Origin of the sequence: Kitasatospora sp. NPDC101176 (genome assembly GCF_044768035.1) — a bacterium.
In the GTDB taxonomy this organism is placed as follows: Bacteria; Actinomycetota; Actinomycetes; order Streptomycetales; family Streptomycetaceae; genus Kitasatospora.
Window position 1 is genome coordinate 482,080 of sequence record NZ_JBIWPA010000003.1, and the last position, 41,805, is coordinate 523,884.

Below are 41,805 nucleotides of genomic sequence, written 5' to 3' on the forward strand. Positions count from 1 at the left end.
CCGCTACTACCTATTTCCTTTTCTGTCCGGCCCGGCGTTCCGCCCCACTATGGCTTTTGTTTTACGTTACCTGGGGGGGGGGGGGGGGGGCCCGGCCCCCCCCCCCCCCCCCCCGCCGCCCGCTCACCCCCCGCCCCGGCGTCCGTACCGTCCCGCCGTCCCCGCCGTCTGTGCCGTCCGGGTCAGGACAGGTAGTCCTCCAGCCCGCCGTCCCGCCGGATGTCCAGGGTCACGCAGTGGAAGCCGCCGCCCAGCACCCGCGAGTGCCGCAGCCGGTGCGGCAGCACCGTGATGCCCGCGTGCTCCAGCAGCTTGATCAGGCTCTCCTGACCCGACTCCACGATCGCCGTGTCCGGGGAGACCATCAGCAGGTTCATGCTGATCCAGCTCTCGCTCAGCGAGTGCTCGGGCGCCTCCCCGGTGGGCTCGGCCGGCGGGCACCACAGGATGTCCCAGGTCCGCAGCGGGGCCGGCACGGTCTCCGGGGTGACCCGCTCCGGGTTGAGCAGCACCAGCCCCGGGCGCAGCAGCGCGATGGTGCTGTCGATGTGGGTGTAGCCGTAGATGTCGCGCAGCGGGTGCAGCCGCAGGCCGCCGTCGCCGAGCAGTCCGAGCGTCGACTCCAGCCACTGCAGGCCCAGTTCGTTGCCGCTGCGGGAGACCTGGTAGAACACGTCCCGGCCGAGCCGCAGCACGTTCGCGGCGTCGAAGACCGGCTCGGCCTCACCGAGCAGCGGCAGCCCGTCGGCGTCGTACTCGAACAGCTCGTCCCTGAGCTGCGGGCGGGGGGCTGCCAGCCAGCGGGCGCCGCGGCGCAGGTAGTCCTGGAAGAGGCCGCGCAGTCCGAAGACCTCGAAGTAGCGCTGCCGCATCGGGCTGGCCACCTCGATCACCGTCTCGCCGATCACGAGCGTCAGGTCGCGCGGGCAGTAGGAGTGGAAGCCACCGTCGGTCGCCCAGTAGGGGGAGGCGAACGCGGCCGCGTGGTCGATGACTTCGGGCTGGTGGACGGTGACGCCGAGACCGCGCAGGGTGGCCACCAGGGCGTCCAGGTCCTCCTCGGTCTCCTCGACGACCTGCTGCGAGTAGGGGCCGACCTCGATCGAGGCGAGGTCGGCGGCGCTGGTCTTCGGGAAGCAGGACAGCCACGAGGACGGCTCGGACTGCTCGGGCAGCCGGGCGCCGACCGCGCTGCCGACCACCACCTCGCGCAGCGTGCTGAACTCGTCCCAACTGTGGACCGGACGGGCCGAATTGGACATGACTCCCCCTTGACACGGGTTTCGGGAAACGGAACGCGGAAACGGCGGAACGACGAGCAGCACGAAAGCGGCGAAAGCGGCGGGAACGCGGGAACGCCGGGAACGGCGACGAGCGACGGGGACCACGGAATGCGGTGCGAAAAAGCGGGATACGGCGGGTACGGAGGAGAACGGCGGGATTCCGCGCCGCCGGTGGACGACGCGACGCGACCACCGGCGGCGCGACGGCGAAGTCGGCCGGGCGCCGCACGGCGCGGGCCGGCCGCGGCGCAGGGAGCCGAACCGGTCGGGCCGGTCGCGGAATCGGTCCGGACCGATCGCCGGAACGCCTCCGGCCGACCACGGCGGAACGGGAAATCGTCGATCGGGCAGCCGAAGTCACCGTTCGACGGGCCCGGGATCGACCGTCAAGCTACCGGCCGGGCCGACGGCGGCGCAAGGACGTGATCGCCGCCCCCGCGCCGCCGCGACCGCCCGTCGTTTGATCGGGGCGGTTGTTCAGCTCTCCCCGCCCCGAGGCCGATCAACGCCCGGACGGGGCCCGCCCGGAGCCGGCCGGGGCGGGGCCGGGGTGCGCCGCCGCCGTCACCACCGCCAGGCCCGCCGGATCCGGCTGCCACCCGCCAGCGCCAGCAGCGCTCCACCGGCCGCCGCGAACCCGGCGACCGCGAGGTTCTGGCGCTGCGCCCGGCGCCGGTCGTTGGCCGCCGCCAGCGCCGAGGCCGCCAGGAAGGCGCGTTCCACCCCGGCCGGGGCCAGCTCGCCGGCCGCCATCCGCCGCCGGGCCTCCTCCAGGCGCACGCCGCGGTAGAGCAGTTCCGGGTCCCGGTCGGCGGCCGCCCACCCGCGCGCGGCCGCCGTGAGTCTGCGCTGTTCGCCGAGCGCCTCCCGGCCCTCGGCCAGCCATCCGCGCAGCCTGGGCCACGCCTGCGGGAGCGCGTGGTGGGACAGCTCGACGGTGTCCCGGTCGACCACCACGAGCCGTGCGCGGACCAGCCGTTCCAGCACCTCCGGCACTCCGGGGTCGTCGAACTCGGCCCGGCGGACGGGCCGCCTGCTCGTCGTCTCGCCACCGGAGGCGAACCCACCGGAGACGAACCCACCGGAGACGAACCCGCCGGTGCCGGCGAATCCGCCCCCTGGCGCGAACCCGACCCCTGCTCCTGGCGCGAACCCGCCTCCTGCCGCGGATCCGCCAGTGGTGAACCCGCTTCCCGCGGTGAACCCGCCACCGGGGCCGAACCCACCGCCCGGCACGAACTCGCCGCCGGAGGTGATCCCGCTGCCCAGGGCCGGCCCGCCCGCCGGGAGCAGCCCGTCCACCGGAGCCGGCGCCCCCGCCTGCACCGCTCCGCCGACGGGCGCGGCCTCCACCCCGCTCAGCAGCTCCACCCCCAGCCGCAGGAACACCGCCCGCGCCCGCCCCCGGTCCGCCGCGTCCAGCCCGTTGAACAGGGCCTCCGCCGTCCGGGCCAACGCGCCCTCGAACCCCCCGGTGGCCTGGAACCCGGCCAGGGTCAGGGCGTTGCCGCTGCGCCGCCGCCAGGTCTCCAGCAGGGCCGCCGACAGCAGCGGGAGCGCACCCGGCTGCTGAGCGGCGGCCGAGATCAGGACGGCCAGCAGCGCGCCCTCGACGGTGCAGCCCGCCCGTAACGCCGGTTCGGTGATCGCCCGGCGCAGCTCGTCCGGTGCCGGACGCCCGACCGCCAGCACCGCGTGCCGACCGGCGCCGGCCAGCCCGGGGTGCTCGGCGAACAGCGCGGCGCTGCGGTCCGAGCGGACCACCAGCACCACCCGGCAGCGCGCCGGCGGCTCGACCGGCAGACCGGTCAGCGCCTCCGACGGGGCGCCCGCGGCCGTCGCCACCAGGGCGTCCAGGAACCGGGCCCGCTCCCGGGGGTCCCGGCACCGGGTGTGCAACTGCTCCCCCTGGTCGACCACCAGCACCGGATCCCCGCCAGCCGGCCCGGACCCGCCGCGCGCCGCCTCCCCGACCCGCTGCCCGAGCCGGGCGAGCGCGAGCGCGAACGCCTCCATCGGCCGGTCGCCGGGTGACAGCAGCGCCACCGGCGCCCCGGAACCGGGCACCGGCCGGACCGCCGCCCCGCCCCGGCCCGGCGCGGCCGCCTGGCCCGGGGGCCCGCCGGACCCAGGCCCACCGGCGCGGACCGCCCCGGCGCCGGACCCGGCCGGCACCCCGAGCCGCGCCAGCAGGCCGGCCCTGACCAGCGAGGACTTGCCCACGCCGGACGGACCGGTGACGACCACCAGCCGCCGTTCGTCGAGCAGCCCCACCAGGCGGTCGAGCAGCACCTCGCGCCCGAAGAACCGCTCGACGTCGGCCGCCTCGAACGCCGCCGCACCCGGATAGGGGGCCCGCCCGGCGTCCTGGGCGCGCCGGCGGGCGGCCGTGTCGGCGGCGATCTCGGCGGCGAGCAGCTGCCAGCGGTGCTGCCACTCCCGCACGTCCCCGCCGCAGGCCTGCACGTAGGCGAGGGTGACGGCGAGACTGGGCAGCCGGCGGCCTCCCGCGGCCACCGACAGACTGGCCGCCGAACAGTGCGCCCGAACGGCGAGTTGACGGTACGGCGGGCTCCCGGCCCGCTCCCGCAGGGCTCGCAGATCACCCGCGAACCGCAGCAGCGGTCCGTCCCCAGGGTCCAGTGGACTCTCCCGACGCGGCACTACGGCCCCCTTCTCCGTTGAAGCGGTGTCCTGACCACATTTGCGCGCCCACGCGTCTCACGCGTGTCTCCTGTCCATCCCCCGTGATTCATCATGCACAGGGCGGTTGGCGCCGAACAATGGTGCCTGCGGGTCGGTTGTTCCGAGTTGATGTTCAATGTCCAGCCCTGCGGCGCCGAACAATGGCGGTGGGATAGAACCGGGACCCGCAGCCTTCGCTGACTTCGGAGACATCCATGAAGTTCACGCGGTACTGCCGTTCCCTCCTGTCCACACCCGCGATGGCGGTGGAGCGGTATACCAAGAGCCACCAGTCCGGGGCCGACATCGCCATGGTCGACCTGGAGGATTCGGTCCCACCCACCCGGAAGGAGGAGGCCCGCCGGCTGGCCGAGGAGTTCTTCACCCTCCCGTCCACCAAGCTCGCGCGCAGCGCGGTCCGCATCAACACCCTTTCCGGGCCCGACGGTCTGCGCGACCTGATCGCCATCACCCGGTACCGGGTCAAGCCGGACATCGTGCTGATCCCGATGGTGGAGTCCGCCCGGGACGTCGAGATCGCGGCCGGCGCGCTCGGCGCGGACTGCCCGGACACGGCGTTCCTCGCCGTCGTGGAGACGCCGCTGGGCATCGAGAACGCCACCGCCATCGCGGCCGCCGGGCACCGGCTGCGCGGGCTGGTCTTCGGATCGGCCGACTACGCCTTCGCGGTCGGTGCCAGCCGTTCCTGGCCGGCCCTGGCGCACGCCCGCGCCCGGGTGGTCAACAGTGCCCGAGCCGCCGGGGTGGAGGCGATGGACGCCCCGTTCTTCGCCGTCGCCGACCTGGCCGGGCTGCGCCAGGAGGCCGGGCTGGCCCGGGACTTCGGCTTCAGCGGAAAGATCGCCGTGCACCCGAGCCAGCTCCCGCTGATCAACGAGACCTTCAGCCCCGGCGAGGAACTGCTCGCGCACGCCCGCCGGGTGGTCGCGGCGGGCCGGGAGAACGGCCGCTCGGTCACCGTGGTGGACGGGGTGATGGTCGGCATGCCGTTCTTCGAGGCCTCGCAGCGGCTGATCGAGGAGTTCGACCCGCCCCGGCCGGACGGCCCGCTCTGACCGGACGACTCACCCTGACCGCACGACGCGCCCCGGCCGGACGACCCACCCCGACCCCACGACGCGCCCCGACCGGGCGGACGCCCCCGGCCGGGCCCCGCTCACCGCACCATCCGCAGGACCGCGCCGAGCGCGGCCGACACCCGAGCCACCCGAACCACCCGACGGAGAAGTGACGATGACCGAAGAATCGATCCTGGGCCCGCGCCGCTACCGCAACGCCGAGGCCATGCTCGCCACCGCCGACCCGGTCTGGCAGGCGGCCGCCGCCCACGGCCTGATCGGCATCACGGTGGACTCGGAGTCCAACAACCGGCTGATCGTCCGCGAGACCGGCCACGAGTTCGCCAACATGGTCTCCTGCGCCTACCTGGGCCTGAACAACCACCCGACCGTCGCGGCCGGCGCGGTGGACGCGCTCGCCGAGTCCCGCAGCACGTGGCTGGTCACCTCCACCACCCGGATCCGGCACAACCTGCTGGTGCGCCTGGAGGAGGAGCTCGGCGAGCTGTTCGGCGCGCACATCCTGCCCGGCGCGTCCTGCACCTCGCTCACCGCCGGCATCCTGCCGCTGATCGCCTCCGGCCACCTGGACGGCACCTGTCAGGGCGGCGGCGGCCCCCGGGTGATGGTCTTCGACCGCTTCTGCCACTTCTGCATGGCGTACGTGAAGCCGATCTGCGCCGACGAGTCGATGGTGCTGACCTGCCCGCACAACGACCTGAACTACCTCGAGGACATCTGCCGCACGTACCCACGGGTCGCCTACGTGGCCGACGGCGCCTACTCCATGGGCGGCGCCGCGGCCCTCGACGGCCTGCTCGAACTCCAGGACCGCTACGGGCTGTTCCTCTACATCGACGACTCCCACTCGCTCTCCATCATGGGCGAGCGCGGTGAGGGCTTCGTCCGCTCCCGGCTGGAGATGAACCCGCTCACGGTGATCGTGGCGAGCCTCGGCAAGGGCTTCGGCACCGGCGGCGGCGTCGCGATGCTCGGCAACCGCCAGCAGTTCGAGTTCCTGCACCGGCACGCCGGACCGGTCGGGTGGTCGCAGAACGTCGCGCTGCCGCTGGTCGGCGCCTCACTGGGCGCCGCGTCCATCCACCGATCCCCCGAACTGGCCGATCTCCAGGCCCGGTTGAACCGCAACATCGACCTCTTCGACGCGCTTCTGCCGACCACCTTCGCGGGCAACGGCCTGCCGGTGCGCCGGGTCGACGTCGGCGACGCCGACCAGGCCGTCAAGCTGTCCGCCCAGCTCTTCGAGCGCGGCTTCTACAGCTCGGCGGTCTTCTTCCCGATCGTGCCCAAGGGCGAGGCCGGCCTGCGCCTGATGATGCGCGCCGACATGGACGAGCGGCTGATCCGCGAGTTCGCCGGCCACGTCAAGGAACTCACCGCCGACCTCTAGAACCCGGGAGACCCACCATGGACGGATCCGAGTTCGCCGGGTACCGGCGGATCGGCGAGCACCGCTACCGCGAGGTGGTCGGGCGCTACTACGAGGAGTTCACGGTCGGCGAGGTGGTCGAGCACCGCCCCGGGCGGACCGTCACCGAGCTGGACAACGTCCTGATGAGCATGCTGAGCATGAACGACGCCCCGCTGCACATCGACGCCGCCTACAGCGAGCACACGCCGTGGAAGCGCCCGATCGTCTCCAGCCTGGTGACGCTCAGCATCGTCGGCGGGATGACCGCCCGCTCCACCAGCGGGCGCACCATCGCCAACCTCGGCTGGGAGAACATCCGCATGACCAACCCGGTGTTCACCGGCGACACCCTCTACGCGGAGACCGAGACCCTCGCCACCCGGCTCTCCGGCAGCCGTCCCGGACAGGGCATCGTCAGCTGCCGCACCACCGGGACGAAGTCGACCGGCGAGGTCGTGGTGGTCTTCGAGCGCAGCTTCCTGGTGCCGCTGCGCGGCCACGGCCTGGACGAGGCCGCCGGGTACTGAGCCCCGCAGGGCGACGGGCCGGGCCTTCCGCTCGCGGTCGGACGCGGTCGGACGCAGAGGCGCCGGGCCCGGCACGGAGATCCGTGCCGGGCCCGGCCCGCGGCGACCCGGCGGGCGCGCCGCCGAGCCCTCAGCCCTCCCGGTGCACGTCCACCAGCACCTTGCCCACCGTCTCCCGCGCGGCCAGCGCCCGGTGCGCCCCGGCGACACCGGTCAGGGGCACCGTGCGGTCGATCCGCGCCACCAGGCGCCCCTGCTCGGCGAGCCCGAACAGCCGCTCGGCGATGCCGGCGAACAGCACCCGGTCCGCCAGGACGTGCTCGAGCCAGAACGCCAGCACCCCCGCCGAGCGGTCCGCCAGCTCGTCCACCGCGAAGCTCTCCTCCGGGCCACCCCGCGCACCGACCGACAGCACCCGGCCGAACGGCGCCAGCCGGTCGAAGCCGGTGCGCAGCAGCGGCCCGCCGACCAGGTCCACGAACAGGTCCACCCCGCCCGACTCGGCGAGCTGCTCGGGCAGCCCGGGGTCCGCCGGGTCCAGGGCCCGGTCCGCGCCCAGCGAGCGGACGAACTCCCGCTTGGCCGGCGTGGAGGCGAGACCGACCACCCGGCCCGCCCCCAGCTCCTTCGCGAGCTGCACCACCAGGTGCCCGACCCCGCCGGCCGCCGCCGTCACGGCGACGGTCTCGCCCGGGCGCAGCCGGCCCAGCAGGGTCAGCGCGCCGTAGGCCGTCGCGCCCTGTTCCAGCAGGGCCAGCGCCTGCGCGTCCCCGACGGCGTCCGGCACCTCGACGGTGAACGCCTCCTCGACGCGGGCGACGCGGGCGTACCCGCCGCCCTCGCGCAGCAGTGCGGCGACCCGCCGGCCGTCCCGGCGCCGCCGGCCCACCACGTCCGCTCCGAGCACCGCCGGCAGCGGGTAGCGCGCGTACTCGCCGGTGCGGCAGTGCAGGTCGGCGTAGTTGAGCCCGGCCAGGGTGACGTCGACCAGCGCCTGGCCGGGGCCGGCCACCGGTTCCGGCAGGGTCTCGGTGCGGAACTCCTCGGGCCCGCCGTAGCGGTGGATCACCGCCGCACGCATCCCGCCGGGGGCCGCGGGGCGCGCGTCGTGCTCCTCGTGCTCGCCGCTCGCGGTGCTCTCGGCGCTCCCTGGGCCGTCGGGGTTCACCCGGTCCACCCGGTCCACCCGGTCCGCCTCGTCCACCCCGTCCACCCGGCTCACGCCGCGAACAGCGCGAGCAGCCGCGCCTCGAGGGTGCGGGCGGCCTCCGGGTCCTCGGCGATCACGCAGTACATCACCGAGCCGTCCGCCGGGGCGAAGTCGCAGCTGTACACCACGCCGGTGCCGGTCCGCGCGTCGAAGGCCAGCCCGGCGTCCCCGATCGCGGCCACCGCCCCGGCGAAGGACGGCACCTTCAGCCCCGCCAGCTCCAGCAGGTAGCGCGAGCCGCGGTGCTCCGGGCGCAGCAGGCGGCCGACGTAGGCGTCGTGCAGGTGGCTGGAGCCGGTGAGCCGCCCGTTGGTCTCGTGGAAGTAGATCTCGCCCTTGGGCGTCAGCACGGCGTCCGCGCTGACCGTGCCCCGGTAGCCGATCGTCCGCAGCGACTCGCACAACCGGGCTCCCTGGTCGACCAGTTCGGCCAGCGTCGCGGGGTCCGGGGTGACCGGCGGGGTGATCTCGCCGATCACCACCGGCTGCATCACCATCTCGCCGCAGCCGGCCAGCACCACGGCCTCGTCGTCCAGGTCGAACTGGGCGTACAGCGGCGCGGAGTCGGCGAAGAACCGTTCCACCACGACCCGCTGCCCGCGCCCGCCGGTGAGCCACTCCCAGCGCTGCGCGACGTAGCCGGCCACCGCGGCCCGGTCCGGCAGCGGCACGACCCGCTCCGCGCCCGCCGGGTCGACCCGTTCGTCCCGGCTGAGGATCTCGTTGCCGAAGCCGCCCGCCTGGTACTCGACCTTCACCATCACGCTGTGCCCCTGCGCCAGCAGTCCCTCGACGGCGGCCTCGACCTCGGCCGGCGAGCCGGCGACCGTCCCGGGCGGGATCGGCACCCCGGCGCCGGCGGCCAGCGCCCGGAACCCGGCCTTGCTGTTGACGATGGCGTTGCCGCCCTGCAGGGCGAAGGCCTGCCCCGGCATCGCGTGCGCCGCGCCGAGCGCCGCCGCCAGCTCGGCCACGGCCCCGTTCGGCGAGATCGCCAGCACCCGGTCGAGGGTGCGCCCGTCCAGGGCCCGGCGCAGCTCGGCCCGGAAGTCCGGGTGCGTCAGGCGGTCCGTGGTGAGCACCTGGTCCCCCTGGGCGCCCGGCGGCGGCACCACGAAGGTCAGGCTCCCGGCGCGCACGCCGGTCAGCCCCGTGACGTACGCCAGGTACTCGGGGTCGGGCCCCCAGGGCAGCACCAGCACGTCGCCGTCCTCGGCCCACCAGAGCATCCGCTGGGCCCCGCAACCGGCGAACAGCTGCTCCAGCCGCTCCATCCCGGTGAGGTCGCCGACCATTTCCTCGGTGCGGTTGTTCGCGATGCAGAGCGTCGTCATCTGGTGAACTCTCCCGGGGTTCGGCGCTGTTGCGGCCCTGGTCCGTCGCACGTCACGGGTGGGGCGTGCGCTACAGATGTAGCGCACCGGGGTTGTTCTGGTTCGGCCCTCGGTCATTGAACAAAAACGCCGAACAACCGGACCACCCCTCCCCGGGCCGATTCCGGCGCGGGCCCCACCGACCCGGACGGGCATGCACCGGGCGAATCGCGACAGACGAGCGGGCGGAAACAACCGTCCGCTCGGAAGGAGCCGTCATGTCCGACACCACCCGCCTCCCCGGAGCGTTCGAGCGCCACTGGTCCTGGCAGCTGGAGGGTGTGCCTGCCGCACCGTCGACAGCGGCGTCCCAGGGGCGCCGTCGCACGGGGAAGCCCCCCGACGTCGGTCCGCGGCCGGGGCCACCTCCGGGTGGTGGCCCCGGCCGCGGTTGTGGCGCTCTGACCTGGAGGAATCACGCGCGCGCCGCGCGGGTCGCGGCTGCTACGATCCGCGCGCCATAAGTGGATCACCGGAGGGGAACCATGGACGACGCGCAGGACGCGCAGCACACGCCGACGGAGCAGGCCGAGCGGGGCGGAGAGGCGGAGCAGGCCGAACTCGCCTACACGCTGACCGTCCAGGACTTCCGCGAAGCGCTGACTGCGCGGGCGCGGGCCACCCCGTCGGGGCGGCGGATGCGGTGGCTGATGTACGCCGTCCTCGCCCTCTGCCTGGTCGGAGCGGTCCTGGTGCTGGCGGGCCGGGCGAGCGTCAGCGAGCCTCTCGTCACCATGGCGGGCGCCACCGTCTTCGTCGTGTTCGGGGTGCCTCTGCTGCAGGCGCGCCAGTTCCACCGGCTGACCTCCGACAAGGGCGAGTTCCGGGCCGTGGTCGACCACGGCGGGGTGACCGTGGCCAACCGGCACTCCACCAGCACCCTGACGTGGCAGGCAGCGCCCCGCTACCTGGAGACGCCGCACCTCTTCGTGCTGCTCAGTGGTGACAGGAATGCGTCCTGCCTCACCGTCCTGCCCAAGCGCGGCACCGTCGAGCCGGAGCGCCTCGGCGCTCTCCTCGCCCGGCAGCTGCCGTCCCCCGCACCGGAGGTGCCCGCGGGTACGCGGTAGCCGTCCTGGAGCGCCGGGGGTTCCGGCAGGTCCGCGGCCGGTGTCAGGACCGTGGCTCCGTCGCGTGGCCGCGGTCGCCGGCGGCGCCCGCGTCGTGGCCGGCACCGGAGCCGCCCTCGCCGTCGCCCTGTCCGGCCGCCGGCTCGCGGAACCGCCGTTGATGGTCGTCGATCCGGCCGAGCATGCCCGTGGTTCCCCCTCCCGAGTGGGTTCCCGGAATCGGGAACCCACCGGTCCATCGGATTCCCGCGGGGAAATCCCGGACCTCCCCGCGGAGTGTTTCCCTTCCCGGGTTCGTCGGCCCCCGGTTGCGCCGCCGGGCCCGTCAGCTCCGTCGGCGCCACACCACGAGGCCGACGACGGCCGCGGCGGCTGCTGCCGCCACCACGCCGCTGCGGGCCGCGGGCGAGACCTTCGCGGCGGGGGCGGCGAGCCCGGCGCGGGCGCCGTGCCGCCCACCGGGCATCGACTGCCGGGCCGTGCGGAGGCCGGTGCGGACGGCCGATCGTGTGGTGCGCCCGGCCGCGGCCAGCCCGGGCCGGACGGTTTGCGCGGCTTGTGAGGCCATCCGTCGTCCGCGGCCGACGGCGGTGACCGCCCCGCTGCGGAGGGCGTCCGCGGTCGTCGAAACGCCGGTGGCGGTGGTGTTGCCGTCCAGCAGGTTCATGGTGTCGTCCTTCCCTTCCGTCCGCGGGCACCGGGCCCGCGCTTCGATTCCTCGCCGACGGGCCGGGCCGGCACGTTCCGCAGGATCGCGGCTGCCCGGAATTCCCGTCCGTCAGTTCCCGGGCGGAGGTTGCGGTGCCGGGTCACCATCGGTACCAGCGGCCGCGACTGCCGGAGGCGCTCGTGCCGCGCGCGACGAAACCCAGCAGCCAGATCACCAGGACGGCGACGGCGATCCACCAGAGGACCTTGATGGCGAATCCGGCACCGAAAAGGATGAGGGCGAGGAGGAGAACGAGAAGCAGGGGAACCACGTGAACGACCTCCCGATCGGTGGCGGCTGTGGACGCCGTTCGCTTGCCCCGAACCCCGTCGGGTATTCCCGTGAATTCTCGGGCGGCGCCCGGGGCTCATGGCACCGGCTGCCGTGAACGGCCGGGCCCGTCCGGCGGATCCTGCCGGTCGCGGTGGTCCGCTGCTCCTATCGTCGGGGCGTGACGATCCGTCCGCAGGGTCGCCGGAGAGGAGTGGATCGACGATGTGGCCGCGGGTGAACGGCATGCGTTCGATGGAGCTGGGTACGCCGGACGGGATGCGGGTCGAGCTGAACGCGCTGGTGCTGGAGGGGAGGAAGACGACCACCACCGGGCTGCTGGCGGACTACGCCGCGCAGGCCGAGGACCTGGAGCACCCGGGTGAGCGGCTGGCGCTGCTGGACGTCCGGGGGCGGCCCGTCGCCGTCATCGAGATCACCGGCATAGAGGTGACGTCCTTCGCGGCGGTGGCCTGGGAGCATGCCCGGGCCGAGGGCGAGGGCTTCACCTCGCTGGACGACTGGCGCGCCGGTCACCGCCGCTACTGGGGCCGCCTGGGCAGCGTGGTCGAGGACGACACCGAGGTGGTCTGTCTGGCCTTCCGGCTGGTCGACGGCGACAAATGTTGATTCTTCAACTATAATCAAGGGGCACCGACCAGGCGGTCAGCCGCACCCGAGGAGGAACCATGGAGCAGTCCGTCACCGACAACGCCGCGCAGTCCCGGTTCGAGATCACCGACGACGGCGAGCTCGCCGGCTTCGCCGAGTACCACCGCTCCGGCGACGAGATCGCCTTCATCCACACCGAGATCGACCCCCGCTTCGAGGGCCGCGGACTCGGCAGCCGACTCGCCCGCGCCGCCCTCGACGCCGCCCGCGACCAGCAGCTCGCCGTCCTGCCCTACTGCCCCTTCATCCGCGGGTGGATCACCAAGCACCCCGAGTACGCCGACCTCGTCCCCGCCACCCACCGCGCCCGCTTCGGCCTCTGACCGCCGCCCGGCCCCTGCGCCCGGGGCTCAGGCGGGCGGCAGGGACCTGGCCAGGTCCTCGGCCTCGCGCAACTGCTCGACGCCCAGCCGCCGGAGGTCCCGGAGCAGCAGGGCGGTGTCCCGGACGGCCCCGCCCGGCGCCGGCGCGTCCTCGGGCAGCGGGAGGCCGAGGAGCGCGGCGAGGTCCGCCGCAGGCAGGGCCAGGACGACCGCGAGGTCGGCGACCAGGTCCGGGGTCAACTCGGCCTGGTCGGCGGCGATCCGGCCGTAGACGGTGGCCATCCGGGACCGCCCGGTCAGCAGCTGGACGGCCTTCGCCGTGCCGTTCCAGCCGAGGTTGCGGGTGGCGACCATCCGCATCAGCACGTTCCCCGGCGTGTGCCGGTACGGCACGGAGGCGGGCAGGCCCTCGATCCGTCCGCGCTGCCGAGCGGACGGCAACCCCGCCACGTGGGAACGGAGTTCGGCCCGCGCCTCGGGCGGCAGCGCGAGGGCGAAGCGCATCACGCCGGTGATCGACGTGGTGGCCATGCCGCCGGCCGGGGCGAGGTCCTCCGGCAGCGGGAGGGCGGCGAGCTCGAAGAGGTCGGCGGCGTCCAGGCCGAGCGCGGGCGCGAGCCGGCGCAGCAGCACCGGATCGGGCCCGGCGCCGGCGAGGAGCGCGGCCACCTCGGGCTCGGCGGCCCCGGCCTGCCCGGCCAGGTCGGCGGGCGCCAGACCGCGGTGGTCCAGCAGGCGGGCCAGCAGGGTGGCGAAGCCGGGGAACTCGATCATGGCCGCCAGCATAGGCGCCCCGCCGGCGCCGCCCGGACACGACCGGGGGCGGAGCGGGGCGGGTGCCGGCCCCACGGGGCACCACGGCCGCGCCCTCCCGTCCGCGGCACCCCGGCGGTCGGCACCCGGCACCCGGCACCCGGCACCCGGCACCCGGTAGCACGTTCGGGTGGGCCCGGCGCGCCGGGACGGCGACGCGCCGGGAGGATGGGGGGATGGCGCGCAGGAGGTCGGCATGAGCAGCAGGCAGGCACGGGCCACGCTCCTCGCCCGGATCGCGGTGCTCGCGGCGGTCGCGGCCCTGGTCGTGCTCGTCGCGACACCGGCCGGGGGTCTGGTCGTGCTGGCGACCGGCGTGGTGGGGCTGGCCCTGGCGGCGGTGGGCGTGTGGTGGGCGGTCGCGCACCGGCGGGCGCTGCGGATGCTCGGTCTGGTGCTGGCCGTCGCCGCGCCGCTCTGCGTGTTCGCCCTCTACACGGCGCACGGCCTGTGGCTCGACGCCTTCGGCGGGCTGGTGCTGTGGGGCGCCGCGCTGCTCTGCGCGCGGGGCGTGATGCGCGAGGTGCGGCCCGCGCACGGCATGCGGACCCGGGAGAGCCCGCCGCCGGCGCACCCGGTGCTGATCATGAACCCGAAGTCCGGCGGCGGCAAGGTCGGCCGCTTCGACCTGGTGCGGAAGGCGGAGGCGCTCGGTGCACGGGTGGTGCTCCTGGACACCGCGCAGCACCAGGACGTCGCCGCGCTGGCCCGCCGGGCGGTCGCCGACGGGGCGGACCTGCTGGGCGTCGCGGGCGGCGACGGCACCCAGGCGCTGGTGGCCGACGTCGCGGCGGAGCGCGGAGTGCCGTTCATGGTGGTCTCCGCCGGCACCCGCAACCACTTCGCGATGGACCTGCTCCTCGACCGCGACGACCCGTCGACCTGCCTCGACGCGCTGACGGACGGGGTCGAGCTGACGGTGGACCTCGGCCGGGTGGCGGACCGGCCCTTCGTCAACACGGTCTCGTTCGGGGTCTACGCACAGATCGTGCAGAGCCCGGAGTACCGCGACGCCAAGGCGAGCACCGCACTGGGCGCGCTGCCCGACCTGCTGCTCGGCAGCACCGGGCCGCGGCTGGCGGCCGTCGCCGGCGCCACCCGGCTGGACAACCCGCAGGCACTGCTGGTGAGCAACAACCCGTACGCGGGCGCGGACCCCCTCGGCGCGGGCCGCCGGCCCCGGCTCGACGGCGGGGCGCTGGGCGTCCTCGGCCTGCGGGTGGACGGCGCCGCCCAGGCCGCGGACCTCGCGCTGCGCGGGGCCCGGTCCCCGGCGGTGAGCCTGCTGACGGCCGGGCGGGTCACCGTCACCGCCGACGCCGCGACCGTCCCGGTGGGCGTCGACGGCGAGGCGGTGGTGCTGCCGACCCCGGTGGTCTGCGAGATCCGCCCCGGCGCCCTGCGCGTCCGGGTGCCGCGGCACCGCCCCGGGGCCCCGCCGCCCGCCGCCCCCGCGGACTGGCGGCTGATCCTCCGCCTCGCGCTCGGACGCCGGACGGGGGTCCAGGCCGGGGTCTAGACCCCGCGGGCAGGGCGCGCCGCCTCACGGCGTCACGGCGCGGTACGGCACGAAGCTGCTGGTGTGCTCGTCGACCGCCAGCGGCCACCCGATGGCGGGCGCGGCGCGCTGCGGGCAGGCCGGGCGTTCACAGACCTTGCAGCCCAGGCCGATCGGGGTCGCGGCGCTCTCGTCGGTGAGGTCGAGGCCGGCCGAGTAGACCAGCCGGGAGGCGTGCCGGATCTCGCAGCCGAGGCCGATGGCGAAGGTCTTGCCGGGCCGGCCCCAGCCCCCGGGCGAGCGGGTGACGGCCCGGGCCGTCCACAGGTAGCGCCGGCCGTCGGGCATCGCGGCGACCTGGACGTGCACCCGGCCGGGCGCCGCGAAGGCCTCGTAGACGTTCCACAGCGGGCAGGTGCCGCCGGTGCGGGAGAAGTGGAACGGCGTCGCGGACTGCCGCTTCGAGACGTTCCCGGCCCGGTCGACCCGGACGAAGGAGAACGGCACCCCGCGCAGCCGCGGCCGCTGGAGGGTGCTGAGCCGGTGGCAGACGGTCTCGTAGCCGACCCCGAAGTGGTCGGCGAGGTGCTCGATGTCGTACCGGGCCGACTCCGCCTCGGCGTGGAAGGCGGCGTACGGCAGGACCAGCGCGGCGGCGAAGTAGTTGGCCAGGCCGATCCGGGTGAGCGACCAGGCGGTGGAGGCCTCCGGGCTGTCCTGGGCGGCCAGTTCGGACAGCAGCTGGTCGTGTTCCAGGTAGGCGAGCTGGGTGGCCATCCGGAAGGCCTGCTGGCCGGGGCGCAGCCGGTCCGACAGCCGCAGGATCCGGGCGTCCGGGTCGTACTGGTGGAGCTGCTCGCCGCCGGTGGCGATCCGTACGCCGTGCCCGCCGGCCAGTCGCTCTGCCAGCACCTCCCGCACGCCGCCGCGCCGCAGCCGGATCCCGGCCGCCAACTCCTCCGCCGCGACGTCGAGTTCGTGGACGTAGTTCTGGCGGCGGTAGAAGAACTCGCGGACCTGCTCGTGCGGCGTCAGCCCGTCGGGCGCCGGGCCGCGCTCCCCCGCCAGGACGGCGAGCTGCTCGGCGACGGCCCGGCGGCCGCGCCCCAGGTCGGTCAACAGCCGTGCCACGGAGGGCAGTCGCGCGGCCAGTTCGTCGAGGTCCCCGGCGGTGACCCGCCCGGCCGTGAGCTCCTCCCCCAGGGCGTCGCGGAGTTCCGCGGTGAGCCGGGCACTGTCCGGTGGGGCGAAGTAGCCGACCTCGACGCCGAAGGCCTCGGTGAGCCGCAGCAGCACGGGGACGGTGAGCGGGCGGGCGTCGTGCTCCAGCTGGTTGAGGTAGCTGGGTGACAGGTCGATCAGCCGGGCCGTCGCGGCCTGGCTGAGCCCGCGCTCCTCCCGCAGCCGGCGGAGCCGGGCGCCGGCGAAGGCCTTTCCCATGGTGCCGCTCTCCCTCCACGAACCCGCCCGCCGACCGGGTGGGGCGCGGACCGGGTGGGGGCAGCCTAGCCCGGGAGCCTCCGCCCGGGCCTTCGCAGACTTCGCGGATTCGCCGTGGAAGGTTCGCAGAACGTGGCACCCGTCCAGCGGTGACGGCCACGGCGCGAGCTGCCAGAGTCGGTGGTGCGGCCGGGAGGCACACAGGACAGCGGTGAACGGCCAGGTCAGCCTGATTCCCGCCGCTGTCCGGGCGACCACGTCCCGCGGTGTCACACCGCCGCCCGGCACCACCCGGCCGCCCACCCACCCCGTGCGGTGAGGTGCCTCACACCCTTCGCAACGAGCACTCTCGGGAGCAGACCATGACGACGTCCGTCCGGCAGCAGCAGGAGCAGCAGGCGGCGGCGCTGACCGCCCGGTGGGCGTCCGACCCGCGGTGGGCCGGCATCGAGCGCACCTACACGGCGGCCGACGTGGTGCGCCTGTCGGGCACCGTCCGCGAGGAGCACACGCTGGCCCGGCGCGGCGCCGAGCGCCTGTGGAAGCAGCTGCACGAGCAGGACTACGTCCACGCGCTCGGCGCGCTGACCGGCGGTCAGGCCGTGCAGATGGTGAAGGCCGGGCTGCAGGCGATCTACCTGTCCGGATGGCAGGTCGCGGCCGACGCCAACCAGGCCGGGCAGACCTACCCCGACCAGAGCCTCTACCCGGCCAACTCGGTTCCGCAGGTGGTGCGCAGGATCAACAACGCGCTGCTGCGCGCCGACGGGATCGACGCCGCCGAGGGCAACGACGGCCCGGACTGGCTGGTGCCGATCGTCGCCGACGCGGAGGCCGGGTTCGGCGGCCCGCTGAACGCCTTCGAGCTCACCAAGGGCATGATCGAGGCCGGCGCCGCCGGCATCCACTACGAGGACCAGCTCGCCTCCGAGAAGAAGTGCGGCCACCTCGGCGGCAAGGTGCTCGTGCCCACCGCCCAGCACGTCCGCACCCTCAACTCGGCCCGGCTAGCCGCGGACATCGCCGACGTGCCCACCGTCATCGTGGCCCGCACCGACGCCCTCGCCGCCAACCTGCTCACCAGCGACGTGGACGAGCGCGACGCCCGCTTCTGCACCGGCGAGCGGACCGCCGAGGGCTTCTACCGGGTCGAGCCCGGCATGGCGCCGGTGATCTCCCGCGGCCTCGCCTTCGCCCCGTACGCGGACCTCGTCTGGGTGGAGACCGGCACCCCGGACCTCGCCCAGGCCCGCGAGTTCGCCGAGGCGCTCAAGGCGGAGTACCCGGACACGATGCTGGCCTACAACTGCTCGCCCTCCTTCAACTGGAAGGCGGCCCTGGACGACGACCAGATCGCCAAGTTCCAGCGGGAGCTGGGCGCGATGGGCTACCGCTTCCAGTTCATCACACTGGCCGGCTTCCACGCGCTCAACCACTCGATGTTCCAGCTCGCCCGCGGCTACGCCGAACACGGCATGACGGCCTACGTCGACCTGCAGGAGGCCGAGTTCGCGGCCGTGCCGGACGGCTACACCGCGGTCAAGCACCAGCGCGAGGTCGGCACCGGGTACTTCGACCTGGTGTCCACCGCGCTCAACCCGAACGCCGAGACCCTCGCGCTGACCGGCTCCACCGAGGCCGAGCAGTTCCACTGAGCCACCCCGGTGGTCCCGTTGGGGACGGGCCGCCTTCCACCCCCCGCCCGGGGCCTCGTTGAGGGACGAGGCCCCGGGCCCACCTTCCTGGAGAACCGGATGAGCCTGCCCAGCCGCATCGAGATCCTCGGCGCCCACGAGGACCGCTTCGAGGAGGTCCTCACCCCCGAGGCGCTCGCCTTCCTCGCCCGCCTGCACGACCGGTTCGCCGGCCGCCGCGCCGAACTGCTCGCCGAGCGCGGGCGCCGCGCCGCCGCGCTGGCCGCCGGCGGCACCCTGGACTTCCTCCCGGAGACCCGCGCCGTCCGCGAGGACCTCGGCTGGCGGGTGGCCGGCGCCGGGCCCGGCCTCGAGGACCGCCGGGTGGAGATCACCGGCCCGCCCGAGCGCCGGATGACCGTCAACGCGCTCAACTCCGGCGCGGAGGTGTGGCTGGCCGACTTCGAGGACGCCACCTCGCCCACCTGGCACAACCTGGTCTCCGGGCAGCTCAACCTGATCGACGCGATCGAGCGCCGGATCGACGAGACCACCCCCGACGGCCGGCGGTACCGGATCGGCGACACGCCCGCCACCATCGTGGTCCGCCCGCGCGGCTGGCACCTGGACGAGCAGCACCTGCTGATCGACGGCCGCCCCGCGGTCGGCGCCCTGGTCGACTTCGGCCTCTACCTCTTCCACTGCGGAAAGCGGCAGATCGAGCGCGGCAGCGGCCCCTACTTCTACCTGCCGAAGCTGGAGAACCACCTCGAAGCCCGGCTCTGGAACGACGTCTTCACCCTCGCCCAGGCCGAGTCGGGCATCCCGCACGGGACGGTCCGGGCCACCGTCCTGATCGAGACCATCACCGCCGCCTTCGAGATGGACGAGATCCTCCACGAACTGCGCGAGCACGCCGCCGGGTTGAACGCCGGCCGGTGGGACTACCTGTTCAGCCTGATCAAGAACTTCGCCCAGCACGGCCCGCGCTACGTCCTGCCCGACCGCGCCACCCTCACCATGACCCAGCCGTTCATGCGCGCCTACACCGACTTGCTGGTGCGTACCTGCCACCGGCGCGGCGCCCACGCCATCGGCGGCATGGCCGCCGCGATCCCCCAGCGCGACCCCGCCGCCAACGAGTCGGCGCTGACCAAGGTCCGCGCCGACAAGGAGCGCGAGGCCGGGGACGGCTTCGACGGCTCCTGGGTCGCCCACCCCGGCCTGGTCGACACCTGCCGGACCGCCTTCGACGCCGTCCTCGGCGACCGCCCGAACCAGCTCGACCGCACCCGCGAGGACGTCGAGGTCACCGCCGCCGACCTGCTCGGCGTCCAGCGGCTCACGGCCGGCCTGCCCACCGAACAGGGCCTGCGCTCCAACGTCGCCGTCGCCCTGCGCTACCTGGTCGCCTGGCTGAACGGCTCCGGCGCCGTCGCCGTGTTCGGGCTGATGGAGGACGTCGCCACCGCCGAGATCGCCCGCTGCCAGCTCTGGCAGTGGCAGCACCACTGCACCCGCCTCACCGGCGGCTCCCTCGCCACCCCCGACCTGGTGCGGCGGCTCATCGACCGGGAGCGCAGCACGCTGCTCGCCGAGGGCGCCGACCCGGCGCCGGTGGACGACGCCGTGCGGATCCTGGAGGAGACCGCCCTCGGCGCCGAACTGCCGCCCTTCCTCACCACCGACGCCTACGCCCGCCACCTCGTCCGAATCCGCACGGCGGCCTGAACCGCCCCAGCACGGAGGCACTGACATGAACGAGATCCGACGGGTCGCCGTGGTCGGCGCCGGGCAGATGGGCTCCGGCATCGCCGAGGTCCTCGCCCGCGCCGGGCTCGACACCATCGTCTGCGAGAACGGCCCGGCCGCCCTGCGCGCCGCCCGCACCCGCATCGACCGCTCCCTGCACCGCGCCGTCGACCGCGGCCGGATCAGCGAGCAGCAGCGCACCGACGCCTGGGCGCACCTGCTGTTCGCCGACGACCTGGAGACCCTGGCCGACCGTCAGCTGGTCGTCGAGGCGGTCGTCGAGCACGAGGACGTCAAGGCCGAGGTGCTCCGCACCCTCGACAAGGTCCTCGTCGACGAGGACGCCGTCCTGGCCACCAACACCTCCGCCATCCCGGTCACCCGGCTGGGCATCACCACCGGGCGGGCCTCCCACGTCCTGGGCCTGCACTTCTTCAACCCGGCGCCGGTGATGCCGCTCGTCGAGCTGGTCACCTCCCTGCACACCGACCCCGCCGTGGTCGGCCGGGTGGAGGCCTTCGCCACGGACGTCCTCGGCAAGCGCGTCGTCCACTCCCGGGACCGCGCCGGCTTCGTCGTCAACGCCCTGCTGGTGCCCTACCTGCTCTCCGCGATCCGGATGGCCGAGGCCGGACACGCCAGCCCCGAGGACATCGACGCCGGCATGGTGCAGGGCTGCGCCCACCCCATGGGCCCCCTCGCCCTCGCCGACCTGATCGGCCTGGACACCGTCGAGGCGATCGCCCGCTCCCTGTACGAGGAGTACAAGGAGCCGTTGTACGCGCCGCCGCCGCTGCTCTCCCGCATGGTCGAGGCCGGCCTGCTCGGCCGCAAGACCGGCCGCGGGTTCCACACCCACCGGGCCGCCTGACCGGCCCGCACGCCCACCGCCCGCCGCCCCGGGAAACGCGCCGCCCGCGCGTCTCCCGGGGCGTCCGGCCGTTCCGGAGCACCGGCTCGGCCGTCTCAGGAGGGCGGCACCCCGGCGGGCGCCGCGGCCGGGGTCCCGGGGGCGGCCGGGGCCTCGAAGCGCACGGTGGGTTCGAAGTTGGCGCGGCGGGCGGCGCGGCGGAAGACGGTCAGGACGGCCGGGCCGACGACGAGGACGGCGGTGAAGGTGGTCACGGCGCGGCCGGTGTCCCAGCCGAGCGAGGTGGCCAGGTCGAACAGCAGGTAGCGGTGCCACTGCTCGGTGAAGGGCAGGCCCGGCAGGTAGGCGATGGAGCTGTTCGGGTCGGTGGAGAACGGCCAGAAGGAGAGGTTGAGCAGGAACCCGAACAGGTAGCCGGAGAAGGCCCCGTACGCGGCCAGCACCGGCACCTCCCAGCGCCGCCGGGCCCTCGGCAGCAGTCCGGCGAGCATGCCGACGAAGGCGCAGCCGAACATCTGGTACGGCATCCAGGGGCCGACCCCGCCGGTGAGCAGGGCGGAGGCGAACAGCGAGGTGCAGCCGAGGGTGAAGCCGAAGCCGGGGCCGAAGACCCGGCCGGCCAGGACGAGCACGAAGAACACCGTCTCCACGCCGGCCGTCCCGGCGCCGAGCGGGCGCAGCCCGGCGTTGACGGCGGACAGCACGCCGAGCATGGCGAGCGCCTTGGCGTCGATGCCGCCAGCCGAGATCTCGGCGATGACGACCGCGAGCACCAGCACGAGCAGGGCGCCGAAGATGAGCGGCGGCGCGTAGGTGGAGCCGAACGTTCCGGGGGCGACGACGAACGGCCAGGTGAAGGCGACCAGGCCGATGAAGGCGGCCAGGGCGATGACGATCCGGGCCCGGCCGGGGATCCGCAGGGCGGTCATCGGGCGGACCCCGCGGGTGCGAGCGCCTCGGCGACCTGACGTGTCGTCAGATAGGCCAGGGGCGCCAGGATCTTGGCGGTCTGGGGGGCGAAGGCGGGAGAGGCGACGATGACCTCGGCGGTCGGCCCGTCGGCGACGACCTCGCCCTCCGCCATCACCACGACGCGGTCGGCGGCGCGGGCGACGAACTCGACGTCGTGGGTGGAGACGACGACGGTCAGCCCCTCGGCGGCGAGGGCGTCCACGATGCCGGTGAGCGCCTCCTTCGCCTGGTAGTCCAGCCCCCGGGTGGGTTCGTCCAGCAGCACCACCCGCGGTGCGGCGGCCAGTTGGATCGCCAGGACGAGCGCCAGCTTCTGCCCCTCCGACAGGTCCCTGGGGTGGGTCTCGTCCGGGATCCCCGGGGCCAGGCGGTCGAGGATCCGCCGCGCGGTCGGCCCGCCCGCACGGTCGGCTTCGAGGTCGCTCTGGGCGAGCTCCTGGGCGACCGTCTCCAGGTAGAGCAGGTCGGTGGGGGTCTGCGGGACGAGTCCGACCAACTGCCGGGCCCGGGCCGCGGACAGGCGCTTGGGGTCCTCGGCCTTCCTGCCCCCGGCTCCGGCGACCCGGACGCTGCCGCCGTGGCGGGGGCCGGAGCCCTGCAGGGCCCACAGGAGGGAGGACTTGCCGGAGCCGTTGCGGCCCATCAGCGCCGTCACCTCGCCCGCGCGCAGCGTCAGGTCGACCTCCCGCACGGCGGCCACCGGACCGTACCGGACGACGACCCCGCGGGCTTCCAGAACCGGCTCCCCCGCCACCGCTGCCCGGCGCGGCGGGGGAACCGGTCGATCGGTGAGCCGCTCGCGCAGCGGCGCGGCGGCTCGGCGGGCGTCCCGCACCGACAGCGGCAGCGGCCGCCAGCCGGCCAGTCGGCCGAGGTCGACGACGGGCGGCGCGATCGCCGTCGCCCGGAACACCTCGGCGGGCGGGCCGTGCACGACGGTGCCGTCGCCGGGCAGGTAGGCGACCCGGTCGGCGTACTGGACGACCCGTTCCAGGCGGTGCTCGGCGAGCAGGACGGTGACGCCGAGGTCGTGCACCAGCCGGGTGATCGCGGCGAGCACCTCCTCGGCGGCGGTCGGGTCCAGCGCGGAGGTCGGTTCGTCCAGCACCAGGACGCGCGGGTGCGCGGTGAGCACGGAGCCGATGGCGACGCGCTGCTGCTGCCCGCCGGACAGCTCGTACAGGGCGCGGTGGCGCAGGTCGGCCAAGCCGAGCAGGTCGAGGGTCTCCTCGACGCGTTTGCGCATGACCTCCGGCGGAATCCCCAACTGCTCCATGACGTAGGCGAGTTCCTCCTCCACCGTGTCGGTGGTGAAGCCGGCCAGCGGATCCTGCCCGACCACGCCGACCACGTCGGCGAGTTCGCGCGGCGGGTGGTGCGCGGTGTCCCGGCCGTCCACCGTGACCCGGCCGCGCAGGGTGCCGCCGGTGAAGTGCGGCACGAGACCGTTGACGGCGCCGAGCAAGGTGGACTTGCCGGCGCCGGTGCGCCCGACCACCAGGCAGAGCTCGCCCTCCGGGACGTGCAGGTCGACGTCGCGCAGGACGGGCTCGCTCCCGCCGTCGTACACCACGCCGACCTGGTCGAATCGGATCACGTGCTCACCTCGGGGGTCGTGCGGTCGGTACCGGTGCCGCGGGTGGTGCCGGCCCCGCGCCGGTCGCCGGCCGGCTCGGGGGTCCGGCCGGGCGGCGGCGAGACGATCCCGGCGGCGCCCGCCAGCAGCAGGGCGAGCACGGGGACGAGCGGCAGCGTCGGCCAGGTCAGCGGGTAGAGGGAGGGGTTGAGGTCGGTGGCGTCGTAGCCCACCGTGGCGAACAGCAGGACGGCGGCGGCCACCCCGCAGCCGGCGACGCCCCATTCGGCGGCCCGCCACCGGTCCGGCCGGTACGTGGTGCGCCGCACCCGCCGGCCGCCGAGCAGCAGGCCGGCCACGCAGAGAACGGCACCCGCGAGGAAGGCCGGCAGCCCGAGCGCGGCGGGAGCCGTGCCGTCCAGGAGCCCGTACACCCCGGCGCACAGGCCGCACATGCCGAGCAGCATCAGGGCGCCGGTGAGTCGGCGGGAGCGGCGCGAGGCCGTGCCGGAGCGGCCGTAGCCGCGCGAGTCCATGGCCGCGGCCAGACGGAGCGAGCGTTCCAGCGCGTCCTCCAGGACGGGCACGACGACGCTGCGCAACGCGCGGACGCCCTTGGTCCGTCCGGCGCGCAGGCGCCGCGCCCGGGCGACGCGTTGGACGCTCTGCACCAGCTGCGGCGCGACGCTCAGCGAGACCGTCACGGCGACGCCCAGCTCGTAGAGGGCGCCCGGCAGCACCCGCAGGGCCCGCTTGGGGTTGGCGAGGGTGTTCGCCGCGCCGATGCAGCAGATCAGGCAGGCCAGCCGCAGCCCGTCGAAGGCCGCCGAGAGCGTGGCCTCCAGCGAGACCGGGCCGCCGATCTCGATGCCGGCGTACCAGGCGGGCGTGGGGATGTGCGGGAGCGAGAGGAGCAGGTGGTCGTGCGGGGTGATGCCGGTGGCGAAGACGCACCGGAAGACCACCCGGATCGCCACCACCGTCAGGGCCACCCACAGGTAGTAGGTGAACCCGCGGGCCCACGGGGCCTCGGTGCGGCGGGCGGTCACCACGTAGCCGAGCACGGCGAGGACGAGCAGGAGCAGCAGCGGGTTGGTGGTGCGGCTGGCCGCCGTCGCCAGGGCCAGCGCCCACGCCCACCACGCCAGCGGGTGCAGGTTCCGCGGGGCGCGCCGGCCGCCCGGGCCCGGCCCGCGGACGGCGGGCGGGGCGGCGACGCGTTCGTCGAGCACGGTCACGCGATCACTCGGCCCGTCGGCGGCGGCGCCGTGCGGTGACCACCGTCGCCCCGCCCAGGGCCACGACGAGGACGGACCCGACCACGGCGGGCAGCATCGAGCCGGAGTCGTGCGGGGCGTCGGCCACCGGGTCGGCGTTCACCACGCCGCCGGGCACGGCGGGGGTGGCCGTCGGTGCGGCCACCGCGGGCTCCACGGCCGGCGGGGCCGACTGATCGGTCGGGGGGTCCGTCGGTGCCGGGGTGGACGGCTCGACCGGCACCGGCGTGGCGGGCACCGGCACCGGCTCTGGGGCGCCCGGCGGGGTGATGCCGTCCTGCGGGGTACCGGCCGTGCCACCCGTCGGGGGTGTGGCGGGCGCGGGCGGACGGGCCCCGCCCGCCGGGGGCCGGGCGGGGGCCGGGACACGGCCGGTGCCGCCGGTCCCGCCGGTACCGCCGGTGGCTCCGGTGCTGCCCGAAGCCGCAGCGGCGCCGCCACCGCCGGTCGCACCGCCGGCACCCGTCGACCCGCCGCCGGGACCGCCCGAGGCGCCGGAACCGCTGCCCGAGCCGCCCGCGGCACCGGAACCACCGCTCGACCCGCCCGCGGCGCCGCCGGAAGCACCCGCGGAGCCCTGGCCCGGGTCGGCCGGCTGCCCACCCGGGTCGGCGCTGTGCGCCCGGACGGTGTCCGGCGAGAAGCTCGGACGCCCCTCGGTGCCCTCGATGTCGGTGCCACCGAAGATCCACAGGTCGACGCTGCCCGGCTTCGGGTGGTAGCTCATCGCGCCGAGCTGGCTGTAGGACCACTCGTTCTGGCCCGGATCGGCGTGCCAGTACGACCAGTAGGCGGTGGCCGGCGGCGTGAGGACACACTTCTCCTGGTCCGGGGTCGGGAACTGCTTGCCGCCCTGGTAGCCGCTGTAGCCGATCCGGCAGATGAACGCCGGGCCGTCGTGCCCGGTGCCGGCGGTCTTCCAGCCGCCCTGGTTGAGCAGGGCGTACCCGGTGGTGGGGGTGCTCCCGCAGGAGCGCAACAGCGGGCCGCCCCACCTGCTGAAGTCCACGGCGAGCACGACGCCGGAGGTGGTGGTGCACTGGTCCATCGGCAACGGCGCCGCGGCGGCCGGGGCGGTGTCCACGGCGACGCCGCCGAGGGCGAGGGCCGCGGTCAGCGCCGTCGCCGCGCACAGCCGGCCGAGGCGGGCGCCCGGTCCCCCGGTCATCGGTGACGTCCAGGGGCCGCGGTCCGGCGGCGGCGGGCGACGAGGACGGCGGCGGCGCCGAGCGCGGTCAGCGCACCGGCCCCTGCCGTCAGCGTCAGCGCCTGGCTACCGGTGCCGGCCAGGCTGCCGGAGCCGGTCGACACCGGCACGCCCCCGGCCGGGGCGACACCGGCACCCGCCGGGGCGTCGACGCCTCCGGCCGGACGGACGGTCGGGCCGCCGCCGGCCGCGGGGGTGTCGGTGACCGGGGCCGGTGCGGTGGTGGTGGGCGAGCCCGTCGGGGTGCCGGCCGGGGTGGTCGGCGTGCCCGTGGGCGTTCCCGTCGGGGTTCCGGTGGGCGTACCCGTCGGGGTTCCGGTGGGCGTTCCCGTCGGGGTTCCGGTGGGCGTACCCGTCGGGGTTCCGGTCGGGGTTCCGGTGGGCGTACCCGTCGGCGTCCCCGTGGGAGTTCCGGTCGGCGTCCCCGTCGGCGTCGGCGTCGGTGTGCCCCCGAGGGGGCGGCTCAGCGTGCCGAAGGAGATCCCGGTGGCGCCACCGACCACCTGGGTCGAGGCACGGACGTCCGAACCCTGCTGCCCGGCGGAGGCGACGTTGAACCCGCCGTCGCCGTTCTGCTGCCCGGCGAGGAAGTCGAGCGCTTTGGCGATCTGCGCACCGTAGTCGGCCTTGCGCAGCGTCATGCCCTGGACGGCCAGCGCGGCCGAGTTGGTCGAGTCACCGGCCGCGCCGGGGAAGCCACCGTCGGGCAACTGCCGCGCGGCGAGCCAGCCGAGGCCCTTGTCGACCGCCTGCGCGGCGGCGTCGTCGCCGGGGACGAGGGCGAGGGCCATGACGGCGATCGCCGTGCTGTCGACGTCGGAGTCGCCGGTGGCCGGGATCAAGCTCGGCCAGGAGCCGTCCGGGTGCTGGAGGCCCTTCAGGTAGGCGATCGCGGGGGCGGCGTTGGCGGCGTCCCCGGCGCGGAGCTGGGCCATGACGGCGAGCGCCTGGGAGAAGACGGAGGTGGCGTAGCCGTAGTTGCCGGCGGCGTCGCAGCCGGTGTCGGCGTCGGCCTTGGTGCACACCATCGCGGCGAGGGCGGCGATCAGGTCGTGGCCGCCGAAGTTCCGCGGGTCACGGCCGACGACCTCGGCGAGCAGCGCCTCCTTGCCGATCGACCCGCCGCCGGCGTACTCGGTGCCGATCGCGGTCCAGTCGTCGACGGTGCGCTCGCTGGCGTCCTTGCCCCGCTGGTCCAGGAAGTCGACGATCCGGCGCAGCGCGGCGTCGTCGGTGCCGGTGGCGGCGAGCGCGTAGGCGCCGTCGATGGTGAGTCCGAAGTCGGCGAAGGCCGGGAAGCCCTCGTAGTAGTGACCGCCGACCAGGCGGGACGGGTCGGCGAGGTAGGCGGCGCCCCTGGCGACGTCCGGCGTCCGGCCCGCGGCGGGGACGGCCGCCCCGGCGAGCGAGACGGCGGGCCGACCGAGAAGCGCAGCGCCGCAGGCGGTGACCGCGAGCGCTGCGGCGGCCAGCAGGGACGCGGTGCCCCGGCTCCTGTGGCGCGTACGACTGCTGCTGACCCTCACCGGCGTCTCCCTGGTCGGTCGACGCGGGGCGCAACGGCGCAGCCGACGGCTGCCGGTGGAGCGCGCAGCCGTCGGAACTGCGTCGTAGTCCGCGACGACGCGAGTGCTCTCTGAACAGACCTCGGTTCAGGCATTCCGGCTCATCCGCCCTGGGCGGATCTACGGTTGCGGGTCAGCGCCGGAGTTGGACCGGCTTCCCCTGAGGACCGAGGTGAAAAACCGGTTCATCAGACCATGTCAGCGGAGTGGGAGTCAACGCCCCGTCAGATGGTCCGCTCACCTGACGGGACGGGCCGCGCGGATCAGGACGGCCGGGCGCCTCCTGCCGCACCGCAGGGCGTGCCGGAGCTGCCGGCACCCCTCCCCGCGGGGCTCCGGGTGCCGGCGGGTGCCTCCGGACGTCAGGGCGCCGTGATACCCGGCTGGGCGCCGGCGCCGAAGGACCAGCCCTCGACGTCGCCGGGGGCCGGGTTGTAGCTGCCCGCGCCCAGGCTGCTGTACGACCAGGGCCCGCCGTGCTGGGCGTGCCAGTAGGACCAGTAGGCGCTGCCGGTCGGGTTGGTGCAGGTGGCCGGCAGCGCGTTGATCTTGCAGACGAAGCCGGGGAACCGCGGGTGGAAGGCGTACGTGAATCCGGCGCCGGTCAGCGCGGCGAGCCCGGTGGCCGGATCGCCGGGTGCGCAGCCGGTCTCGACGCCGCCGCCGACGGCGGTGAAGTCGACCACGACGGTGACGCCGGTGGTGCCGCTGCAGGCGGCCGCGTGGGCCGCGGGGGCCTGGACGGCGGAGGCGCCGAGCAGGCCGGCGGTGAGGGCCGCGGCCGCGGCGATCGAGCCGAGCGTGCGGCGGGCCGGTCTGGCCGGGGTGAGGGTGTCGGTCATCGGAACTCTCCTCGTGGGCTCAGGGATTCGGTGGCTCAGGAGTTCGGTGGCTCAGCGGGCGGCCGGCGCCGGGCAGGCCAGGGTCGGGGCGGCCGGGCGCGCGCCGGCGGCGGAGAGGGTGGCCAGCGGGGTGCCGGCGAGGCCGAGCGCGGCCTGCGCGGTGGCCCGGGCGCCGTTGGCCGGGTTGAAGCCGGTCGCGTCGTAGGCGACGGCGCCGCGGACCGCCGGGTCGGCGGAGCAGCCCTGCTGGAACTTCACCAGCCGGCTCCAGCCCTTCAGGCCGGCGCCGAGGCGTCCGCCGGCCAGCAGCGCCTGGGTGGCCAGGCCCGTGGTGTTGGCGTTGGAGGCGGTCGCCCCGGCGGCCGCGAAGCCGCCGTCGGCGTTCTGGTGGGCGGTGAGCCAGCCGAGGCCCGCGTTCGCCTTGGCGGTGCGGCCGGTGGCGGCGAGGGCCTGGGCGGCCAGCGCGGTGGCGTCCGGGTCGCTGGTGCAGATGGTCTGGCCGAAGGAGACCGGGTAGCCGCCGTCCGCGCACTGGCTGTTCGCCAGGAAGTCGACGGCCGCGTCGGGGGCGCCGCCGGGGGTGCGGTGCAGGGCGATCAGGGCGAGCGACTGGCCGAAGGCGTTGCTGTAGTCGCCCCACTGGGAGCGGTCGGAGAAGCGGCCCTCGGCGGTCTGCAGGGAGCGCAGCCGGGCCGGCAGGTCGACGCCTCCGAAGGCGGTCGGGTTCGCGCCGCGGACCTCGGCGGCGAGCAGCAGCTTGGCGGTGGCACCGGCGTAGGCCTCGGTGGTGCCGTCGCCGAGGTAGCCGCCGAGGATCTCGGGCTTGGCCAGCCAGGCGGTGGCCCGGGCGGCGGCCTCGTCGGAGCCGTGGGAGGCGGCGAAGGCCAGCACGGCGTCGACGGTCAGGCCCTGGTCGGGGTAGGCGGTGCCGTTGAACACGGACTCGAAGTGGTCGCCGTCGACGAGCTGGCGGGCCAGCCAGCCGCCCGCGGCGGCGTCGGGGCGGATCGTCGGGGCCGCGGTCGCGGCGGGTGCGGCGGCGGGTGCGGCCTGGGCGGCGGTGGCGGCCGGGAGTGCGGTGGCGACGGCGAGGGCGGGTATCGCGAGCAGACCGAGAGTGCGGCGGAGGGCGGGCATGGCTGCCTTTCCGGGCCTGGACGCAGGGGCCCGGAGGGCGCCGGCGGCACGCCGGGCAGCCCTCGGAGCTCCGGCCCGCAGACCACGACGGGAGGAGGGGGTGACACACCTCCGCCGCCGGGTACTCGGGCTCGCCGCCGACGGGACGTCGGCGGCCTACCGTTGCGGGTCAGCGCCGGATTCGAACCGGACTTCCCCCGTCGGCGGAGTCACAACATGACGGCCCATCATGGCGAAGACGCGAAGATCCGGTCAAGGGACGGTGCGCCACGTCACGGTTCCGGCACCGGAAGACGGCACCCCGGGCCCCGGTCGCGGTCGAACTCCTCGGCGGCCGCCACGACTTCGTTCATCAGCGTGGTGTCGAGGGCGTTCAGCGCCTTGGGGCGGTCGAGCGTGATCACGCCCACCCGGCCCCTGCGCTCGACCAGGATCGTCTCGAACGTCATGCGTCGTCCTTCCTGAGGGTCGTGATGATGGCCGAGAAGTCCAGCCCGGCGCCCGCCTCCTCGGCGAACGCCGCGTACAACTCGGCTGCCCTGCCGCCCAGTTCGGCGGGGACGTCGGAGACTGTCGCCGCGGCGGCCGCGAGTCCGAGGTCCTTGGCCATCAGGGCGGCGGCGAAACCTCCGGCGTACCCGCGGTTGGCCGGGCTGGCCGGGACGGGCCCGGGGACGGGGCAGTTGCTGGTCAGTGCCCAGCACTGCCCGGAGGCGGTGGAGGCCACGTCGAACAGGGCCTGGTGGCTGAGCCCGAGGCTCTCCCCGAGCACGACGGCCTCGCTGACCGCGATCATCGAGATGCCGAGAATCATGTTGTTGCAGATCTTCGCGGCCTGCCCCGCCCCGGACGTCCCGCAGTGCACGACCCGGCGGCCCATGGCGGCGAGCACCGGCTCGGCCTCGGCGAAGTCGGGCCCGTCCGCGCCCACCATGAAGGTCAGGCTCGCGGCCTCGGCTCCGGGCACGCCGCCGGAGACCGGCGCGTCGACGGCCCGGTGCCCCGCGACCCGGACGAGGTCGGCGACGACCCGGGCGTCCCCGACCGCGATGGTGGAGCAGTCGACGAACAGCGCTCCCGCTGCCGACTCCGTCAACTCGCTGTAGGAGTCGAGGACATGGCGTCCGGTCGGCAGCATGGTGAGCACCACCTCGGCCTCGCCGACCGCTTCAGCGGCGGAACCCGCGATCATCACTCCCCGCGCCGCAGCCCGTTCCCGGGCCTCCGCCGAGAGGTCGTAGCCGGTCACCCGGTGTCCGGCGGCGACGAGGTTGGCGGCCATCGGGCCGCCCATGGTGCCCAGTCCGACGAATCCGATGCGGTGGGTCACCAGCGCTCCAGGGGTGTGGTGGCGGCGAGGCCGAGTTCTCCGTCGCCGAGCGGGGCGAAGCAGTGGGCCACGGTGGCGGGTTCGACGGCTCCCAGGGAGGCCGGCGTCCAGCGCGGTGACCGGTCCTTGTCGATCACCTGGGCCCGGATCCCCTCGGCGAGGTCCGGGGTGGCGAGCGCCGCGCAGGAGGTCCGGTACTCCTGGTCGAGCACGGCCTCCAGCGGGCCCAGGGCGCGGGCCCGGCGCAGGGCCGCCAGGGTGGCCTTGACGGCGGTCGGGGAGTTGGCGGCGATGCGCTCGGCGGCCTGCGCGGCCTCGGGTTCACCGCTGTCGCCGAGCCGCGCGAGGATCTCCTCGACGGTGCCCGCCGCGTAGCAGCTGTCGATCCACGCCCGCCGACCGTCCAGCAGACCGGCCGGCGCGGGCTCGACATGCCGTTCCAGGGCCTCGTGGACGGGCAGTTCGGCGAGGTCGTCGAGCAGCACGGGCAGCCGCTCGGCGGGGACGTAGTGGTCGGCGAGCCCGCAGAGCAGCGCGTCGGCGGCACCGACGGAGCCCGCGGTGAGGGCGAGGTGGGTGCCCAACTCGCCCGGCGCGAGGGCGAGCAGGTAGGTGCCGCCGGCGTCGGGGACGAAGCCGATGCCGGCCTCCGGCATGGCGACGCGCGTTTTCCCGGTGACGATCCGGACGCTCCCGGAAAACACGGATCACCCGCGGCCGGTATCCTGACTCCCGGATCACCGCACGCCCTCAGGCCTTCCCGGCGGCTGCCAGTGGCCGTCTCCTGCAAGGACGGACTCCCCGGTCACAGTGGCGGGACCGTGCCGGACTCACACCGGCTTCCCTGACACCGCGGACCTGCCGTCGACCATATAGTCGGACGTCCTAGTAAGTCCAGATCCCGTGACGAACCGTCACCGCGCCCTCCCCCGGTCGGCGCAGGACGACGCAGCCCGCCCCCCGTGCGGGGAGCGGGCTGCGGGTCGGCGGCGCGGGTGCTACCGGGCGGCGACGGCCTGGGCCGGGGCCTTCACCGCGGCGGGCTCGGGCTCGAGCACGCGCTTGGCGAGCTCGCCGAAGACCAGCCCGAAGGAGGTCCACAGCACGAGCTGGATGGCGAGCGCCGCGAGGCGGAACTGCCAGAGCAGGGTGGCCGGGAATGCCTCGGGCACCTCGTTGATCACCGGCAGGAGGGCGTAGGCCAGGCCGACGGCGACGACGAAGCCGCCCCCGGCCGCGACCGCGGCGTACCAGTTGCCCAGGCGCGGGGCCAGGCGCTTGCCGATGATGACCGCCGCGACCGCGAGCAGGACGCTGAGCACCATCATCAGGAAGTACAGGACGGTGCGCTTGCCGATGGTGTCGGGGTTGCCGATGGACGGCGGGTTGGCCGGGTACTTGAGGAACGGCACCACGTACACGGTCACCAGCGCGGCGAGCGAGACGACCAGCGCCGTCGCCCGGGCGCCGAAGCGGCCGATCCGCCCGAGGGCGAAGCAGTACGCGAGGGCGGCGATGCCGCCCATGGCCACGGCGAACAGCAGGATGCCGGTGGCCAGACCCGCCGTGGACTGCAGGGAACGGCTGACCACCTCCATGCCGTGCTCGGCGGAGTGCGCCTCCTCGAACTCGATGGCGGCGTCCACCTTGGACTCACCGAGCAGGTAGGCGGTGACGAGCGCGAGAACGCCGGCCGCGAGGCCGGCGATCATCCCGCGCACGAGCAGGGTTCTGACGGTTGCGGAGTTCACTGTGCGGTCTTCCCCGTTCTCAGTGGCAGGGGAAGCCGAGCAGGTGACGACCGTCGTGCACCCATTCGTGGACGTCCTCGCCGGAGATCAGCGAGGTGGCACCCTGCTCGGCGCCGACGAAGTAGATCGCCAGCAGCATCAGGACACCGAAGAAGACCGCCCAGGGCAGGACGGCCCGGACGGGAATGGTGGCGAGGCCACCCTCCTCGGGAGAGGAAATCGGGGAAGCGACGGACGAAGCCATGGCTGGGAACCTCCTGGGGGAAAGTACGCGTCCCGGTCGTTGGAGCATCGACGACGGCTCGGGGTCTGACTCACCCGGCCCGCGCACCCCGGGGGGAGCGCACGGAGCCGTTCCGGCATACAGTGGCGCGACCGTGCCGGAGTCTCACCGGCTTCCTCGCACCGTCGTCACATCGCCGAGGACCGTACCGCCTGGTGACGGCCCGGCCAAGGGCGTGCGTGGGGCGCGAATTCCGGCCATGTACGCCCCGCACCGGCGGGTGACCCGAAACCGACTGCCAGGCAGAGGAGTTGGCGTTCACCGTGGAGCGGAGCGGCAGGCGATGACGGTACGAGTGACCTTGCTCTCACCCGCGATGAGCAGCGCGGTCCGCGAGGCGCGGTTCGACGACGACGCATCCCTGGACGCCTCCGGACTCGCCGCCGCCCGGTCCGCGGCGGGCACCCTGCCGTCGCCGGGCACGGCCCTCAGCTCGCCGTCGGCGCGCTGCCGGCAGACCGCCGCCGCCCTCGGCCTCACCGCCGCCCCGCACGAGGCGCTGCGCGGCTGCGCCATGGGCTCCTGGCGCGGGCTGCGCCTGGACGAGGTCGCCGCCGAGCGCCCCGAGCAGGTCGCCGCCTGGCTGGCCGACCCCGCTGCCGCCCCGCACGGCGGGGAGTCGCTGCAGCAGCTGGGCGGGCGTGTCGGCGGATGGCTCGACGGCCTGGCCGCGGAGAGCGGCCGGGTGGTGGCCGTGGTGGAACCGGACGTGGTCCGGGCGGCCGTGGTGCACGCCCTCGATCTGCCCGCGCCGGTGTTCTGGCGCCTCGACGTCCCGCCGCTGGCGTTCACGGTGATCACCGGACGCGCCGGGCGGTGGAACCTGCGGCTGGGCGCGGCGACGGCCGGGGGCTGACCGGGGCCGGGCGCCTCCGGGCACCGGACCGGGCGGGGCCGGGCCGGGCCGGGCCGGGCCGAGCCGTCGGATGAGCCCGGGGAGGCGGGGACACAGGGACGCGGGGACGCGGGGCGCGGTGGTGGGACGGGGGCGCACCAGGGCCGCCTCACCACCCCTCGCACTCCTGTGCGCCCGATGGAGCGTGACCGTGGGGCTGGGCGGGCGGGCGGTGCTCTGGGACCGTGTGGGCTCCGAGGACGGCAGGCGGGGACGGGGGGCGCGGGATGGCACGCGGCTGGCTGGTGACGGGGTGTTCGTCCGGGCTGGGACGGGCGGTGGCGGAGGCCGCGGCCGCCGCCGGGGACACGGTGATCGCGGGCGTCCGCAGACCGGAGGCGCTGGCGGACCTGGCCGACAGGTACCCGGACCGGATCGTGCCGGTCGTCCTGGACGTCCGGGAGCCGGCGCACTGCGAGGCCGCCGTCGGCACCGCGGTGGAGCTGCTCGACGGGCTGGACGTCCTGGTCAACAACGCCGGCAACGGCCTGTTCGGCGCGGTGGAGGAGGTCGGCGACGCGGAACTTCGGGACCAGCTGGAGACGCTGGTCGTCGGCCCGTGGCGGCTGGCCCGGCTCGCCCTGCCGGTGATGCGCGGCCAGGGCGGCGGACACATCGTCAACGTCTCCTCACTGGCCGGGCGGATGGCCTTCCCCGGGCTCGCCGCATACGTCACCGGCAAGTACGCGCTGGAGGGCATGACGCAGGCCCTGGCCGTCGAGGCGGCGCCGTTCGGGATCCGGGTCACCGCGGTGGAGCCCGGCGGCTACGCCACCCGTTACGGCTCCTCGCTCACCGACGCCGCCGACCGCTCCGCGCACTACCGCGAGCTCACCGAGCCGATGCGCGACCAGCTCCGGGTGCTCGCCGAACTCCCCGGCGTCGGGCGGCCCGAGGACTTCGCGCGGCTGCTGCTGCGGATCGTCGCCGAGCCCGGCCCGCTGCCGGTGCGGATACCCGTCGGCCCGGACAGCCTCGCATTCGTGTCGGCGGCCGGGGAGGCCGCGGCGGCCGAGCTCGAGGCGGTCCGGACGCTGCTGCGGGAGCCGTCGGCGCCGCACTGAGCCGGCGCGAGGCCGGGTGCCCATCGGGTGCGGGTGTCGGCCCGTGCCGGTCAGTGGCCGCCCTTGGGCTCGGTGCAGCCGCCCTCCAGGTAGGGCCCGTGGGCCTCGATCGTGGGGGGCGTGGTGAGCACCCCGGTCACGCACGGGCCGGCCTCCGGGATCCAGAGCGAGAAGCCGAGGGAGCCGCCGTCGGTGGACACGTTGGTCTCCTCGGCCCGGTAGCCCAGGCCCTCCAGCAGCGCCCGCAGGCCTGCCCGGTCGAGGCCGGCCGTCCGTCCGTCACGCCGGAGGGCGTCCGCGATCCGGGCCCGGTGCGCCTCGCCCCGGCACCTGCCGTCGGCGAGCAGCGTCGCGGTCGTCCTGAAGCCGTGGTTCTCCGCGTACTTGTCGGCCCAGGGGTCGCGCGCTCCGGTGGGCGGGGCGATCGGCGTGGGCAGCGGGGTGGCGGCCACGCCCGCGCACTCCGCCGCGACCTGCGGGAAGAGCCGGTCGTGCCGGGCCCGGGCCTCCGCCGGACCGGGCGGCGGGGTGGGGGTGGGCGAGGGCGTCCCGGTGGCGGTCCCGCCGGCGGCGGAGACCACGGAGGAGGCGGTCACGGAGGTGGCCGCGTTCCCGGGCGAGCCGCCCGCGTGCACCGAGCCGCACGCGGCCGATGCCAACGCCACGGCCACCGCCGCCACGCCCGTCCCGAACCGGACTCCCGCCCCTGCGCGCCGCATCGGCGTTCCCCCTCGCCCCTCGGTCTCCCCGGCCGGGCCGTGCGTCCGCACACCGGCCGGGTCGATTGTCGTACACCGCCGCCGTGGGGTCTCCTGCGGGTCAGCCCGCGAAGGCGCCCGCGGGCCCGAACGCCAGGTGGGTGAAGTGCTCGGCGATCCGGCGGTGGCCGGCCGGGTCGGGGTGCAGCCCGTCCGGCAGCGGGTGCTCGTCGTGGTCGGCCCGGCCGTAGAGCGAACGTCCGTCCAGGTAGTGGAGGTTGGGATCGGCACCCGCCTCGGTACGGGCTGCGGCGAGACGGGCGAGCTCGGCGCGGATCACCTCGAGCGTCAGGCGGCCCGCGGCGGTCTCGGCCGGGTCGCCGGTGGCCCGGAAGCGCAGCGTGCCGGTGCTGAAGTCCGGGGCCAGCGGGCCCGGGGTCTCCTCGTGGGTCGGGCAGAACACCGGCGAGACCAGCAGCAGCGGGGTGGTCGGGTGGCCCTCGCGGACGGTGTCGAGGAAGCCGTGGACGGCGGGGCCGAAGGCGCGCAGCCGCATCGCGTCGGCGTTGACGAGGTTGATGCCGATCTTGAGGCTGATCAGGTCGGCGGGGGTGTCGCGGATGGCCCGGGCGGTGAACGGGTCGAGCAGGGCGCCGCCGCCGAAGCCGAGGTTGACCAGGTCGACACCGGCCCCGGCCGCCACCATGGCGGGCCAGGTGCCGGTCGGGTGGGCGGCGTTGGAGCCGTGGCTGATCGAACTGCCGTGGTGCAGCCAGCGCCGCCGGGTGGTCTCCGGCTCCGGGGTGACGGGGGCGTCGGTGTCCAGGGCGATCAGTTCGGTGGTCTCGGTGTGCGGCAGCCAGATCTCGACGGCCTTGTCACGACCGGGCAGACCGGTGAACTCAGCGGCGCCGGGCGGGCCCTGGCGCAGCTCCACGCGGCCGGTGGCCAGGTCGACGGTGCGCAGGTTCCCGCCGGCGGCGGTGGCCTGGGCCGCGAGGCGACCGTCCACGAGGAGGTCGTACACGCCGTCCGGCGGAGTCGGCACGCCCGGGTAGGCGCGCTTGGTCGGGACGGTGTGCAGGGTGATCGCGGTGGCGCGCGTGCGGAACACCAGCCGGACGCCGGAGGGCTGGGACTCGGCCATCGCGAGCTGGTCGTCGGGGATCTGCCGGCGGGCCCGGGCGGGCAGGCGGTGCGGCAGCAGCCCGCGCCCGGTGTGCTCGACGTCGAGGTGGCCGCGGAGCAGCTCCTCGGTGACGGGGGTCGTGGTGGTGGCGGTGGTGCGGGGGGCGCTCATGGCCGTTTCCTCGGTGCTGTTCACGGGGCCCGGCGCTCACGGGGCGTCAGGTGTTCGGGTGGACGGGGCGTTCACCGCGTCCCGGGGGTCGCCGGTTCCGGCGTTCACGGGGTCCGCGGGGCGCCGCCCGAGCGCAGCAGGGCGTCGAGGGAGTCGATGATCCAGTCCCAGGACTGCTGCGCGTCGACGGCGGTGTGGCTGAATCCGCCGGCCGCCTCGAGGCTGATGTAGCCGTGGAAGACGCTGCCGAGCATGCGCACGGCGTGGGTCTGCTCGGGTTCGGCGAGGTCGTAACCACGCAGCAGCGCCCGGGCCATCTGGGCGTGGCGGACACCGGCGCTGGCGGAGGCGGTCGCGGCGTCCAGGCGCAGCCGGGTGGCGTCGTAGCGGCCGGGGTGCCGGGCCGCGTAGTCGCGGTAGGCGTCGGCGAAGGCCGCGAGGGCGTCCCGGCCGGCCCGGCCGGCGAGGGCGTCGGCGACGAGGTCGGCCAGCTCCTCGAGGGCGTACAGGGCGATCCGGGTCTTGAGGTCCTGGGAGCTCTTGAGGTGCGAGTAGAGGCTGGCGGTCTGGACGGAGAAGCGCCGGGCCAGGGCCGCGACGGTCACCTGGTCGAAGCCGACTTCGTCGGCGAGCTCCGCGCCCGCGACGACCAACCGCTGTGTGCTGAGTCCTGCTCGTGCCATGGCGTTCCTCCCGTACCGACTGAACCCAGTATGGAATTACCTACACCATTTAGGCAAATGGCTTCGCCGCGCCAAACCGCCGGCCTTCCACCGGATGTCGGTGGCCGCGGATAGCCTCCCCGGCCATGACACAGGACCTCCCGAAGCACCCGTCCCCCTTGCCGGACCGCGACGGCCACGTCGGCGGCATCGAGTCGCTCACCCTCGACGGGCGCCGCTACTACTTCGGCTTCGACTACGGCAGCGACCTGGTGCTCTCCCCGCTGATCGACGACCCGGCGGTGATGGCCGCCTTCGCGAGCACGCACCTGCGGCAGACCACCGGCCGGCACGACGCCGCCCACTGGGGCGAGCTGGTCGCGGCGGCCGCCGACGGCTCCGGGCTGACGGACGACGACGCCTCGCGCGCCTTCGACTCCGCACGGCTGCGCGACGCCGTGCCGCCGGAGCCCGGAACCCACCTGCTCTACCTGCTCGGTGCGGCCACCGGCTGGGCCACCTGGTTCGCGGGAAGCCCGGAGGCCCGACTGGCCCACGCCCGGCTCGGGTTCGCGGCGGAGGCGGAGGAGCACGACGAGCCCGACGCCGGCGACGAGGCCGACGAGGCCGAGGCGGAGTACGACGAGGGCGACGGCGACGAGGACTTCCTGGACGCCTGCCTGCAGGCCGTCCGCGAACACGGCACCGCGGCCCGCCCCGACGAGTGGACCGTCGCCCGCCACCACCTCACCACCGCGGCGCGCCACCTGCCGGGCAACTGGGCGCTGCTCTTCGGCCCGCTCGCGCAGGGCGTCGGCGACCACCGGTGAGGTGGTGGGCGGGCGACGGGCCGCGGCGACCACCGGCGCCCGCGGGCCGCCGCGGCGGGCCGGGCCGCCCTCAACCCGCCAGGATCACCGTCTCCGCCGGGCCGGAGAAGCCGGGCTGCTGCGCCGGGGCGCCGCTGGCGGCCAGCCGGCGGTGCTCCTGCGGGCTGATGCCGCGCACCCGCTTGAACGCCGCGGACAGGGCGAAGGCGTTGCTGTAGCCGACCTTGCGGGCCGCGAAGGCGATGGTGCACTCGGGTTCGCGCAGCAGGTCGGCGGCAACGGCCAGGCGCCAGCCCGCCAGGTAGGCCATGGGCGGTTCGCCGACCAGGGCGGTGAACCGGCGGGCCAGACCCGCCCGCGACACCCCGACCTTCTGCGCCAGGTCGGCGACCGTCCAGGCGGTGGCGGGGTCGTCGTGCATCAGCCGCAGCACCGGCCCGACCACCGGGTCGTGCTGGGCCCGGTACCAGGCGGGGGCACCGGAGTCGGGGGCGGCGAGCCAGGCCCGCAGGACGGAGACGACCAGGAGGTCGAGGATGCGGTCCAGGACGAGCTCCTGGCCGGGCTCGTTGCGCCCTATCTCGGCGGAGAGCAGGTGGACCAGGGTGTCGTCCGCGCCGGTGCCGACCGGCCGGACCAGCAGCGCGGGCAGGCAGCCGAGCAGGCGCTGGCCGATCTCGTGCTCGGCCTGGTAGGTGCCGGACAGCACCACCGAGGAGGCCTGGTCGCCCTCCCGGCCCTGCCCCCAGGTACGGACGCCCAGCGACATCACCTCGGAGACGTCCACCCCGTCGCGGGTGCAGACCTGGCCCGGTCCGACGATCACGTCCACCGGGGTGTCCGGGTCGTCCGCCACGGTGTACGGCTCCGGACCGCGCACGATGGCCACGTCACCCGGGTGCAGCAGCAGGGGCGTGCCGCGCTCGGGCAGGATCCAGGCGTCGCCGCGGACCATCGTCACCACCGACAGCGGCGCCCGGTCCTCGATCCGCAGCGACCACGGCGGGGTGAGGATCGAGCGCAGCAGGAACGCACCGCGGGCCTTGGGCCCGTCGAGGAGACCTGTCAGAGTGTCCATGCCGCCAAGTGTAGACGGCGGGACATTATTTGACGGCTCGTCATTTGAGAGAGTCTTGAGTGATCGAGGTGGCCCGGGCGCCCCGGATGCCGGATGATCGGTACACGGGGGGACGGACCGACAAGCAGATGCAGTGCAGAGACAGTGAGGGGCTACGAAGATGGAACTGGCACGCACACTCGTACTGGTGGCGGCCACCGTCACCTGCGGCCTGACCGCCGGGCTGTTCTACGCCTACTCGTGCTCGGTCATGCCCGCGCTCGCGCGGGTCGAGGACCGCACGTTCATCGAGGTGATGCAGCGTGTCAACGTGGCGATCCTGAACGGCTGGTTCGTCCTCGGCTTCGTCGGCGCCCTCCTCACCACCGGGGCCGCGGTCGCCCTGCACCTGCCCTCGGACGGCCACCACGCGCTGCCCGCCACGGTGGCCGCGCTCGTCCTGTACGTGGCGGCGATCGGTGTCACCCGTTCGGTGAACATCCCGCTGAACGACGAGCTCGAAGCGGCCGGCGACCCCCGGCGGATCGCCGACCCGGCCGCCGTCCGCAGCCGCTTCGAGGCCCGCTGGGCGCGCTTCAACGTGCTGCGCACCCTGCTGTGCACCGCCGCACTGGCCTGCCTCGGCTGGGCGCTGGTCCTGCACGGCCAGGCCTGACGCACCCGCCGCTCGCGGCGCCGGCCCGGGACTCCGTCCGCCCGGGCCGGCGCCGCGTCGTGCTGTGTGCTCCGGCGGTGGTGCTCCGGGCACCGTGACCGTCCGCCGCCACCCGCCGCGTGCCGCACTGAACCTGCCTCCCGCCACCCACCTCCCGCCGGGGTCAGCCGCAGAGGGTGGCGAAACCGTAGCCGCGGGCCTTCAGGGTGGACAGGATGTCCGGCAGCGCGGCCGCGGTCTGGCTGCGGTCCCCACCCCCGTCGTGCAGCAGGATCACCGAGCCCGGGCGGACGGTGCCCAGCACCCGCGAGCGGATGGCCGCCGCGCCCGGCCGGGACCAGTCCGCCGGGTCCACCGACCAGAGCACCACCTGCTTGCCGAGCGCGGCCGCCCGCGAGCGCACCGTGCCGTTGACCGCGCCGTACGGCGGGCGCAGGCAGCTCGGGGTGCGGCCGGTCTGCGCCCGGATCGCCTTGTCGGTGTCGGCCACCTGGGCGCTGACGGCCGCCCCGGAGAGCCTGCGCAGGTCCGGGTGCGACCAGGAGTGGTTCTGCACGCTGTGGCCCTGCCGGGCGACCTGCCGAGTGAGCCCCGGGTTGGCGGCGACGTTCTGCCCGATCTCGAAGAAGGTCGCGCGCACGCCGTAGCGCGAGAGGATCCCGAGGATCCTCGGGGTGTAGGCGGGGCTGGGGCCGTCGTCGAAGGTCAGGTACACGACCCTGCCGCCCTGTCCGCCCGCCGCCTCCGCCGGGGCGGCCGGCACCGCGACCGCCGCCGCGGCCGTCAGGGCGGCGGCGAGCACGCCGACCGCCGTCCGGACTCGTCCAACTGCCGTGCGCCTGCCGGTACGTGCTGCCATGCCCGCCCCCTGCCGTCGGAACTCCGCTGCCTGCCTGCGTGCAGTCTGCGCCCGACCGGCGCACCGGCGCGACCGCCCGGGGGCGGATCCGGCCAGCCGACCGGCGGGTCGACCGGCGGGTCGACCGGCCGGCGGGCACGGCGCACCCGCGGCGCGCGGCACGACCGACGGGCCCCGGCGCGCGCCGCACCGCCCCCGGTGCGGCGCGTGCCACCGGGGGCGGTGCGGCGGGCCCTGCCCGGGGCGGGGCCTTCCGGCCCCGCCCCCCGACAGGACACGGTCGTTCAGCGCTCGGAACGCCCGTGCAGGACCAGCGCCCGGGCCAGCGCACCCAGCCCCGCCGTGCAGAGCAGCGTGCGGACCATGTTGGTGGCCACCCAGGTGCCCTCGAACTTGGCGCGCACCGCGGCGAAGTCGCTGATCTGCGACGGGTCACCGGCCGCCGCGAGCTGGTTGTTGAGCGGGATGTTGACGCCCATCGTCACCATCAGCGCCACCACGTACAGCAGCGTGGCCGCGCCCGCCCACAGCGCCGCCTGGCGCCGGCCGGCCTTGTGCTGCAGCCAGGCCGCCACGCCCGTCGCCACGAAGGCGCCGACGAAGACCAGGCCGAACATGCCGTTCTCGATCGACTTGTTGATGTGCTGCATCGCCGTCACGTACGTCCGGTCGTCGCCGGCCGCCAGGCCCGGCATCACGGACACGTCGAAGGCGAAGAAGAGGCCCGCCATCAGGCCCATGGCGACGGTCGCGCCCACGAGGACGGGCCCGGCAGCCTTGCTCCGCACGGCGGGGGCGGCCTGGGCCGCGGCACCCGCGCCGAGGCCGCCGAAGGCCGGTGGAGCGGTGGAGGAAGTGGTCGCGGTCTGGTTCGAGCGCATCGGTAATCCTTCGGTTCTCTCCCCGGCCCCCGCCCTGCGCGGGGGCCACCCCGGTCCCGGGCCGCGACCTCCGCCACCCCGCCCGGTTCCGGCCCGGGTGGGTGGTCAGGAGGCCGGCGAGGCCCGGTACCGACGATCAACGGACATGACGGGCAGGCGGATCGGCCGCTGCCGCCGGCTCACACGTCCCAGACTCCGGTGGCGGCGGCCTCCCGCGCGTAGTCCGCGAAGTCCCGCGGCTCCCGCCCCAGCGCCCGCCGCACCCCGTCCCCCAACGAGGCGTTGCGCCCGTCCAGGATCAC

39 protein-coding genes, 3 pseudogenes and 4 riboswitches are annotated in these 41,805 nt (G+C 75.1%); of the genes and pseudogenes, 14 read left to right on the forward strand and 28 right to left on the reverse strand.

What is annotated here, in order from left to right; genetic code table 11:
* Positions 1 to 182: 182 nt before the first annotated feature.
* Together ACIRS1_RS07545 and ACIRS1_RS07550 are read right to left on the reverse strand one after the other, a co-directional pair.
* Entirely contained in the window at positions 183 to 1,262 is a 1,080-nt protein-coding gene (locus ACIRS1_RS07545; protein ID WP_402837668.1) for an inosamine-phosphate amidinotransferase 1, read from the reverse strand.
* Between the two features lie 585 nt (positions 1,263 to 1,847).
* The gene (locus tag ACIRS1_RS07550) at positions 1,848 to 3,800 is read right to left on the reverse strand and encodes a hypothetical protein (RefSeq protein ID WP_402837670.1); all 1,953 of its coding nucleotides are present in this window, start codon (positions 3,798 to 3,800) and stop codon (positions 1,848 to 1,850) included.
* Positions 3,801 to 4,183: 383 nt separating this feature from the next.
* Between ACIRS1_RS07550 and ACIRS1_RS07555 the strand changes: the two genes are divergently transcribed.
* The 3 genes from ACIRS1_RS07555 (at position 4,184) to ACIRS1_RS07565 (ending at position 7,006) form a co-directional block, all read left to right on the forward strand.
* Entirely contained in the window at positions 4,184 to 5,044 is an 861-nt protein-coding gene (locus tag ACIRS1_RS07555) for an HpcH/HpaI aldolase/citrate lyase family protein (protein WP_402837672.1), read from the forward strand.
* Positions 5,045 to 5,222: 178 nt separating this feature from the next.
* The gene (locus ACIRS1_RS07560; protein ID WP_402837674.1) at positions 5,223 to 6,458 is read left to right on the forward strand and encodes an aminotransferase class I/II-fold pyridoxal phosphate-dependent enzyme; all 1,236 of its coding nucleotides are present in this window, start codon (positions 5,223 to 5,225) and stop codon (positions 6,456 to 6,458) included.
* A gap of 17 nt (positions 6,459 to 6,475) precedes the next feature.
* Positions 6,476 to 7,006: a MaoC family dehydratase gene (locus tag ACIRS1_RS07565; protein ID WP_402837676.1), complete on the forward strand. Its 531-nt coding sequence runs from the start codon at positions 6,476 to 6,478 to the stop codon at positions 7,004 to 7,006.
* 130 nt (positions 7,007 to 7,136) lie between these two features.
* On the opposite strand, the gene ACIRS1_RS07570 is transcribed toward ACIRS1_RS07565, so the two are convergent.
* Both ACIRS1_RS07570 and ACIRS1_RS07575 read right to left on the reverse strand, forming a co-directional pair.
* Positions 7,137 to 8,228, reverse strand: a complete 1,092-nt coding sequence (locus ACIRS1_RS07570) for a zinc-binding alcohol dehydrogenase family protein (protein ID WP_402837678.1) — start codon at positions 8,226 to 8,228, stop codon at positions 7,137 to 7,139.
* A complete protein-coding gene (locus ACIRS1_RS07575) occupies positions 8,225 to 9,550 on the reverse strand; it encodes a peptide ligase PGM1-related protein (RefSeq protein ID WP_402837680.1) in 1,326 nt (441 codons plus the stop codon). The genes ACIRS1_RS07570 and ACIRS1_RS07575 overlap by 4 nt, the downstream gene beginning before the upstream one ends.
* Before the next feature lie 524 nt (positions 9,551 to 10,074).
* Between ACIRS1_RS07575 and ACIRS1_RS07580 the strand changes: the two genes are divergently transcribed.
* Positions 10,075 to 10,659 (forward strand): YcxB family protein, encoded by a 585-nt coding sequence (locus ACIRS1_RS07580; RefSeq protein ID WP_402837682.1) that lies wholly within the window; start codon positions 10,075 to 10,077, stop codon positions 10,657 to 10,659.
* Between the two features lie 43 nt (positions 10,660 to 10,702).
* On the opposite strand, the gene ACIRS1_RS07585 is transcribed toward ACIRS1_RS07580, so the two are convergent.
* From ACIRS1_RS07585 to ACIRS1_RS07595, 3 genes are all read right to left on the reverse strand, one after another.
* Positions 10,703 to 10,843 carry a hypothetical protein gene (locus tag ACIRS1_RS07585; protein ID WP_402837684.1) on the reverse strand — a complete coding sequence of 47 codons (141 nt, stop codon included), beginning with the start codon at positions 10,841 to 10,843 and terminating at the stop codon, positions 10,703 to 10,705.
* 141 nt (positions 10,844 to 10,984) lie between these two features.
* A complete protein-coding gene (locus ACIRS1_RS07590; protein ID WP_402837686.1) occupies positions 10,985 to 11,326 on the reverse strand; it encodes a hypothetical protein in 342 nt (113 codons plus the stop codon).
* A 142-nt stretch (positions 11,327 to 11,468) separates the two neighbouring features.
* Positions 11,469 to 11,639 carry a hydrophobic protein gene (locus ACIRS1_RS07595; protein WP_402837687.1) on the reverse strand — a complete coding sequence of 57 codons (171 nt, stop codon included), beginning with the start codon at positions 11,637 to 11,639 and terminating at the stop codon, positions 11,469 to 11,471.
* Positions 11,640 to 11,884: 245 nt separating this feature from the next.
* Between ACIRS1_RS07595 and ACIRS1_RS07600 the strand changes: the two genes are divergently transcribed.
* Both ACIRS1_RS07600 and ACIRS1_RS07605 read left to right on the forward strand, forming a co-directional pair.
* A complete protein-coding gene (locus ACIRS1_RS07600; protein WP_360217247.1) occupies positions 11,885 to 12,268 on the forward strand; it encodes an ASCH domain-containing protein in 384 nt (127 codons plus the stop codon).
* A gap of 59 nt (positions 12,269 to 12,327) precedes the next feature.
* Complete coding sequence (locus ACIRS1_RS07605; RefSeq protein WP_402837689.1) at positions 12,328 to 12,633, forward strand: GNAT family N-acetyltransferase; 306 nt, start codon at positions 12,328 to 12,330, stop codon at positions 12,631 to 12,633.
* Positions 12,634 to 12,660: 27 nt separating this feature from the next.
* Here the strand turns inward: ACIRS1_RS07605 and ACIRS1_RS07610 are convergent, their stop codons facing one another.
* Positions 12,661 to 13,407, reverse strand: coding sequence for a hypothetical protein (locus ACIRS1_RS07610; RefSeq protein WP_402837691.1), 747 nt, complete (start codon positions 13,405 to 13,407; stop codon positions 12,661 to 12,663).
* Between the two features lie 235 nt (positions 13,408 to 13,642).
* Between ACIRS1_RS07610 and ACIRS1_RS07615 the strand changes: the two genes are divergently transcribed.
* A complete protein-coding gene (locus tag ACIRS1_RS07615; protein ID WP_402837693.1) occupies positions 13,643 to 14,965 on the forward strand; it encodes a diacylglycerol/lipid kinase family protein in 1,323 nt (440 codons plus the stop codon).
* Positions 14,966 to 14,989: 24 nt separating this feature from the next.
* Here the strand turns inward: ACIRS1_RS07615 and ACIRS1_RS07620 are convergent, their stop codons facing one another.
* Entirely contained in the window at positions 14,990 to 16,384 is a 1,395-nt protein-coding gene (locus tag ACIRS1_RS07620; RefSeq protein ID WP_402837694.1) for a short-chain fatty acyl-CoA regulator family protein, read from the reverse strand.
* A 362-nt stretch (positions 16,385 to 16,746) separates the two neighbouring features.
* Between ACIRS1_RS07620 and aceA the strand changes: the two genes are divergently transcribed.
* The 3 genes from aceA (at position 16,747) to ACIRS1_RS07635 (ending at position 20,641) form a co-directional block, all read left to right on the forward strand.
* On the forward strand, positions 16,747 to 18,039 hold the full coding sequence (aceA, locus tag ACIRS1_RS07625) for an isocitrate lyase (protein WP_402837695.1): 1,293 nt from the start codon (positions 16,747 to 16,749) through the stop codon (positions 18,037 to 18,039).
* Positions 18,040 to 18,138: 99 nt separating this feature from the next.
* Positions 18,139 to 19,749, forward strand: a complete 1,611-nt coding sequence (gene aceB / locus ACIRS1_RS07630) for a malate synthase A (protein WP_402837696.1) — start codon at positions 18,139 to 18,141, stop codon at positions 19,747 to 19,749.
* Between the two features lie 25 nt (positions 19,750 to 19,774).
* On the forward strand, positions 19,775 to 20,641 hold the full coding sequence (locus ACIRS1_RS07635; protein WP_402837697.1) for a 3-hydroxybutyryl-CoA dehydrogenase: 867 nt from the start codon (positions 19,775 to 19,777) through the stop codon (positions 20,639 to 20,641).
* Positions 20,642 to 20,736: 95 nt separating this feature from the next.
* On the opposite strand, the gene ACIRS1_RS07640 is transcribed toward ACIRS1_RS07635, so the two are convergent.
* The 12 genes and pseudogenes from ACIRS1_RS07640 to ACIRS1_RS07695 form a co-directional block, all read right to left on the reverse strand.
* A complete protein-coding gene (locus ACIRS1_RS07640) occupies positions 20,737 to 21,570 on the reverse strand; it encodes an ECF transporter S component (protein ID WP_402837698.1) in 834 nt (277 codons plus the stop codon).
* Positions 21,567 to 23,210, reverse strand: a complete 1,644-nt coding sequence (locus ACIRS1_RS07645; RefSeq protein WP_402837700.1) for an ABC transporter ATP-binding protein — start codon at positions 23,208 to 23,210, stop codon at positions 21,567 to 21,569. Before ACIRS1_RS07645 ends, ACIRS1_RS07640 begins: the two co-directional genes overlap by 4 nt.
* Positions 23,207 to 24,427 carry a CbiQ family ECF transporter T component gene (locus tag ACIRS1_RS07650; RefSeq protein WP_402837702.1) on the reverse strand — a complete coding sequence of 407 codons (1,221 nt, stop codon included), beginning with the start codon at positions 24,425 to 24,427 and terminating at the stop codon, positions 23,207 to 23,209. The genes ACIRS1_RS07645 and ACIRS1_RS07650 overlap by 4 nt, the downstream gene beginning before the upstream one ends.
* Positions 24,428 to 24,431: 4 nt before the next feature.
* Positions 24,432 to 25,634 carry a hypothetical protein gene (locus ACIRS1_RS07655; RefSeq protein ID WP_402837704.1) on the reverse strand — a complete coding sequence of 401 codons (1,203 nt, stop codon included), beginning with the start codon at positions 25,632 to 25,634 and terminating at the stop codon, positions 24,432 to 24,434.
* On the reverse strand, positions 25,631 to 27,199 hold the full coding sequence (locus ACIRS1_RS07660) for a prenyltransferase/squalene oxidase repeat-containing protein (protein ID WP_402837706.1): 1,569 nt from the start codon (positions 27,197 to 27,199) through the stop codon (positions 25,631 to 25,633). The genes ACIRS1_RS07655 and ACIRS1_RS07660 overlap by 4 nt, the downstream gene beginning before the upstream one ends.
* Before the next feature lie 107 nt (positions 27,200 to 27,306).
* A riboswitch (cobalamin riboswitch) is annotated at positions 27,307 to 27,436 on the reverse strand.
* Between the two features lie 164 nt (positions 27,437 to 27,600).
* Entirely contained in the window at positions 27,601 to 28,080 is a 480-nt protein-coding gene (locus ACIRS1_RS07665; RefSeq protein ID WP_387908186.1) for a flagellar hook-length control protein FliK, read from the reverse strand.
* Between the two features lie 51 nt (positions 28,081 to 28,131).
* Positions 28,132 to 29,217 (reverse strand): peptidase, encoded by a 1,086-nt coding sequence (locus tag ACIRS1_RS07670; protein ID WP_402837708.1) that lies wholly within the window; start codon positions 29,215 to 29,217, stop codon positions 28,132 to 28,134.
* A gap of 98 nt (positions 29,218 to 29,315) precedes the next feature.
* Positions 29,316 to 29,456: riboswitch (cobalamin riboswitch) on the reverse strand.
* Positions 29,457 to 29,513: 57 nt separating this feature from the next.
* Positions 29,514 to 29,666, reverse strand: a pseudogene (locus ACIRS1_RS07675) (enoyl-CoA hydratase-related protein); the annotation flags it as partial.
* Positions 29,663 to 30,547: a 3-hydroxyisobutyrate dehydrogenase gene (gene mmsB, locus ACIRS1_RS07680; protein ID WP_402837710.1), complete on the reverse strand. Its 885-nt coding sequence runs from the start codon at positions 30,545 to 30,547 to the stop codon at positions 29,663 to 29,665. The gene mmsB and the pseudogene ACIRS1_RS07675, both read right to left, overlap by 4 nt.
* Positions 30,544 to 31,242: pseudogene (locus ACIRS1_RS07685) on the reverse strand (enoyl-CoA hydratase/isomerase family protein); the annotation flags it as partial. The gene mmsB and the pseudogene ACIRS1_RS07685, both read right to left, overlap by 4 nt.
* A 2-nt stretch (positions 31,243 to 31,244) precedes the next feature.
* Positions 31,245 to 31,435: riboswitch (cobalamin riboswitch) on the reverse strand.
* Positions 31,436 to 31,545: 110 nt separating this feature from the next.
* Complete coding sequence (locus ACIRS1_RS07690) at positions 31,546 to 32,298, reverse strand: CbtA family protein (RefSeq protein ID WP_402837712.1); 753 nt, start codon at positions 32,296 to 32,298, stop codon at positions 31,546 to 31,548.
* Positions 32,299 to 32,317: 19 nt separating this feature from the next.
* Positions 32,318 to 32,542 (reverse strand): CbtB-domain containing protein, encoded by a 225-nt coding sequence (locus ACIRS1_RS07695; protein WP_360217197.1) that lies wholly within the window; start codon positions 32,540 to 32,542, stop codon positions 32,318 to 32,320.
* A gap of 63 nt (positions 32,543 to 32,605) precedes the next feature.
* Positions 32,606 to 32,698: riboswitch (cobalamin riboswitch) on the reverse strand.
* Between the two features lie 166 nt (positions 32,699 to 32,864).
* Between ACIRS1_RS07695 and ACIRS1_RS07700 the strand changes: the two genes are divergently transcribed.
* Both ACIRS1_RS07700 and ACIRS1_RS07705 read left to right on the forward strand, forming a co-directional pair.
* Complete coding sequence (locus ACIRS1_RS07700; RefSeq protein WP_402837714.1) at positions 32,865 to 33,437, forward strand: histidine phosphatase family protein; 573 nt, start codon at positions 32,865 to 32,867, stop codon at positions 33,435 to 33,437.
* A gap of 266 nt (positions 33,438 to 33,703) precedes the next feature.
* Positions 33,704 to 34,540 (forward strand): SDR family oxidoreductase, encoded by an 837-nt coding sequence (locus ACIRS1_RS07705; protein WP_402837716.1) that lies wholly within the window; start codon positions 33,704 to 33,706, stop codon positions 34,538 to 34,540.
* 50 nt (positions 34,541 to 34,590) lie between these two features.
* On the opposite strand, the gene ACIRS1_RS07710 is transcribed toward ACIRS1_RS07705, so the two are convergent.
* The 3 genes from ACIRS1_RS07710 to ACIRS1_RS07720 form a co-directional block, all read right to left on the reverse strand.
* A complete protein-coding gene (locus ACIRS1_RS07710; protein ID WP_402837718.1) occupies positions 34,591 to 35,136 on the reverse strand; it encodes a hypothetical protein in 546 nt (181 codons plus the stop codon).
* A gap of 223 nt (positions 35,137 to 35,359) precedes the next feature.
* Positions 35,360 to 36,538, reverse strand: a complete 1,179-nt coding sequence (locus ACIRS1_RS07715) for a GDSL-type esterase/lipase family protein (RefSeq protein WP_402837720.1) — start codon at positions 36,536 to 36,538, stop codon at positions 35,360 to 35,362.
* Between the two features lie 104 nt (positions 36,539 to 36,642).
* A complete protein-coding gene (locus ACIRS1_RS07720; protein ID WP_402837722.1) occupies positions 36,643 to 37,221 on the reverse strand; it encodes a TetR/AcrR family transcriptional regulator in 579 nt (192 codons plus the stop codon).
* 125 nt (positions 37,222 to 37,346) lie between these two features.
* Between ACIRS1_RS07720 and ACIRS1_RS07725 the strand changes: the two genes are divergently transcribed.
* Positions 37,347 to 38,030: a hypothetical protein gene (locus tag ACIRS1_RS07725; RefSeq protein WP_402837724.1), complete on the forward strand. Its 684-nt coding sequence runs from the start codon at positions 37,347 to 37,349 to the stop codon at positions 38,028 to 38,030.
* Positions 38,031 to 38,100: 70 nt separating this feature from the next.
* On the opposite strand, the gene ACIRS1_RS07730 is transcribed toward ACIRS1_RS07725, so the two are convergent.
* Positions 38,101 to 39,108 (reverse strand): AraC family transcriptional regulator, encoded by a 1,008-nt coding sequence (locus ACIRS1_RS07730; RefSeq protein WP_402837726.1) that lies wholly within the window; start codon positions 39,106 to 39,108, stop codon positions 38,101 to 38,103.
* Positions 39,109 to 39,268: 160 nt separating this feature from the next.
* Here ACIRS1_RS07730 and ACIRS1_RS07735 point away from each other — a divergent pair, with 160 nt between their 5' ends.
* On the forward strand, positions 39,269 to 39,763 hold the full coding sequence (locus ACIRS1_RS07735) for a DUF1772 domain-containing protein (protein ID WP_402837728.1): 495 nt from the start codon (positions 39,269 to 39,271) through the stop codon (positions 39,761 to 39,763).
* 163 nt (positions 39,764 to 39,926) lie between these two features.
* Here ACIRS1_RS07735 and ACIRS1_RS07740 read toward each other — a convergent pair whose 3' ends face one another.
* From ACIRS1_RS07740 to ACIRS1_RS07750, 3 genes and pseudogenes are all read right to left on the reverse strand, one after another.
* Positions 39,927 to 40,622 (reverse strand): polysaccharide deacetylase family protein, encoded by a 696-nt coding sequence (locus ACIRS1_RS07740; protein ID WP_387908173.1) that lies wholly within the window; start codon positions 40,620 to 40,622, stop codon positions 39,927 to 39,929.
* Between the two features lie 284 nt (positions 40,623 to 40,906).
* Positions 40,907 to 41,503 carry a DUF1772 domain-containing protein gene (locus ACIRS1_RS07745; RefSeq protein WP_396316489.1) on the reverse strand — a complete coding sequence of 199 codons (597 nt, stop codon included), beginning with the start codon at positions 41,501 to 41,503 and terminating at the stop codon, positions 40,907 to 40,909.
* A 179-nt stretch (positions 41,504 to 41,682) separates the two neighbouring features.
* A pseudogene (locus tag ACIRS1_RS07750) lies at positions 41,683 to 41,805 on the reverse strand (NmrA family transcriptional regulator); the annotation flags it as partial.

Bases quoted from the DNA above. Each gene is read 5' to 3' on its own strand.
- ACIRS1_RS07545 (WP_402837668.1), bottom strand. From the start codon at position 1,262: ATGTCCAATTCGGCCCGTCCGGTCCACAGTTGGGACGAGTTCAGCACG.
- ACIRS1_RS07555 (WP_402837672.1), top strand. From the start codon at position 4,184: ATGAAGTTCACGCGGTACTGCCGTTCCCTCCTGTCCACACCCGCGATG.
- ACIRS1_RS07560 (WP_402837674.1), top strand. From the start codon at position 5,223: ATGACCGAAGAATCGATCCTGGGCCCGCGCCGCTACCGCAACGCCGAG.
- ACIRS1_RS07565 (WP_402837676.1), top strand. From the start codon at position 6,476: ATGGACGGATCCGAGTTCGCCGGGTACCGGCGGATCGGCGAGCACCGC.
- ACIRS1_RS07575 (WP_402837680.1), bottom strand. From the start codon at position 9,550: ATGACGACGCTCTGCATCGCGAACAACCGCACCGAGGAAATGGTCGGC.
- ACIRS1_RS07580 (WP_402837682.1), top strand. From the start codon at position 10,075: ATGGACGACGCGCAGGACGCGCAGCACACGCCGACGGAGCAGGCCGAG.
- ACIRS1_RS07585 (WP_402837684.1), bottom strand. From the start codon at position 10,843: ATGCTCGGCCGGATCGACGACCATCAACGGCGGTTCCGCGAGCCGGCG.
- ACIRS1_RS07590 (WP_402837686.1), bottom strand. From the start codon at position 11,326: ATGAACCTGCTGGACGGCAACACCACCGCCACCGGCGTTTCGACGACC.
- ACIRS1_RS07600 (WP_360217247.1), top strand. From the start codon at position 11,885: ATGCGTTCGATGGAGCTGGGTACGCCGGACGGGATGCGGGTCGAGCTG.
- ACIRS1_RS07605 (WP_402837689.1), top strand. From the start codon at position 12,328: ATGGAGCAGTCCGTCACCGACAACGCCGCGCAGTCCCGGTTCGAGATC.
- ACIRS1_RS07610 (WP_402837691.1), bottom strand. From the start codon at position 13,407: ATGATCGAGTTCCCCGGCTTCGCCACCCTGCTGGCCCGCCTGCTGGAC.
- ACIRS1_RS07615 (WP_402837693.1), top strand. From the start codon at position 13,643: ATGAGCAGCAGGCAGGCACGGGCCACGCTCCTCGCCCGGATCGCGGTG.
- ACIRS1_RS07620 (WP_402837694.1), bottom strand. From the start codon at position 16,384: ATGGGAAAGGCCTTCGCCGGCGCCCGGCTCCGCCGGCTGCGGGAGGAG.
- aceA (WP_402837695.1), top strand. From the start codon at position 16,747: ATGACGACGTCCGTCCGGCAGCAGCAGGAGCAGCAGGCGGCGGCGCTG.
- aceB (WP_402837696.1), top strand. From the start codon at position 18,139: ATGAGCCTGCCCAGCCGCATCGAGATCCTCGGCGCCCACGAGGACCGC.
- ACIRS1_RS07635 (WP_402837697.1), top strand. From the start codon at position 19,775: ATGAACGAGATCCGACGGGTCGCCGTGGTCGGCGCCGGGCAGATGGGC.
- ACIRS1_RS07640 (WP_402837698.1), bottom strand. From the start codon at position 21,570: ATGACCGCCCTGCGGATCCCCGGCCGGGCCCGGATCGTCATCGCCCTG.
- ACIRS1_RS07655 (WP_402837704.1), bottom strand. From the start codon at position 25,634: ATGACCGGGGGACCGGGCGCCCGCCTCGGCCGGCTGTGCGCGGCGACG.
- ACIRS1_RS07665 (WP_387908186.1), bottom strand. From the start codon at position 28,080: ATGACCGACACCCTCACCCCGGCCAGACCGGCCCGCCGCACGCTCGGC.
- ACIRS1_RS07670 (WP_402837708.1), bottom strand. From the start codon at position 29,217: ATGCCCGCCCTCCGCCGCACTCTCGGTCTGCTCGCGATACCCGCCCTC.
- ACIRS1_RS07695 (WP_360217197.1), bottom strand. From the start codon at position 32,542: ATGGCTTCGTCCGTCGCTTCCCCGATTTCCTCTCCCGAGGAGGGTGGC.
- ACIRS1_RS07700 (WP_402837714.1), top strand. From the start codon at position 32,865: ATGACGGTACGAGTGACCTTGCTCTCACCCGCGATGAGCAGCGCGGTC.
- ACIRS1_RS07705 (WP_402837716.1), top strand. From the start codon at position 33,704: ATGGCACGCGGCTGGCTGGTGACGGGGTGTTCGTCCGGGCTGGGACGG.
- ACIRS1_RS07715 (WP_402837720.1), bottom strand. From the start codon at position 36,538: ATGAGCGCCCCCCGCACCACCGCCACCACCACGACCCCCGTCACCGAG.
- ACIRS1_RS07720 (WP_402837722.1), bottom strand. From the start codon at position 37,221: ATGGCACGAGCAGGACTCAGCACACAGCGGTTGGTCGTCGCGGGCGCG.
- ACIRS1_RS07725 (WP_402837724.1), top strand. From the start codon at position 37,347: ATGACACAGGACCTCCCGAAGCACCCGTCCCCCTTGCCGGACCGCGAC.
- ACIRS1_RS07730 (WP_402837726.1), bottom strand. From the start codon at position 39,108: ATGGACACTCTGACAGGTCTCCTCGACGGGCCCAAGGCCCGCGGTGCG.
- ACIRS1_RS07735 (WP_402837728.1), top strand. From the start codon at position 39,269: ATGGAACTGGCACGCACACTCGTACTGGTGGCGGCCACCGTCACCTGC.
- ACIRS1_RS07740 (WP_387908173.1), bottom strand. From the start codon at position 40,622: ATGGCAGCACGTACCGGCAGGCGCACGGCAGTTGGACGAGTCCGGACG.
- ACIRS1_RS07745 (WP_396316489.1), bottom strand. From the start codon at position 41,503: ATGCGCTCGAACCAGACCGCGACCACTTCCTCCACCGCTCCACCGGCC.